This window comes from Methanosarcina spelaei (genome assembly GCF_002287235.1).
In the GTDB taxonomy this organism is placed as follows: domain Archaea; phylum Halobacteriota; class Methanosarcinia; order Methanosarcinales; family Methanosarcinaceae; genus Methanosarcina; species Methanosarcina spelaei.
On the sequence record NZ_LMVP01000527.1, the window covers coordinates 1 to 57,671 of the forward strand.

The following is a 57,671-nucleotide window of genomic DNA, read 5'->3' on the forward strand; positions in this document are numbered from 1 at the left end:
GGTTACCGGGGAAGTTTTCCATCCCCGCAGCAAGCTAGCGGGGTATTCGACTGAAATAAAATAAAATAAGAGCTGATCCCAAAACTCAAAATTGCTTCTCTGAATCCTGTATTCTGAATAATCAATCAAGTTTCTGATCATGAAAACAATCTTGAAAATTCTTGATGATTAAGAACTAAATGGCTTTTGGGATAGGCTCATAAAATAAAATAAAATAAAAAAATAAAAATTAAACGGTTAGTGAAATATAAACGAATAAATTATTTTATAGTTTACGTTAAATTAGGGTTTCTACAAAAAACTTCAATTATACTTGGTTTTTGTTATCGAGTTATTTCCACCTGCAGTTACAGTTCTTTTTTGTTACCACTATATAACTTGTTCTTGCTACTGTGTCACTACCTTCATCGTTTGTTACTGTAAGTTTAACAGTATAACTCCCTGCTTTGGAATACTCATGCTTTGGGTTCTGCTTGGTTGAAGTTGTTCCGTCTCCAAAATCCCATTTCCATTTAGTCGGCTCTCCTGTGCTAGTATCAGTAAACTTTACACAAAGAGGACTAGAGCCTTTGGTAACAGCGCTGGTAAATTGTGCAACAAGAACGTTTGTATCCTCATCAGTGTTCTGAACGTCTGTATCCTCTTCATCAACAGTATTCTCTTCATCAGTATTCTGAACGTCTGTATCCTCTTCATCAACAGTATTCTCTTCATCAGTATTCTGAACGTCTGTATCCTCTTCATCAACAGTATTCTCTTCATCAGTATTCTGAACGTCTGTGTCCTCTTCATCAACAGTATTCTCTTCATCAGTACTCTGAGCGTTTGTAGAACTCAGGGCAAGGTCCAGAACATTTTCAAATTCTTGTTTGTCCGTGAGTCCAATGATTCTTGCAGTGGATCTATCCTTAGTGACTTTTCCATTTTCCTGCATGTAAGAGTATTTACTGTTCATAACAATTACAGTGGAGTCAGGAATAACATCTCCGGCTCCAAAATAACTTGCAAGTTCAGGGCTCTTATCTATATCTACGGACATGATTGTCGCTTTTCCCTTGTATTCTGTTGCAAGTGCCTGTAAAATAGGCTTCATTTCATTGCAGGATTCGCACCAATCAGCACCAAATTTTAATAAGACCGGGCCTTTTTCAAGGGCAGCGTTTATCTGCTCTAGTTGAGTCACTTCTACAACAGATCCCGTAGTTGCCTGAGAACTAGTGGAGCTTTTTTGTAATTCAGTATAGGTAATAACATTACCTGTTGCTGCACTTGCTGTTGTAATTGTTAATGTTGCTACAAAAAAGACTGCAAGAGAAACTGCCAGTAATTTTTTTACTTCATTAAACTGCTGTTTTAACATTTATTCACTCCTTTTTAAGGTTAATAAAAACTTTTGAGAGTTTAGTTAAATAATGTTTATAACATATCAGCATTTGTCATGCTGATGTCTATTAATCTATACTCTTGTTATATAAATATCGTTTTTAGATAAATAATGAGTTCTTTTTTATTTTTATATCAATTTCTGGACTACATCATCTCTTATTAGTTTATATTACGCATAAAATATTTTTTATTGTACAAAGGTTCCTATAGAATGTATTAGCTAAAACAATATTCAGAGGGTATCATTTTGATAATTATCCTTTACTTCAAATTTCAAAATATGATAATGTAAAATAGGATGTAATTTATAATATTTTACATACAATCTTAAAAAAATAAAACATTTAGATCCATGTATTTCCCACCATTGTAATGATAAGACACCTTCCAAAATGACAGTTTGCACTAAATAGGTAAAGAGAAGTCTCGGAAAAAAATTTTAATGTAAGTTTAGTTACCCACATGACAGCTAAACTAAACTAAAAAAACTAAGCTAACCCAAATGATTCTAAAACAACAATTAAGTTATAAAAATAAAAATCACTTCTGAAAATGAAATTTGTTTATGAAACCCATTATATACACACAATCTTTGAAAAATAGATTCCTGGTTATCACTGGAAACAAGATAACCTACAATTGAGTCTCTCAAGAAATTAGAAACAATCCTATACGCACAACGATAGGAAATAAGAATTGGAGTGATCCTGCCTAAACGTATCTGTTGCAAGAATAACCAAAAAGTGAGCTTTGAACTTCAAAAACGAGAAGCCTCGTGCGTGATTTGAACACGCGACCTAGTGATTACAAGTCACTCGCTCTACCGGGCTGAGCCAACGAGGCAATTGGAAAATACTGCGACTTACCTAAATACAATACTCACAGATAAACTTTATGGCCGGATTCTCCATTCGAAAATCATCTGTCTTTATTTACCTGTAGTCAGTTCTCATTTTTGTCAAGTGCCAGAGGTTATAGCACATAAACTTTATGAAAATCTTTTGCTTAGATCCAGCTTAAAACATTATGTTTTGGGTAACTGATGTTTCGTAAAGTAGATACTGAAGTTAGCGGCACTAAAACATGGTCTTATAGTAAAAGAGAGTGATTGATACAATAAGCCCAAAAAACAGCCGAAAGTTTACGTTATAGAGAGCATTGTATAATTGTATTTGTATAATTGTATTTGTATAATTGTATTTGTATAATTATATAAAAAGCGAAACTTGAACTTGCGGATCATGTTACTTTTATAGTTTTTTAAGTGTTTAAAGCAAAGGGAATAGAGATATTATTGAGAGTAGCTAAGGGAGCACAGGAAAGAAAAAGAATTTACGAGATGTGAAAAAGGAAATTTATGAGGCTTAATCATGGATCGAAGACAACGTTTTGAAAAATACGACTGGTTAATCTCAAAAACTCAAAGCATACTTAAACACTACAGTTGTCCTGAATCATGTGATGCGAGTTGCTGCAAACATCATATTGTTGATTTTCACAGAAAAGAATATGAAAAAATCTTAAAAAACGTAGATAGAAAAAGTGCAGGCATTTTAAAGTCGAATGCAGTAAAATCAGAATTGGAAGGATGTTATAAAGCAATAAATGCCGTCGATCAATGCCCATTATTGATAAACTCAAAATGCAGAATATACGATAATAGGCCGGAAGCGTGTAGAACTTTTCCTTTTGTAATTTTTCAGGATTCGGATGCCGGATTTGGTTTAACGTTGTTACTATGTCCGATGTCTGTTAACATAACTCACGATTATGCACAATGGTACAAACCAATAAACTCAACAATGTATAGTCAATTAAATTCCATGTACGAACAGTATAAAAACATAGACAAAAATAATGATTTTTGTATTCAAATAAAAGAACAGAATTTAGATTCATTCATAGAATTCTTGAAAGAAAGTAACCATTAATTATTCCTTTTTATACAGACCTTATTGCATAATCCTTATTATGTAATCTTTTTGCGCAATTCATATTACGTAACCCTTTTTGCGCAATTCATTTTACGTAACCCTTTTTGCGCAATCCGTTTTGTATAGTGTTCAAAGAAGAAAGGCAAGTATTATTTTACAGTAGTGTATTTGTTTTAATTGCTATATCCTAAAAGTTTGATGCAAGAGTGCAATTCGAACGCACGAACTTCTAACCAATATATATTATTAACCGAAGGGATAATATACCGCTTAAGATGTGGCAGGAAATTGCAAAATACGGGCGTAAACTGGTTGAACACGGGCTTGTCGAATCCAACTTTGGAAATATCAGCCTCAGGGCTGGCGACAGGATGCTTATTACCCGGACAGGTGCCGCACTTGACGAAATTACAGAGAATAACGTTGTTGAAGTTGATGTTTGGGGCACTTCTTCCCTGGATATAATCGCATCTTCCGAAGCCGTTGCACATAGAGAGATTTACAGGCAAACCTCAGCGCTTGCAATTATTCATGCTCATGCTCCGTATGCAGTTGTTGAGTCCCTGCTTGCAGGCTCTGAAGGAAGAATTTCACCGGTAGATAGTGAAGGGCAGTACTTCTTAGGAGAGATTCCTGTCGTCGGAGGAGGAATAGGCAGCCGTGAGCTTGCAGGAAATCTAGCAAATGCACTCTCAAAGTATAGAGGTGCTATAGTTTACAGTCACGGGACTTTTGCAATTGGAAAAACACTTGGAGATGCCTATATAGTGACCACGCAGCTTGAACATTCCTGCAAAGTTAAGTACCTGTACGAGTGTGCGAAAGCAGAAAAAGGAAATAAGTAAACTTATCTGTTGAGTAAGTGGATAACCATACAGCTTAAGTATAAATATAAATAAGCAGGTAAACACAGAAACGAATAAGTAAGCAAATCCAACCGAATACCGAGTAAGATCAGACGCCTGTTTTTGGGGCGGCTTTCTGTTACGGGTATGACCTAAAGAAAAAACTCGAGTACCATGACATTTAACACCCTGAGACCGTTTGCCTCAAAAATTATCGACCCACTAGCAGAGTATTTTGTTAGATATGAGGTCTCACCCAACACGGTTTCCATAGCTTCCCTTATCTGTGCATTTTTTGCAGGACTATGTTTTTATTACTCACCTGCATCCAGGGAATTTATCCTGCTGGCAGGCATCCTGGTAGTACTTAACTCAATCTTTGACGCCCTTGATGGAGTAATTGCACGGAAGTCAAATAGGGCAACCCCAAGAGGTGACTTTCTAGACCATGTTATTGATCGTTACTCGGATATTTTTATAATATGCGGTATATTTTTTGCAGGTTATGTTTCCTGGCAGTTAGGAGTTACGGCAATTGTAGGTGTGCTGCTTACAAGCTATCTCGGGACCCAGGCTCAAGCGCTCAGCCTTGGAAGATATTATGGAGGAATTATGGGCAGAGCTGACCGGCTTGTAGTTATAATTCTCGCAGCCTTCGGCGACTTTGCCTTTTCAGTGTCAATTGCGGGTTTTTCAATTCTTGGCTGGGCTGTCATTTTGATCGCTGTAACCAGCCATATAACAGCAGTCCAGAGAATCTATTATATATGGGAAAAACTGCAATAACAACATCCTTTTTTAATAGTTTTGTAAATTTAATTTGTTTCAATTATAATTTTGATTCAATTATAATTTTGTTTCAGTTCATTATTTCAGTTCATTATTTCAGTTCATTATTTCAGTTCATTATTTCAAGTAACAGAGACTTACCTCAGGCCTGAACATAGATTCATGTGGTAAATAAGTTAATGTAACAAAAATACAATTATCTGGCTATGTCATCTCAAGGAAAACTGTATGAGTATCTGGATCACACTGCAGATATCAAGTTTCAGGCTTACGGAAAAACTAGAGAAGAAGTGTTTGAAAATGCGGCTCTGGCTATGTTCAATGTTATAATTGATACCGAAAAAATCTCAGGAGACACCGTAAGAGAAATTTTCCTCAAGTCACCGGACCTGGAATCCCTGCTTGTGGACTGGCTTTCTGAACTTCTATATCTCTTTGAAGTTGATGAAATCGTTTTTAAGGAGTTTCGGATTGAGAAGATCAGGGAAGAAAAGGGTGAATACTCAATAACAGCTCAGGTACTGGGTAAGAAGTATTATCTCGAAAACCTCCCCTTTGAAACTGAAATTAAGGCTGTCACCTATAACCAGTTAGAAATAACGAAAGATGCTAACGGCTGGAAGGCTCAGGTTGTTATTGATATTTAAGGAAGCAGAAGTTTCTTTCTGTTCTCTGATACGGCTATTTTTTCTCTAACTATTTGTACCATGCATATCTTCATGTATAGGAATTATTATCCTATTTTACACTAAATATTTCAAGTATTATAAATATCTAAAATATATCTCAGTTTATCTAGTCCTGAACTGATTAAATCATATTAGATCAGCTTGGTTATAAGGAATTGATTTTAATCAGGCCTTTCCAAATTTATTGTGGCTTATTCATTATGGCTTTAATCTAGCCTAACACAATGCATTTGATCGTATTTCCAAAGTAATTTGCATAACTCTAGGAAAACAGAAGGTAAATTAGTAGCTCCAGAATTACATCTAAAGTAAAAGGAGCAGGGAGCACAAATTATGGTAGAAAGTGAAGATACAACTATCGAAGAATTAAGCACGGAAAATACACAGGAGGATGTAAAGGGTATGGTCAGGAAGCTTTCCGAGAACGAATGGGAGATTCCTGTCGGGCACATCCCGAACATGCGAGTTCCGGGCCGTCTGTTTGTATCCGAAAGTTTACTTGAAGGCATTGACCCAGGGACTATTGACCAGATTGCAAATGTAGCAACCCTCCCTGGCATTCAGAAGTACTCTATGGCAATGCCTGATGCTCATCTTGGCTATGGCTTTGCTATAGGAGGAGTTGCCGCTTTTGATGTAGAAGAAGGAATTATTAGCCCTGGTGGGGTTGGTTTTGATATCAACTGCGGAGTAAGGCTTATTCGCACTAACCTTCAGAAAGAAGAGGTAGTTCCGAATATAAAGAGATTAACTGACGAACTTTTTAGTAATGTACCTGCTGGTGTTGGTTCCAAAAGCCGACTCCGAGCATCGGACAAGGAACTGGACAGTGCTTTTCTTGAGGGAGCAAAATGGGCTGTAGAAGCCGGGTATGGCGTAGAGGCCGACTTTGAGCACTGTGAGGCAAACGGATATATGGAAGGAGCTGACCCTTCCCAGGTAAGCACAAAAGCCAGAAATAGAGGAAAACCTCAGTTAGGAACTCTTGGAAGTGGCAACCATTTTCTTGAGGTTCAGTATGTTGATAAGATCTATGATCAGGAGATAGCATCAACCTTTGGGCTTCAAGAAGGTCAGGTTACGGTAATGGTTCACTGCGGGTCAAGAGGTGCAGGACACCAGATCTGTACTGACCATCTGAAGGAACTCTCTCAGGCCGTAAAGAACTATAAAATTGAGATTCCGGACAAACAACTTGCCTGTGCCCCTGCCCAGTCAAAGGAAGCCCAGAACTATTTTAAAGCCATGCTCTGTGCTGCAAATTATGCATGGGCAAACCGTCAGATAATAACTCACTGGACAAGAGAATCGTTTGAAAAAGTATTTGGGAGAGATGCTGACGACATGGGCATGGATCTGCTTTATGACGTTGCTCACAACGTAGCAAAACTTGAAAAACATATCGTGGACGGCAGGAAAAAAGAGGTATACGTGCACAGGAAAGGAGCAACAAGAGCCTTTCCTCCAGGGCATCCTGAAGTCCCGGCCGTGTATAGGGATGTCGGTCAACCGGTACTGATTCCTGGAAGCATGGGAACTCCTTCATTTATATTGTGCGGTTCAGAAGAATCAATGAATGTTTCTTTTGGTAGTGCCTGCCATGGGGCTGGCAGGGTCATGAGCAGAGCACATGCAAAGAAAAAATTCTGTGGGCAGAGCATAAAAGAAAACCTTGAAGCTCGGGGCATTACAGTAAGAGCTACCCATCCTTCAGTTATTGCAGAAGAAGCTCCGGATGTATACAAGTCCAGCAGCGAAGTGGTAAATGTCGTACACGAACTCGGCATTGCTCGTAAGGTCGCAAAAGTTCTTCCTCTAGGGGTTACAAAAGGCTAACTGAAGATAAAAACGGCCGAGTTTAGACAAACGTAGAAATTATAGACTCAGGCACTGAATGAAGTTTCTATGGGAACTTAAGATCTATACGGACTTAAGATCTATACGGACTTAAGATCTATACGGACTTAAGATCTATAGGAACTTAAGATCTATAGACTAAAGTTTTAGCCCTCAATTTTAACCTTTAGTTTTAAAAAATCTTTAAAATTTTAGCTGTCTTTTGGTTCTGGTCAGTAAATCTGTGAACTCAAATAGGTTTGTGAACTCAAATAAATCTGTGAACTTCTTTAGGTTATAGGGTGAGGTTATTTGGATTCTTCCGTTGACTCCATCAAATATAAATTCGAATTGTCAGATTCTTGTCCCTGGAAGAATCGAAACACAATCATGCTTGAATACGAAAGTGTCTCGAAAGGCGTGCCATTTTCTCTGAATATGTTTGAAAAATATTTTATAAGGTTACGAATAACCCTTTCGTCTTTGAAGTCATGGAAAATAGTTACTGATTCGTTTCCAGGTTCAAGGGAGATTTCTATATTTTTGACAAGCTGGGTTGAAAGATACATTTTTCGGAACTGGACCAGCAAATCAGGAAGAGTCATATCGCTTACCGACTGCTTGCAAAGGCGTTCAAGAATTTTTGTCGGGTTTGGGACTTCGCCAGTTGCAAAAATTTCAAACTGGCTCCGATGAAGAGTCACGAGATTGAATCTCTCAGCATTATAGGTGTACATGAGCTGAGTCCAGAATTCGGTATTATCGTCCAATTCCTTACATAAAATATCAAGATATCCAAAATGTTTCCGGATTCCGGGCATTATCTCATTCGATGAGATAGAAGTGTTTCTTTTGAAAGAAATCTGAGTCGAGTTTGATCTCCTGAAAACGTGCTCAACGTCAAGCTGTTTCCATCTGGAAAGGAAATGAGCCACCAATTGAGAAAAAAAGTCTCTACTGTGGACAGTCGAATTGGAAATAAGTACCAGTGCAGACTCAGGGTTATTTATATCTTCGCACTTTATTGAAGTTCGAATTACCCATTGATAACTTCTAGAAACCCTGTTAAGATAATCTTCAAGTTGTTTCATATTCTGAATCTCAAACGGATTGATAAGCTCATTAACAAGCTCCTCATCCGTAAGCCTGCCCCTGGTACACCTGAACAGCCATTCAAGCATCGTTTTATTTATAACGATATTTTCTCCGTTCTGGATAGTCTCGTTTAATTCTTCTTTTGCAGGGGTTTCTTTTAAAAATCGGATTGCTTCATCAATGCTTTTATGATATAAGAGAGCCGTATCCGAAATTTCAATGGTATCCCTGACTGCAGCACTCAAATTCCCGTTATTGGCATCCAGAAGGGGCTGTAACTTTTTAAGGTATTTATCATCCAGGGAAATGTTCTTTCTGATTAGCATATTTTCACCCGATAAATCCGGTTTCCTGGCTATTTATGCTATGATCCGTTTTGATGCCCGTAAAATCAGGATTTCTTGTGATTTCTGGTTAATGTTTAGAAAAACATTTTTTCTAAAGAAGTAAACCGCGAATCCTAAAAGTTCTTATTTAGAGCTCTAGTTATGGTACTGGTAAGTGCTACCGAATATTAAATCTTTCTATTTATTACTACTCTTTGATGATTAGGATTAAAAGATGTTCCATCCAAAGTCCCAATTAATTTTAAAATATAATACAATATTGGCATACCTACGAATTCCGTAGAATTGCCTGATGTATATTTTTGTATGTCATCGTACTTTTGAAGTTTAGTTAAATTTTTATAGTGTTGAGCTAAAGACTTGACAACCGACCAGAAACGAATGGCACTGGTTCACAACACTTTATATATATATGTACAGAGAGTGTACAATATGCAAATAAGAAATATTGGGATGTAAGTCGGACTGCTATAACCTGGAAGATCGCATTATTGATTTCACCCTATCCTTACAGTTTGTATAACCTTCTATTATTTACCCTAATTTAATTTTAAGGGCATAGGTTGACATGTTCAAAATCCGTGAGTTTCTTAGTAGATTGTATAGATCCTGCTTAAGCACAGAGTAAAAACTCACAGGTTATTACAATTTTACTGAAAACTCACAATCTTCAGAGGCGATAACAGTCCCAAAAAGCGAGTTTGGGAGTGGATTCATAAGTACCTGGCAGGTTCCGACGGACTATCTAGCCAGCCAGGAACTTTTCTCCTGAAGAAAGACAAAACTTTTTAATATAATTACGTTTTCCGTTCTAGCTCATACATAACACCCTTATTTCCCGAAATTCAAGAACATTTCAATAAATTTGATTTTTGTAAATTGTTTGTATAATAAATAGAGAAGATTCGACAGAGATTGATATTTATTGAAATTCTCTCATATTTCTCCTATTTAATTGGTATTATGTTTTCTCTGGCTTGTCAAAATATCTTTTATTTTTTAGGTTTATAGAGGCATTATATTTTAAAGTAAACAAACGAAATATTTTAGATTAAATAGTCAGTTTTTTCTAAAAATATGCAGATGATAGGAATAAGTTCTGAAAGTCGGTACAGAAACCAAAAATAAGAGATTCCAGAAGTAGTATAGAGAATAAGACAGAAGACAATATCCAGAAGTAAGTGCAGAAAACAAGATAAGAGATTCCAGAAGTAGTATAGAGAATAAAGACAGAAGACAATAGGAAAAAAAAGATAGAAATTCAAGAGAATAAGAACCTGAATAGTGAGAGAGCTACAAAAACGTTTTAAAAGAAGAAAAAGCAAAGGAAAATTTCCTCTGCTTTTGAGTCCTGAGACTCTATTAATTTGTTCTTTTTTAGTTATGTCAACTTGGTTACCGGGTGGTTTTCCAGGTCTGCGATCTCGACGCCAAGTTCCTTTGCAGTTTCACCGAGCATAATGTCGACCATTGCAACAGCCGGGAAAATCTGGTTGACGTTTTCGATAGGACCATAGAGCAGGTAGTCCGAACCTGCAATCAGGGCCACCAGGTTGGTACCAATGTCTGCAGGCATGTAGATTGCCTTGGGGTCAGGCTGAGTCTTCTTGAATTTGCGGAGCCAGTCCCATGCCGAAGCCATGTTGTGGTATCCACCGCCTATTGGCAGCCCGAACTTTGCTTTCAGTGTGGGTACCGAGCGGATTGTTGCGCCTGAGCCTGCACCGAGAGGCATGGCTGCAACGTCGATAATGGGATACTTTATTCCACATTCCTTTGCGACCTGGAGCATACCCTTGGTCTGTCCGGAACCGCCGACTTCAAGGATATCAACCTTTCCTTTTACGGTAGGATCGGTTGCGTTGAAGGCAAGGACGATTGCAGCTGATACGTCGCTTTCTGTGAGGATATCGATTTCTTCCTGTTCAATACTTGCGTTGATCGAGTTGTGGATTGCCCTGTCTGCAACACCTATTTCGGTACAGTACTGAGCTGCGGCTGCACGCACATTTCCGGCTGAAGAGTCGATCAGGAAAGGTGTCCTGTCGTCAATCTCAATGAACCAGTCAATATAGCGCTTGATCGCTTCAGGAGTTTCCCCTACAATCTGGTTTACATAGGGGAGCCCGGTGGCATCGCTCAGTGAAACCTGGGTGTTCCAGAGGGTTTCTGCAGCTGCTCTGTCGAAGATACCCTTGTCTTCATCGGTCACAATCTTGTGCCTTGCATAGAACATAGTACTGACTAACACGGTTGGGTTTTCACCCGGCTGTCCGCCGAATTTAACTCCGCCGATTTCAAAAACTTCCTGTTTCTTGTCAAACTTGAACATTTTGATCCCTCACTTACATGAACATTGATGATACCACGGTATATATCAGGAAGAGTAGCAGGCCAATAACTCCGCCGTAAAGAATTCCAATATCCCTTCCTACTTTCTTTCCGATTTTTTGCGCAACTTCACTGTTGACAAACTCAATCTTTTCATCGATCTTATCGAGCCTTTTCATTACTTCGTTAAATTCACCTGGCTCTACAAATGCTGCTGGTGCTTTTCCATCCATATTATTCACCTCACCAGACAAGTAACGGGAGTACAATGATCATCAGCAGTGAAAAGATGAAACCTGCTGCAAAGCCAATTACTCCGGTGGCCGCAACCCCGGAATCCAGCTTCTGGTTTCTCGCAATCAACTGTGCTCTATATCGAATGCTCTCAACAGTAGCATCAATTGCACCCATCTGAGGGGCAAGCACCATTGGGACGCCTTTGTCGTATTCTTCTGCCATTTTCATTACCTCCCTAGCAGTAATAATCCAAGCAGGGATATGGTTATTGTCAACCCTATCATGGCGCCTTCGATCTTTCCTGCGTGAACACCTGAGTGGAACTTGTTCAAGTTTCCTATATCCATCATGCGGGCTTCAATTGCTTTCAGTCTGCTCCGGATAACTGCAATTTCCCCCGAGACAGGTCTGACAGCGCCGCCCTCTTCTTCTTCTCCGCCCTCTTCACTGATTTCCACAACCAGTGGTTCTGCATCAAAGGCACCCGGGTCTTTTGAGGCCAATTCTCTAACTTTGGAGGTAATAGCACCCATATCCTCGGTATCCAGAAGGTTGACAACCTGAACCTGTTCCTGGAAACGGGCGATTGCAGCTGGATTCAGGTTTTCCACATATGGGATTGCACCTGTTGCCCCTGCAATCCTGTTTTCTTTTACACCGTTTGCATGGAGGGCCATAATTGACTGGCCGGTAATGTGCCCTTTGACTTCAGAGCCAGTCACAAGCAGGTATCTGATATTAGGATTTGAGATAACGTGAGCAACTACCTTTTCGATACCGAGATTTTCAGTCTTACACGATCCGGTAACGGCTGCACCTGCATCAAGGACCGGCTTTCCCGGAAGGTGAGACCCGCAGGTAATTACAAGTACACAGTTCTTGGCATCGCCTACTTCATATTCTCCTTTCAGGATAGGCCATCCTGGGGCTGGTTCTCTCTTATCTGCCATTTTACACCACCCCTTTCATCAAACTTGATATATATATGATAAGGGCAAGTAACCCGCTGAAGGCAAGACCTATAACGACTCCGTAAAAAGTGTTTCCGTAAAATCCTGCCATATAGGAGGTGTTCTCACGCCCTGGCCAGGAACTAAGGAGTGGTTTGCTGGGCGAAAGGGAATTAACCAGGTCATCTGCAACTGCATCCAGTTTGTCCATTCTCTCAAATACTGGCTCCATGGAATACTGAATTGAGTCTTTCCGTTCCTGTGTCACGGTTCCCGTGTCCGGGTCCAGAACTAAATTTATCTCGGGAGCTATTCTGACCATGCTCATTGTAGTTCCTCCGAACTTGGCAACAGACCGGTTCCAACGACTGCGTATGCGTCTCTCTTAATAAGTGCATAATGCTTGCTGAAAGCAAAGTACCAGATGACAATGCCTACAAACATGTTTAAGCCAGCAGCCATTAATCCTTCATGGAGTGAAGAAGCAAACCCTGCAATTATTAATGCAATTGCTCCCTTTTCAACAGCAAGCATGAGAGTTCTGTCCTGCTTCTCATCAGGTCCCAGGCTAGCATTGAAGGGGTGAAGGATTCCCATACCACCTATTATAAAGATCAGTGCAATGTATCCGTTTGCAACGACGTTTTGGACAACTAAAGCAAAATCGAAAGATCCGGCAATAACAACGCTCAATCCGAGAATTACAAGGGTACCTGCCCCCGCAATCTCTACCATTGCCTGCTCCATAATGGGGATACCCATGCCGATTACTTTGTTCGCAAGGGCACCAATAACACCACCTATAATTGCTGCTACAACGAAAGCAACAATAGGCCCTGCAACGCCTCCTATTGAAAGCCCGAAGAGAGATGCTAAAATACCCATACCAAGGGCAAGCATACCTATTGATGGGACACCTGTACCAAGTCCATAGCTTGCGACACGGCGAACCGCATCAGCACCCCAGACCGTTGCGCAGATTGCCCCAAGGCCTCCGAAGAAGGAATATGCTGGAGGCATGAAGTTACCAAGGTATATTCCGGCAAGGCCGCCGACTATACCTAAAGCCATTATTGTTTGTGGAGGATAACCGCCTTTGGCTTCTCCTCCTGCTCCACCTGCAGACATTTTAAATACCTCCGAGCTGTGCGATTGCAACTACCGCCACAATGGCGCACAGTATTGTTGCTATGAGGGAAGAAACTACAGCTTTTGGCCATTTTTTGAATTTCGGATCGTGGAACCCTTCAATTGTACCTCCTATGTTATAGGAAGGAATTACAGCGTTCACAAAGAAAATGCCTATTGCAAATATTGCTGCAACTGCTACAAGTGGGTTTCCTGTAACTGCATTGGTAATTCCAGCGCGCTCCAGTCCTACACTCATACCCACTTCAATAAGTGAATAATAAACAAGGGAACCTCCGATTCCACCAAGGCCTCCTCCAATAACTCCGCTCACAAAGCTTACAGTTGGAAGACCGTGCCCTTCAGTACCCTGGGATACATACAGATCCTGCCTGTACTTTGTAATAGGGTCAACTTTTACTTTTGCTGAAGAAGGCACAACACCCACACCATAAACATAGACCAAGGTACCAACGATCATGGTCACAGCGATCATAATCATTGCACCCACTGCACCTGAGGCAAGAATTAGCGGAAGGTTGTCTGTTACGTTCATCATAAAACCTGCACTAACAAGCCCTGTCAGACCTGCTCCTGCTGCCAGCTGCACTGTACCTGTACCGATACCAGTTGCTTGGGCCATAGCTGCAGGTGCACCACCTACAGGCACGAAGTGGACACTCCAGGAGATCAGAACGCCACCAATTGTGATTAGGGCCATCCAGATGATATTTCCAAAGAGAGCGTCAATCATGCTGAAGCCTCCTCAGTCTTATCTTCCTTGTAGGGTCCATATGCTCTGCGGGCTTCGACTTCCATCTTCCAGTTCCAGATAATTAAAATAAAGACAATGACAACGCCTGCAATAACAGAGAGCCAGCCTAAAGTCAGGCCTTTTGCAGGATCAAAAATAGTGGTTATCCAGCTTCCAAGGAATACAGTCATACCAAAAGCAAGCCCTGTGACAGGACCTCCAAACTTGGCACAGAACCAGGAATTATCGAACCCATCCCTTAGCCCGGATTCGGCATATCTTACAATGTTTCCTGAGTTTGAAGCGTTCAGTCCCGAACCGAATTCAAACTGCTGGAACTCACGTTCTGCACCGTAGTGAACGTCGCCTGTTGACGATCCGATTGCACCTACTGTAATACCCCAGATAAAAGCCAGCATAGTTAGTGGGAAGGGGTGTCCAAGTACAACGGTCATCAAGTATGATACCACTAAAATACAGAAGGTTGTTATGAACGCATATCCCATAATTGCCGGAGTGTGAGCTCTGATCATATCAAGATAAATCGGCTGCTTGAACCGGCTCTGACTGGCACATCTGCCCATTGTAGAAGTTATCGCAAAAGTACCGTGTACGCATGCTGCAATGAGGGAACCGAATACCAGTGCAAAAAGTGGGGACATCGTAAACTCACTTATTAATACTGTTGCAACGGCTGCACCAATCGAACACATTAATGCATTTGATGGCGGTTCTCCAGATATAGCTTTATTAAATATTCTGTGGGGAAACATCATTTGGGGAGCTAGCTGCACCTGAGAGTTAGGGTTACTCTGCGAGCCTATATCAGATTCCAGATCTTCCGAGGCACCTGCAATGGTCGCAGCCACTCCGATAAGTGCAAGCACTCCCATGCTTATGAGTGGTTCCATTCATTTTCCTCCTTTTATATTATTACATGTAATAAGGTGGATTCAAAAAACGCTGTATATTTTTTAAATCGTCTGCCATATCATTACAAAGAAATATGATTATGACGCGCGTTAATTTTTTGATTAGAGAGGATCATTCATAAACCTTTCGAAATATGTATGCTTTTAAAATATTATTAGATGGGTATATAATATACAATCAATTTTATAAGATAGATGGCGCAGGTAAAAGTACACAAAATCGTATATTTATATAAATAAAAAAATTCTACTTTCTCCAATATAATATAAAGATTCCGATCTTAACCAGTGAATTTTTGCGTTTAGATTTGAAAAATATATGTGGTATTTTTATATTAATGAGTTATTCCGTTGTGGTTATTATAATATTGAGTTTTATAGAATATTTACTATATTAACTTTTTAGTTTATTTAAGGAAAGAAAAAGGTATGTTTTCTGTACCATAAAGTACAAATAATTTAATACTGCATGTGTCTATGAAAAAAGTATATCTATCACAGAAAACTATATATTTTCTTAAAAGAATATTTATAAATAAAATTGTACTGTTTGCTGGATAACATTTAATTATATATAAATATGTTGGGTGACTTTATAAAATTAATAAAATGAAGAACTGCATGGCTGCAGTCCAATAGAAATTAATGTATATTTTCAACTTTGCCAAAAAACAAATAATTAATTTTGAAAGTCAACTAACTATATTTATACTGTTGTGAATTTGATTACTGAAGGCTTCAACTGAAGGCTTCAGAAAAGGATTTTTATATTTAGTTTCCTTGATTAATGCGTGATTTTAGGAGCCTCATCATTTGCCGGTCATCCTGGGGACTTGAAAGAACATGTCGAGTTTATAGAATTGTATGTCCCCAAACTTGGAATCTACAACGGTTCGACACTTGAGATTGAAAAGCTTGATAGAGTACTTGATGAAATCTCGATCTATAATTTTGCAGTTACAGTTCATGCCCCTTACTCTTCAGGAGACTCGAAATATCCTTCAGCTCTCCAGATTGACACTGCAAAAATGGGCAAGAGAGAATTTACACTTATGGAAGAGTCAATCGCGCTTGCAAATCAGGTAGAAGCCCCTGTTGTGGTATTACATCCGGGAAGAATTGGGCCTGACAGGGAAAAATCTTATTACTCTATGATCAAAAACCTCAACAAACTTGCATCCGTGGCTGATGACTATGGAGTTACTCTGGGCCTTGAAAATAAGGAAAGTACAGATCCTTCGAACTTTTGCTGTGAAGCCGAAGAGCTTTCCCTGGCTATAGAAGCTGTGAACTCCGAACACTTGAAAGCTACCTTTGATATAGGACACGCAAACCTTACCTGTGAAGGAAATCCTGAAAAACTCAAGGAATTTATCCTAACCTTGAAAAAACATATTATCCATCTTCACCTTCACGATAATAGCGGGCACTGGACAGAAAAATACGATGGAGACGAGCATATGGCTCCGGGAGAAGGCTGTGTGGACTTTTCTGCCCTCAAATTGCTTTCGGGATATAAAGGCGTCTATAATTTTGAAGTATTCTCTCTCGAAGACCTCATTTTTGGAAAAAAGACCCTTGAGAAAGCATTCAAGCTTTAACTTTTGCTTAAAATATAAATAAGAAATAGATGGATTCTGTAGAACCCTAACCTTTACTTAAAAAATTCCAGACTTACGTTTTTCTGGCCAAGTACTTTGTTTAATTCTTCATAGGCTGTGAAAAGTTCTCTCTTTTGTCTTCCCATGATTTCAAGAGTAGGCTCGGCCTTGAGCCATATGTCCCGATCTCCGCTACCTCTAGTTATCGCGACACAAGAAAGCATATCCCCATGGGTTAATCTGTATACGGAATCAATCCCCGTAGGAGTTATCCAGGCAGGATAACTGATCTTAAGCCGTTCTATTATTTCATGCCAGTCGAGGTTTCCTGAAGCTCGGAGATTAAGCTGGAGATGAGCACGTTCTCCGGTAATTTTTTCATCAATATTTTCAAGAAAAGCGCTGTACGACTTATCTGCTTCACTGATCTCCTTTGCTTCGTAACGAGCAAGATTTTCGGCCTCCTCTTTGAAAAAGGGTGCAAGATTGATCTTACTCGAGGGTTTTGTCATAAGGGACACTCCAACGAAGACAATTGCACTCATGGTCATTCCTACAATTACCCCGTGAGCTGTGAGGATCGGGTGGATGGTCTCAAGATAGTTGGTACCCATAGGTGGTGTTTTTATGAGATCCACAGCCACAAGAGCCACTTGAATAAAGAATCCCACAATCATTCCTGCAAAAGCTCCTTCTTTAGTAGCCCGTTTCCAGTATAAGCCTCCCATTAGAGGGAAAAAATAGGATGAGCTTGCAATGAAGGTTGCAATTTGAATAGCACCGATAATGTCTGGAATTACAAATGAGCCTGCTGTTGCCGCAAGTATAATAGCAACGACAGTGATTCTGTTTACAGCAAGCATTTCTTTCATTGTAGCATCAGGTTTTATATATCTCTGAAAAATGTCCCTGGAGACACAGGAGGCTCCTGAAGTTGAAAAGGTGTCCGTACACGACATTGAAGCTGCCGCAAGTCCAATTGCGCTTAAGGATATGATCACAGGAGAAGAAGCAAAACGTGTGTTGACAAAGTTAAGGAGTGCAGGTTCTGCCATGCCCATGCCTGCAGGAAAACCCATCTTTGCGATTTCAGGATATACGGAATTGAGAGCTATTGCAATTACAGCACAAGCTGCGAAGACTACGGAAATCATGAGAGCACCGATTATCATTCCGCGACTGGCAGATTTTGCATCTCTTGCAGCCCAAACCTTCTGCCAGGGATCCTGCTCAGTAATCCAGCCAGGGATTAAGGCAAAGCTGAGTATCAATATTAGAGGAAGACCGACTGAGAAAGGATTCCACCAGCTAGCAGACACATTTCCAAAAAGCTGAGATGCACTTATTGCAGTAGTGTTAAGTCCTCCGTCAGCTACTGTTCCTACTGATGCAAAAGCCATTCCCACTGAGAAGAGGGCAAGGAAAGCAAACTGGATAACATCTGTCCAGATAACCGCTGAAAGTCCTCCCAAAGTAACATAGAGAGAAACTGAGATCGCAATGATGGCCGCAGCATAAAGTGGATCAAGGCCATAAAATACCTGCAACACCAGAGAAAGCCCTTTAATATCCGATACTGAAAAAAGGGTCATTACCACAGTAATAATCACTGCAATTGGCAATCTTATTGAACTGCCATAACGTTGTTCTAGAAGCTCAGGTTGTGTGATTGCAGGCAGACTTTTAATCTTCCTTACAAGCACAGCAATAACAAGGAGAGCAAGGATATTAGGAGCCACAAATTCCCATATAGAACCCATTCCTCCGAGCATAAAATACCCGACAACTGCAAGAATTCCACCAGCTGTTAACCACGAAGCTGCAGCCGAAAAACCTATCGCTATCGGCCCTATCATGCGGCCAGCAAGCCAGAAATCGGTGATGGACTTCTGTCTACTATTAAAATACCAGCTAATAGCCACAAGTACGGCTATATAGACTGTAAGCATTACAAGGAAAATACTATAGCCATTCATAAATAAACCTTCAAACATATTAGGATATATGTAAGCAATTCATTTTATCGAATTTTCAAGATGTTATTCAACTTTCAAATATAGAGTTTTATATATATGCTCATCGTATCGGCATAGAGATAAATAAACATTTACTTTCACTATAAAATTTATTCACCTTTTCACAGTCATATAAGCACCTTTTTTTATAGCTAGACAAGCTAACTTGAATTAAAACAATTATTATATTTATTATTTTTATCATAAGTTTGTATTAAAATAAGTTCAGGATACTTTTATAATTTCCGTCATCTTTTCAGGATATAATGGCAAATAAAAAATTGACTGTACTGTAATTACTTGAGCAGACCGAAGCACGGATAATAGTTGACAGGAATATAGCGATTCACGCTTCAGGAGATATTAAGGTGAGGAGTCAAGTACATATCTTTCTGAAACCTGAGAACATAGTTTTAAGTAAGACTTCCGCACAATCCAGCATCAGAAACTCTTTACAGGGCAAGGTTACTGAAATCTGGATGCTGGAACTCTTTTCGGGCGAAAGTTGACTTTGGCATTTTCCTTATGTCCTTATAACCCAATATAATAAATAGAGAAAATAGGTACTCTTCCTTGAGTTCCGGTGTATGCCCAGTTCAGGGCAAGTTCTGTCCATGTACTCCGTGTAAAGGTGAAATTTGTGAAAGCAAGAACAAAAGTCTGGTTTACGGAAGACGGAAAGACCGTCATGGGTGCTGGAAGAGCTAAGTTACTGAAGACAATAGAAGAAGAGCACTCACTTCGGAAAGCCTGTAAGAAGCTTGATATATCATATAAACAAGCCTGGATAGTACTTAAAAAAATGAATGAAGCTCTTGGAGAACCCGCAGTCCTCACAGTGCGAGGAGGAAAAAATCAGGGCACCTTCCTGACTGACCTGGGAAGAAAGTTATTGGCTGAGTATGAGACCAGTAAGCAGCTTATTAGTGAAACCATAGGGGATGAAACAGCCTGGGAAAACATAAGTTTCAAGTTATCAGCCAGAAACCAGCTACCTGGTAAGGTGCTTGGAGTGGAAAAGAATGGGCTTGTGTCGAAAATTACGATTGAAATGGAACCTTCGGTTATAACCTCAGTAGTCACTGAAGAAGCTGTAGAAAAACTTAATATCAAACCCGGAGATAGGGTTTACGCGGTCATCAAATCTACCGAGGTAATGGTTGCAAAAATTGTCGGTGAAAAAGGACCTACGAAAATTGATTCAAGGGAGATAGAGCGCTCAGACTGAAAATTATAACTCAATTTGATAGAAGCATACATTTTCCAATACATAGAATGAAATTATATTCCCTATCATTACTCTACCCGGGTTGCAGTTTATAATTTTATGATATGTTTTTGGATTTTTGGTATTCTTCGTCTTCTTAAATACTTATGCCAGTGCAATGAATACCTTTTGTATTCAGCTTATACCTTTTCGTCCAGAATCCTGATTTTTTTCTAAAAGGCTTCCAGTTAGTAAAGAGTTTCAACTTTGTTCTTCACTCTTGACAACAAGAACCGGAACTCTTGACAACAAGAACCGGAACTCTTGAGCTTCTCACTACTTTCTCTGCAACGCTTCCCATTAGAAATCTTTCAAGTCCGGTTGCTCCAAGGGTGCCCATTACTATCAAGTCAATATTGTTATTTTCTGCGAAATAGATAATTTCACTACTCGGATACCCTTCTAAAATGACCTCTCTTACCTCTACACCTGAGTCTATTCCAATTTCCTTAACTTTAGATACTGCTTTCTGCCCATCATCTTTCATAATATTGTAGATTGTTTCTTTGCCAGCAGTCCAATTTTCAGAAATTGTTGATGAAGTATTAACTACGTAAAGAGCGTGGACGATAGCCCCACTAAGTTTTGCAATTTCAATACCATGAGAAATAGCTTTCTGGGAATTCTTAGATCCGTCCGTTGCAATAACTATATTTTGGAGAAATTCTTTCTTCATATTTTATTCCTCATTTGTTTTACATAAAATTCATATGGTAGAATTAAACTGATTCAGTCATAAAATAGACTAATTCAGTGTTACATTCAAATTAAGCTTTATAGTTATAAGTCATAATTGAAGAAAGTTTAGTATGATATTCAAGTCGAACTTTACAGTTATACGCCACAATTGAAGCAAAATTTCAAAAGTTATAAAACTTCACGAAAAAGAGCATAGGCAAATTCCGAAAAATAGATAGATGTAGCCTTTAAAAAGGCTACATACATACTTTTCATTACATTTATTTCAATTCTGTTTCTTTCTCCTGAACATTATGAAACAGGTAGCTAAAGCTACGAATGTAATTCCTGTTCCAAGCTCGAATCCGGGAAGAGACTGTTTTGCCTCCAGAACTTCGGTATTGATCTTGATCGTATCCGAGGTCTGGTCATGCCCATCAGAGTCTTCATAGAAAATCTCACTGCTCAGGGAGTATGGCTTGGGAGTAGCAGTGTCGTCCACATCCATATCAAAAGCAGCAACTTCACTGTCCCCTGGTTTCAGAGTTCCAAGGTAAGCCTGGTCATCAGTTGTACTGAAGGGATCAGCTGCACTAACTCTAACGGTTGCATCTTTTGCAGTTTCTTCTCCTGTGTTTTTATATGTAACATAAAGCATCCCACCCTCATCAGGATAAAGGTCACCTGTTACGTTTGTAACTTCAAAGTAAGGCTCATTCTTGACTTCTATATTTACGGTCTGCGTCTGGGTCTTATTTTCATACCAGATACCTACTTCCTTATTTGTTACAAGACCTGTTGTACTGTCAAAATCATCTCCACCTACCTGGACATTACTCTGGTACTGATATGAAAGGTCAAGAGTCAGAGGATATATACCTGCAGGAGTGTCTTTACTAATTTCAACTGTAAACTTTGTCGGACTTGCACTCTCTTTTCCCTGCTGGAGAGTACCAGCTTCCTGAGGTCCAGACTTAACTTTAATGTTAGGATTATCAGATTTAAGGGTAGCAAGAATGCCTACTGCTGTCGTAGCCTGAGCCTCATACTGCATCTCCGACTGCTGCAGCATCTGATCCGTATATTCTCCAATATCCGCATCCTTTTCAGATTTAAAGCCGGAAATTTCACCCTTATTCATCATGTTTAGATTCAGAGTTACAGTATCCCCTCTAGAGTACTGGTTGTCTCCAATAAGTGTTGCGTTAAGGTCAGGTCCTCCATACACTGAATAGTAGTTTTTACTAATATCAAAATTATCCGGTATAGCTGCCTGAGCTGGGAAAACTGCCCAGCAAAGGATCAGAAGAGTTGTGACAGTAATAAATAACCCATTTTTAGTATTCATTTTCATCACCTGATACATTCTCATTATTATGGTTTCTTTTCCGGTGTACATTTACGATCTGGTAAAGGGCGATAACTATAATCAGTAAAATTGCGATTCCTGTGACGCTAAACTTTTCTTCTGTAGCTTCAAGAGGTAAGTTCACTTTCATACTTTCTGAAAATTTAGTATTCTTATCGTCATCAAGGTACTTTATTTCACTATTGATGCCATACTTTTTTACAGTAGCGTCCTGGGCGGCCTTAATTTCAAAACTGGCAGTCTTTTCTTCTCCAGGTCCAATATCCCCTAATCTTACTGTAGATTTCTCAGTGCTCAGAGGACTCATAACAATTATCCGCGCAAAAGCGTCTTTTGCCATGGTTTCTCTTGTGTTTTTATAAGTAATATTAACAACCTTACTTTCACCCTGTATCAGGCTGCCAGAGACATTGGTTACTTCGAATTTAGGTTCACTTTTTATGGAAAGAGGTATTTTGAGAACTTCTGTTTTCGTTTTGTACTCTCTTGAATAGTCTACATCCGTAATCCCCAGATTTATTGCATCCGCAGTTACAGTTCGGACATTTGCCTGGTATTGATAGGTCACCGGCAGGAGAAGTTCATAATTTCCAGCAGGGATATTGCCATCAACTTTTATTGTGTAGCTAAGGGGCGCTGTATGTCCGGTTTCGAGTTCTTCAACGTTCTGGAAATTGCCTGTCGACTCTACTTCAATGTACTTCGTTTCGGATTGAAGAGTAGCTTCTATATCTTTTGCAGTAGTGGCTTCTTCTTCTTCTCCCATCTCTTTCAGTGCAATTGTTTCTTCAATTGAATCGTTTATTCTTTTCTGATTTGCGTTTAATCTCTTAAAACCGGATATAACTCCGACATTTGCGATTTTTATCTTTAAATCTGCAGTTTCTCCTCTTTCAAACTCGGGATCTCCTGTAATTGACGCCTGTATTGCTGGCGCCCCGTAACTCTTGTAGTAATCCACAGTATACCCGTGATCAAGAGCAATGAAGTTATTTTCATCATCTTCCCCGAGAGCTGGGAGTGCAGTCACTGATACTACTAATAGAATTAACGCAAACGTAGTGAGTTTTTTAATCATATTTTGCCTTAATTTTATTATGGGCACTTTTATCATATCTCGGCCCCCTGAATTTGTTTTTTTGTCTCTGTCTGTTTTTCTGCTGTCCTGGCTCCTTTTCTTTTATCGCGCCAGGTATCAAGAGTAATGATAAGAGGGGGAAAGACTACAAAGGTTGCCAGGAGAGCCAGCAAGACATCAATAACCGTAACCATACCAAAATCTGAAATCATCGGGAAAGGAGAAGCCAGCAGGGCCATAAACCCGAATACCGTTGTAGCTCCTGAAGCAACAATTGCACTTCCTATTTTGGAACTGGCCATCTGGATAGCCTCTAAAGGACTTGCCCCTTTATCTTTTTCTTCAAAGTAACGTTCCATCATGAGGATAGCATATTCGGACCCGACTCCAAGTATCAGAGCTCCCAGGGTTGCTGTGAGAGGAGTATAGCTGATATTAAGAGAGCTCATGACTCCCCCTGACCAGCCAATAACTATTAACATTGGGATTATAGGAACCAGAGCTTTCACCCAGTCTCTGTATACAATAAGAAGCCCTCCGAGCACGAGAATCAGGCCAAGGAAAGTCATTGCTATTCTTCCACTGGTAAGAGCAGTAATAACTTCTATAAAGACGACCGAATTTCCGGTAATCGTGATGGAGGTACCTGGCGGAGCCGGCATCCACTGCATATCCTGCTTGACAATATTCGAGAGTTCTTTAATACCTGTTACCTTTATGTCCGCAACCGCATTCCCTATATTGAAATTAAGGAGAAGCATGTTCTTCCCGTACATATAGCGGTCTTTCTGTGAGTCAGGAATTTCTGAGTAAATATTTTTTATCTCTTGACTAGTATCAGGGATTACTCCCCCATTATTTTCCTTTACGAGATCTACAATGCTCGAAGCGCTGTAAATGTGACTATTGGATGCTACTTCATGTTCAGAAAACTGGTCAATCCACTTAAGAACGTCTGGATTAGTTGTATCCTCAACCTTGATGATGAGGTTTAATTCATCGCTTCCGCCCATGATATCCCCCATGTGTCTGAGATCCACAAGTGAAGGCATGTCCTGAGGCACAAAGTTTTGAACATCAGTCTCAATAGATACGGACTGATCCAGATAAAGGCCGCCAAAGCAGAGCAAACATGCGATGCCCAGTACAATAACATCATATTTGATAGTTAGATTTGTAGTTTTCCGGAGAATTCTCCCTACCAGGCGATCACTTTCGTCTCCTTCCTCAGACTTTTTCTTCTTTTCCGAGTTTGCAGGTCTTATCTTACTTGCTACTTTCCTCAGGGGATTTTTATCCGAGTATTCATCAAATAAAGAAATCGTTATAACCCCTACGAAGATGGAGGCGAAGTAACACATTAAAATGCCTATCATGAGCAATTTTCCAAAATCCTGGATCATTGGCACAGTAGATGTAAAAAGGGAGAAAAATCCAAGGGCTGTCATTGCCAGAGCTATGAGGACTGCGGGTCCAGTATGCTTTACGGTTTCTATAACTGCTGTTGTTTTATTCCCCTTTTCCTGCAATTCTTCTTCAAGTCGGTTGTGGAACTGAATGGCATAGTCAATCCCTACACCTATAAGGATCGGGAATGCAGACATCGAAACCATGGACATGGGAATCCCTAAATAACCCATAGCTCCGAAGGTGTAAACAATACCAAGAAGAACTACCGGCAAGGGAAGAAGGCACCAGCGGACGTGCCTGAAAACGAGAAGCAGTACAATAACCATGAAAACAGCTGAAAGCCCCAGAAGCATTCCCATACTGGAATTCATCTCCTTGTTCATGAAAGTGCTGAACGCGGGATCGCCAGTAACAATAACATTATAAGAAGGTGGAAAATCCGCCAGTTTAACGGCTTCTTCAGTGGCAGTAAGGATATTTTCCTGAGCTTTGTCGCTAGCTGAACCTGCCATAACTACCGAAATAACCATATGGGTATTGTCAGGAATAATCTGGCCAAAAATATCAGGGTTTCCGTCTATAATGGCTTTTACTTCTTCATCGGTATCCGGGAGTTCAGATTTCCCTGTCATCTGGTAATTGACCATTTTGATCAGTGAAGCAGGGCTTGTGGTTTCAATTACCCCATCTGTTGCCTGGACCTGATGTTCTAACCTGTCTACGGATTTCATCACGTCAGCACTTTTTACATCGTTGCCCTCTACCATTACCACAATAGATTGTGTCTGGAAAATTTTTTGATAAAGGTGATCATAATCCTGGTAGAGAGGAGAGTCTTTTCCGACAAAAGTTTCTGTTCCTGATTTCATCTCAATAAGCTGTGCTCCCTGCGTTGCTATAACTATACACAGTAAAGCTATCAGGAGTACGGAAAAACGGTTATTCTGAATAAAAAATCCCAGTTTTTCAAAAATATTTTTAATAGTAGATTCCCCTCATAGTTTTTAATATGAAATGCAATTTAAGGAACTTGGTGCATGTTTTGAACTTGCCTTTTCTCTCTGGGTTGAAGGCTCATTATCTAATATTTGCACACATTTTTATATTTGCATACATTTTATAGTTACATACATTTATGTTTGCATACATTTTAATGATACTCGCCTTTTCTTTATCTGAGTTTAAGGCCTATTGTCGAAGGTTTGCATGATTTATAATGATACTTGCCTTTTTTTCTTAGCTGAAGACTTAGTATCTAAGATGTGTATAAATCTTAAAAGATACATTATTTTGCGGCAAATTTCCGGCAACTTAGATCTTTTGACGTATACAAACAGAAAAGATTTAAGTCTATTGTTACATTAGGGGTAACAGATGGTCTTACAAATTGATCCTCAGTTAATACGTAACCTTGAAAAGCTAGGGCTAACCGAAAATGAGGCAAAAGCATATATCGGGCTCGTCAGTTTGAGAGAAGCTACAGCCCGTGAAATCCATGAACTTACAAACGTGCCAAGAGCCAAAGTATATGAAATTCTTAAAGTGCTTGCGAAAAAGGGATATCTGGAAGTGAGACAGGGATCTCCGACTTATTTCCGAGCAGTTGATCCGAAAAAGGTAATCGGAGAAATAAAATATGAATTTATAAGCTGTGCAATTGAGACGCTTGGTCAGCTCAACGAATTAAGTTATGAACTTCCAAAAACTTCTCCTGTATGGTATATCCAGAGTGATTGGGGAATAAAGAACCGAATACGTGAAATCATGGCTGGAGTAAAAGAAGAATTGATTATTTTCTCGACCAGCCCTGAGTTTCTGCAGGAGTTTGAGCCGGATATAAAAAAACTGGAAAAAATCTGTAATCTAATTCTTATCGTTGATGAATTAGATAAGTTCAGGTCACTTCCTTTTGAGTTCAAAGAAACCAATAAAGAATTTGCGGATTTCATGGATAACATTATAATTGACGGCATCCAGTATAAAGAAGAACTTTTCATGATTGCCGATGGAAAAGAATCAATAGGTGTTCACAGTGCGGGAAATAAAAGAGAAGCAGTAATAATCAAACTGCCTATTGTCTCTTATATGCAGAAAATGATCTATGAAAGGGTGCTTGAACCAGGTTCTATCAAAAAGACGAAGCAACTAATGTCTTGACAACTTAATTGTTGAGCATGACCTTGGCAACTTCTCGTCATAATAAATGATTTTAAGCTTAATACAATGATTTTAAGCTTATCAGATTGTCAATGACTAAATTTTTGTGATGCTAGCCTGCAGGCAAAGGTTCTTCAGTTTTTCTCAAAGCCACTTAATGCTTCTATGAATACTATATAAAGCAGAAGTTTACTAACTTTTAAGGGGTTATTTTTCTCTTTGAAGATAGAATAAACTCTCTTTTGAGCACCATGAATATAATTGAAAAACAGTTCTTCTATAAATAGAACTATTTTATAAATATAATTGTGGAAATTGTGAAATAATCTGTCTATAAGTTTTTCTCATTAAACTCAGTTACGGAAATCCACAGGTGTTTGAAATGAACCGGGTAAAAATTGGAAATGTTACTATTGAGTGGCTAGGCCATTCCGGCTTTTTACTTGAGGGAGATGAAAAGAAAATTTATATCGACCCTTATGACCTTAGTGAAGAGCCGGATTTTGAAGATAAAGCCGATATTCTATTAATCACCCATGAGCACTCTGATCACTGCAGTCCCGAAGATATACGAAAGGTCAGGCGGTCGGACTCAACCACCCTGATACCTGAAAGTTTATCCCTTCAATTCAAGGGAGACGCAAGGCGGATTGCTGAAGGAGATGTGCTGGCCGACGGGCTTGAGATCAAGGGAACCAAAATTGAAGTAGTTCCGGCTTATAATCTCAATAAACCTTATCATCCCCGTGGACTGGGAGTGGGGTATATAGTAGAACTTGGAGGAATCAGGATCTACCATTCAGGAGACTGCGATTTTATCCCTGAGATGAAAAATATAAATGCCGATGTCGCCCTTTTGCCTATTGGAGGCACGTACACAATGGATGAGGAGGAGGCAGCAAATGCGGCTGCAGCTATTTCCCCAAAATACGTAATTCCGATGCACTACGGGAAGCCAGACATAACAGATGGCGATCCCGAAAAGTTTAAAGCTCTTGTACACAGCAAGAACCCTGAGATCAATGTTATTATTCTTAATTCCCGATTTTGATTTTTAAAGAAGCTTAAAAACCAGAGTCTGGAACGAAAACGCAGGATCAGTTTATCCATGTCCAGAATAGCAAGAAAACAGCAGAAAAACCTGATTCAGGTAATTGCAACCCAGCGCATGTGGCGGCTTTTTGAGCTTGCAAAAAGCGAGCATGCAGAACACCCTGACCGCAGCGAGCGTTATGTGCAGCTTATAAGGAACATTTCTATGAGAAACCGGATGAGTGTTCCAAGAGAAATAAAAAGCAGAATTTGCAAACACTGCTATACTTTTCTCGTGCCCGGAAAAAATGCTCGTTACAGGCTAAAGGAAGGATATATCGTTGTTTCTTGTCAGCGCTGCGGAAAAGAAATGAGATATCCTTACAAAAAATTAAAATAAAAGTTATCTGGGCTTGTAACAGCTGCCTGAAGTCCAGAAGAAAAATTTTCAAGACATACGGGACTTTTTAGTTTTTTAGGAGTTAGAAGTCCTCCATTTTCCTATTACTCTTTTATTAACTCCTGTTGGAAAGCAATATTAACCTTTAGGTCTTGGCTGAACTCTCCGGACCTCGCATCTTCTTTATGGCTAAAGCTATCTGTTTTGCAACAACTGTTTTTGGACCATTATCATCCACGAGCACTCTCCCGCTTATTTCCCACCAGGATTTTGGATAGGCTTTTTCAGGCTCTACTTCGGGATTCAGGCCAAGTTGTCGGGCTGCTTCTTTTATCTCATTAAGCTGCGGTTCCCTTATCGCATTTTTCCGGGAGATAATTCTGCCGCTGCTCCTTGATTTTGTCTGGTCGAGATATACTGGCCAGATTACAAGTTTTCCCCTATCTCTCATCATCATGGTTATCTTCGTCCTAAATTGCTTTCATGAAATTTAAAACTGCCCCGAAAACTTCTATGGACCAGGACTTTTTTCCTGCTTATGAAAAATTTTATTATATTGAAACTATAACCTGTAATTATTTATCTTTCCCGGACAAGTTCTTCAGGTGTTAATATGATTCCGTCGTTTTCAATTGATGAAAAGGTAAGAGCATATATAAGAAAGAGCGGGCAGGATTTCAGGGTCTGCACCTCTCCTGAGGGCCCTGTGCTTCTTCCAATCGGTACAACCGAACCCAAACCATCAGACCTTAAAATCCTGATTGGCAGCAATATTCTTTATATTTCCAAGCTTCAAGCAAAGTATATAAAGAAAGTTGAGTGGGCTATGGTGGAAAGGTTTCTGAACTCTTCCGGAGAACTTGATACCTGAACTTGTTACCTGCCAGGTTTACTCCTTTTATATGATAAAGTAATCTTTATGTCATACTTCTTAGAGATGTCTATCCGTGTTGTTTATTAAGAAGAGAGAGCATAAGGTAATGTTAACCTGTTCCAGACCCTGTACAGGTTTTACCTCGAAAAAGAGGGAAACTGCAGCAGGCTGAAAAGAGATCACTTGAAGTTTAGGGAGAATTTGTCTGTGAAAATGAGAACGAAAATTGTATTTATGCTTCTTGCCCTACTTGTGGTCTTAGTATCGGGCTGTATGGAGCAAAAAAAGGAAATTGTCATAGATAAGCCTGGCAATATTTCTAACTATGAATTTGAGATTTTTCAGAACGAATCAGGCAATCAAACGCTTGCAAATACCACTACCTACTACCTGATGAAAAACGATACAAAAGTACAGGTTGTCAATATGGTAGTTAATACTAGCAAGCTTGAGATCTATCCTCCCAATATCCTGGATAGCGGATCAGATGAGACTCCTATTCAAAATTTCGTACAGCTTGTGAGCCCGACAAACGAGACTGTACCTACCCCGCAAACGTTTCAAGAACTTTCTAGCAGAAACGAAACTTCGGCTATTAACTATACCCTGACTCAGGAAGTTATCCAGGGTATGAAAGTTATAAACCTGGAGTTCAAGGAACCTGTTACAGGTTTTGTTGCGTATACTCTCAGGAATTCGGGAAATCAGAGATTTACATTTGTTAAACACGATTCCGAATTCATTCGCGTAGTACTTCCGGAAGGATATGTTACCGGCAACAGGGTATTCGGGATAGCAAGGCCTGAGCCTTCAAGTGTAACTTATGATGAAAAAGGAAGGCAAACCCTCCTGTGGATTTCCTCTAAGATGGGAGACCGGGAAGAAACCATTCAGGTGAAATACTATATCCAATCAGCCCCCCTGCTGTTCTCAGCCGCAATTATAGCCCTGCTCTGTGGAGTTGGCCTTGTACTTTTACATTATGTAAAAAGTAAAAAGGAACTTGAAGCTGTTAGAGGAATTCTCGATCTGGAAAAAGAATATGAGAGGAAACAGCGAAAAAGGAAATGATCTGGAGGATGTTTTCCCTCCAGATTTGGCTATAGGTAGCATATCTCTTTAAAGTTAAGAAATTATTTATGACAGTTTGTCGTATTTTCTTATTGATGAAAGTCTGGGGAAAAGTACGAACTGAATATTACTTTTCGTTTAAGTCAACATCTGAAGCCGTAGCCCCTATTACAGGTTCTCTTCTTATGTTGAGTGTCCTGGTTATACTTGCAAGTACGGTTGCCGTAACGTTCTATAATACTGCTGGGGAAAGCACCCAACCTCTGATGGCAAAAATTTCACTTGAATCATGCGAAGGTGGACTTCCTAATGCAGTGACAGGTCAAAATGCATCTTTTGAGAATAACAAGATTGTACTTATACACAAAGGAGGCAGACCTCTTCCTCTTGATGCTATATCCATAAAGATTTTTGGATATGGAAAGTCTTACAGGCCTGCTATTGAACCGGGTACAAAGGGTTTTCTTACAGGAAATATTTCTCTTCTTTACCTGGACTTGAGCCTTCAGGGAAAAAATTCTACGTGTTATAGCGTTAATAACAAAGCCACTCTCGAAGACAGATTATGGAATGTAGGAGAAAGACTTGTGCTCTGTGGGCAGGATAGTGCAATAGGGACCACTAAATCCAGCGTAAAAGTTAGTGTGGATGGGGACAGTGACACTTCCGATAATTACGGATTCAAGGTAGGTTCTGAAATTATCCTTAAGGTTATTGATACTAAAAGCAGCAACGTTATTGCTGAACAAAAGACTTTCGTAAAACATTATGAAGATTAAAACTGAAAGAGAGGGGTCTCCTCTTATAGGAGACTTCTTTTTAATTTGAAGCTGTTTTCCTTACTAACGCACATGATATTCTCCGAATAACAGGCACAAGGAAATGAAAGTACTTTTCATCCATCCTTTTTGACTATAGATCTCGTCATTACTTTTGGTAGTAATGTTGTCCTAATTTTGGTTTTTCAAATCATCGCTAAACTAATCAGTAAATTGCCATCGAAGGCATAAATTTGATCAGGAGCAGAAAATCAAAAGGAACATTAAGAGCCAGTTTTGTTCCATACTTTCATGTCAAATAACCTTGTTTCGTAGATTAAATGATACTGGTAGTTGAAATCTGCCTGTTCTAGAAAAACGTTCTGTTTTTTAACTTATATGGACCTTAAGGGTTCAAGTATGGATCAACCTCTGAATTAAAGGTTATATTTCAAATTAGATGCCCTATAAAGCTTCTTTTATAAATATAAGTTTTATAATTTCTCTAAATACATAAGTATTTATATATTTTTTCCGGCTAATTCAAGGCATGTCAACCGTTGACGGTTGGCAAGACAATTCGAAGACATTAAAACAATAGAAATCAAACAATGGGACTTATGCTGTTGAATTGAAAAACAGTAGCAGGAATCTTCTGTCATTTTATTAAAGTATATCTGACAGATTTATTCGCAATTTATTCTGAACTTCACATGCATGAGTTTCTTGTAGATAAAAACAAAAATGTATCAAAATATGGTAAAAAACAAAAACACATCAAGACACAGTAAAAGTACATCAAAATACAGTAAATGTATTGACTTAAAAACAAAAATAGGGTTAGTAATATGAAAAAACAAGCATTTGACGGAATAAAAAAGCTCATGTGTATGTTTACACTGGTCTTTTTTGTAATATCACTGACCGCTGCATCAGTAAGCGCAGGGTCAAATGATACATATAAAGCAGAGAAGGCAAAGTTAGATACAGAGAAAGCTAAATTGGAAAAAGAAAAAGTAGTAATATTAAAAGAGAAAGCTCAGTATGAAAAAGAAAAACAGAAGTTGGAAACACAGAAGAAGAAATTGAGCACGAAAAATAAAACTGACAAAGAGTACCAGAACTGGCTTAAGAACTATAATAACTTTTTAACAAAGTATAACAAATGCCTAAGTAAATATAAAACATGGGAAACTAAACACAACAACTGTTTAAAAAACTATCAGGTTCTGGAACAAAAATATAAAAAATAAAAGCAGTAAGAACAGGCTATAGAATAAAAGCAGTAAGAACAGGCTATAAAATAAAAGGTGGCTATAAAAGGTGATTACAAAAGGTGATTACAAAAGGTGATTGTAAAAGACAGTGTGTCAATTTTCTGTAAAATCATAAGTTTCTAGACGTTGTTGGATGGAAGATTCGATGTGCAGATCAATCTCATCCGTAACGTACAAAACTTAACTTGAGTTTACAGCAAACTTGCAACACTGCCAGGTAATTTCCTTATAAGGATTTACGCACTTGAAAGGCAAATTAAAGTGTTAATTGATCTGTATGAATATTACTGTTCATACATTTTAATTATTTATGATATTGATTTCTCAGTTCAAGTGCGTATATTCCTGTTTAAATATAAGCTTATTTATTATAAATATATTTATGGCTTTCCACCCTTTCTCCTGTTACGCATATATAATTAGAGTTGTATTTCTGGTCTCCATCATTCGTTTTGGATTTGGAAGACATGAGCTTTTTTATAAAGGGTTTGTTTTCATTATCTCTTTTTGCTTATTCGGATATGACAAAATCAAGTTACAATCCGGCTCTTTCAACCATTAGACCTGCCACATGTTTTGCATCTTTCAACGGAAAATCCTTTTCAGTAATCAAGCCTTCTGCTTCTCTTGCAGTAACTTCAACATCACCTATCATGCATGTGGTGTCAAGCCCTTCTGGCAGGGCAGCAATCAACTCAGACATTGTATTTATGGGAAATTTTGCATCTTTAAGAATTTCAAGGATTTGTTCGTAAACTTCTTCCTTTACGCCCATTCTTTCCCTCCGATACGGGTCTCTTTATTTCTCACTTTAAAGAGCCTATAAATATTGACTCCTGCCCATTAATCCCGTTTTCATTTTATTTCCATATTTCCTTCAGGTTTATTTTTCGGTCGTGTCCCTGAATTATAGATCAATTCAGAAAAACCGAGTGCATACCATGCATTTGATGAATCTAATCAGAGATCCTCTCGATTTCGGTTTTCAATGATTCAAACCCACGACCTATTTTCCCTCATAGATTAAATGATAGTTGTAATTAAAGGCTATTCCTTCAGGTTTACTTTTCCCCATAGATTAAATGATAGTTGTAATTAAAGGCTATCCGTTTCCGAAATGGCATATTCTCTTTCTGAAGGTTCATGATATCTTTCAGGTCGATATCTTTTATATTTTTGAATCCAGCAGCCCTGAAATATTCAAGCATTTTTTCAGGAGGGACTCCATGCCTGTTTGGAAGCTCGCTGTCTAGTTCTCTGGAATAATGCCCTTTTCTGGGATTCCTTCTTTCAACAAGCAAAGTACAGAAATCACTTACAAAGCGCCTTGCGTTTGTTTCGATTGAACCGTCGTTCCAGACTCCGTCAATAACAATAAGTTTTCCCCCATCCACGAGTACTTTTTTCCAGTTCTGGACCGCAGTATCAGGGTGTGGAAGGGTCCAGAGGAGGTGGCGATTGACAACAATATCAAACGATCCCGCTTTAAAAGGAGGAGCCTCAGCATCCCCTTTTTTAAAAACACTGTTGAACTTCCTTTTAGAGGCTTTTCCCCTGGCTTTAGAGAGCATTTTTTCCGAAAGGTCAAGGCCTGTAACGTGGTGCCCCATTTCAGCAAACAGTAGCCCGATTTCACATGTCCCGCAGCCTACATCAAGCACATTCAGCCTGCCTGGAGGAAGCAGGTTTTTAAACACATTTTTCCAGGCTTCTCTTTCAGCTTCACTCTTGATCCCATGCCCTTCATGGCTGTCATATGTCTCGGATGAAACGTCCCATATTCGGGCAATAGTCTGTTTGATCTGGTTTTCCTGAGCTGTCATCTTTTAACATCTCTCTTTATATTTTCAATTGAAGTAATGGTCCCGTTATCGAGATAAGCAATCCTGTGGCAGACCTTCCTTAACACCTCAAGGTCATGCGAGATCAGCAGGTAGGAAACACCTGTTTCCCTCTGAAGTTTCTGCATAAGACGCAGGATCTGGGCCTGTACTGAAACATCAAGCATGGATGTGGGCTCGTCGGCAACTATAAAATCGGGAGATAAAGCCATGATCCTTGCGAGTACTATCCTCTGTATCTCCCCTCCGCTGAGCTGAATAGGATAACGAGCAAGGTGTTCAGGACGCAACCCTGTAAGCTCTGCCAGTTCCTCTCCCCACTTAAGGAGAGCATCTTGCTTTAACCCTGAATGGAGTTTCAAAGGCTCTATAAGGTTTTCAAAAGCTTTCATGCGGGGATCAAGGGAAGTCTCAGGATGCTGGAAAATAATCTGGATTTTAGGGCGTAGTTTCCTGAACTCTTTTTTTCCCATGTTCAGTATATTCGCTCCCTGAACACGGATTTCGCCTCCAGTGGGCCTTTCAAGCCCTACAATACATTTGCCAATCGTAGTTTTTCCGGACCCGCTTTTTCCGAAAAGTCCCAGGGTTTCTCCGCGAGCTACTGAAAAACTGACACTCCTGAACACCTCCAAAGTCCCGAAACTCATTGCCAGTTCGTTTACTGCAAGGATTGGAAGTGACACCTGATCCAGCCTCCATTATGGTTTTTCATTTCAGGGTGTTTTCTGAAACACTCAATATTCGAGTATCTGCACCTCTCATGGAAAAAACAGCCTTCAGGAAGGCTTATCCTGCTAGGGCTCTGCCCGCTAAGGGGAACAAGTCCGTTTCTGGGCTGAGCCCGGACAAGCCCTTTTGTATATGGATGAGAAGGTGCGTTCAAAACCTTTGAAGCCTTATCCAGTTCTACAATCTCTCCTGCATACATCACAGCTATCCGGTCGCAGACCTCGAGAGCCAGATCGAGATCATGGGTGATCAGGAGCATTGTCTTCCCATAATCATTTTTAATTTTAGTAAAAAGTTCCACTGCTCCTTCCTTTGCCTCAGGGTCCAGCCCTTTTGTAGGTTCATCCGCAATCATAAGCTCGGGTTCAAAAGAAAGAGACATACAAGCTATCAACCGCTGCCTCATGCCTCCAGATAACTGGTGGGGATAGAGATCGCAGAGTTTTTCAGGATCTCTTAAAAGGAGTTTTTTCATAAGCCTCAGAGATTTTTTCATTCCCTCTTTTTTGTCAATACCTCTTTCTTCGAAAACTTCCTCTATCTGAAGCCTGTTTTTCAGGACAGGATTCAGGGCTCCAGCAGGGTTCTGGGGCATAAGAGAAATACGTTTTCCCCTAATTTTCCTGAGTTCTGAGGGTCTAAGAGAAAAAAGATCCTGTCCTTGAAAAAGCACAGTTCCTGAAACATTTGCGTTTGCCGGAAGAAGTCTTAGCAAGGCAAGGCCAATAACGGATTTCCCTGAGCCGCTTTCCCCAATTAGTCCTAGAGTTTCCCCTTCCCTTACCTTAAAGAAGACGTGAGAAACTGCTTTTACAGTGTTCTCTCTTGCAGAAAACTCAACCGAAAGATCTTTTATTTCAAGCAAGCTCAATCGATTTCACCCCCTTCGTGATTTGGGTCAAGGATGTCCCTCATTCCATCCCCAAGGATACTGAAGATGATCACAATGAAAGTTATTGCAAGCCCTGGAAAGATCGTCTGGTAAGGGGCTGTCCTCATGAATTCCTTTCCTGCAGAAAGCATTGCTCCCCATTCAGGCACATCGGCAGGAAGCCCTATTCCGAGAAAACTCAGTGTAGCAATAGAAAGAATTACATGCCCGAAGTCAATTGTGGCAAGCACGAAGAGAGTAGCTATTGCATTAGGCACAATATGTTTGCGGATTATGTAGAAATCTCCGGCCCCACCCGTTATGGCGGAAAGGACAAATTCCTGTTTTTTGATAGAAAGTACCTGACCTCGCATCATCCTGGCATACTTTGCCCAGTGGACTATGGAGAGAGCAAGCATCAGGTTGAAAACCCCGGCCCCGAGTGCCCCCATAATAGTAAGGGCAAAGATGACACTGGGAAAAGAAAGGAAGATATCTGTAACCCTAGAGATGCTTTCATCCACAAAGCCTCCGTAATAGCCTGCTGCACAACCTGTAGCAGTTCCAAGAAACAGGGAAATCAGCACTACTCCTGAAGCAATTGAAAGAGAAGTCCGGGCCCCTATAAGGATTCGACTCAGGAGATCTCTTCCAAGATAATCAGTGCCAAGGAGGTGCTCCTCTGAAGGGTTCAGGTTCTTGTTTTTCAGGTCAATTGCATTAGGGTCATAAGGGGAAAGTAGGGGGGCAAAAATGGAAAGTCCGGCAAAAAGCAAAAGAGCTGCCAGTGCAAAAAGCATATCTTTTCTTTGAAAAACTCTTTTTACAAATTGACTTCCGTAAGCTTCAGGAAGCGAGAAATTCTTTTTTCTTAACCTATTAGTAAATACATTGTCCATAAATATCAGCCGTACCTTATCCGTGGGTCCAGATGCGTATAGAGCATATCCACAAGGAAATGCACAAAAAGGAACATCATAACGATCGCAAGCACACAGCCCTGGACCACAGGCAAATCCCTGGCAGAAATCGAATCCACAAGCAGGCTTCCTATCCCTGGCCAGGCAAAGATCTTTTCAATCACAACAGCACCTCCAAGCAAGCTTCCCATCTGAAAACCAATAACCGTGATAACAGGTAGCATTGCATTTTTAAGAGCATGCCGACTTACGATTTTCCATAAAGGAAGCCCTTTGGCTTTTGCAAACCTGATATATTCCTGTCCCAGGGTCTCAAGCATGCTTGTCCTTGTAACTCTCATAACTGCAGCAACGGAATGAAGAGAAAGTGCTGCAGCGGGCAAAAGCAGATTTTCCAGGCTCCCGTAACCAGTCACAGGCACAAGTTTCAGCCTCAGGGAAAATATCAAAATAAGAAGCAAGGCTACCCAGAAACCAGGCATTGAAACTCCAAATAGAGTCACAATCCTAAGAATATGATCCGAAATCTTGTTTTCCCTGATAGCTGAGTAAATTCCCAGACTTACTCCTGTAAGTATTGCAATTAGCATACTCATCACTGCGAGCTGAATAGTTGCTGGAAGGCGTAAAGCCAGAAGGTAAAGAACTGGCTTTTTGAAAACATAGGAGGTTCCTATGTCCCCTCTGAATACTGCTTCTTTAATCCACCTGAAAAACTGCAGGTAAAGAGGGGCATCCAGGTCATATTTATCTGAAATCTGGTTAAGCTGTTCGTCTGTTACGCTTTCTTCCAGGCCCACGAATGTATGCTTGAGGACTAATTTAGCCGTGCCTCCAGGAATTACGTTCATAAGGAAAAAGGTCAAAGCACAAACTGCAAAAATCGTAAGTGCCATGAAACCTACCCTTTTTATGAAATATTTCATGTTTTTTCCTCAACCCGGACAGAAAGCAAGCCTATCTATCCGTACTACTCTGAGTAAATATGGGTCCCAGGGTTAGAATCTGAAAAATCCAGATCCTCCCCTGAAAAATCCCTTCAGCTTTTATTTTCCAAATACATGCCCGCATTTATGCGGTAGTCATGGGCTGTTGGGTCGAAAACATATCCTTTTACATAATCTTTCTTCACGATTGCACAGCCGTAGTAAGCCACTATGATCATGGGCTGTTCATCATAAACGATAGCTTCTACCTCATTGAACTTCTTGTAACGTTCATTCAGGTCCTTGATTTTTCTGGCTTCATTTATTAGAGAATCTACTTTCGGATTGGAATATCCAGGTCCATTATCCGTACCGTTTGTCATGTACCAGTTCGTAAGAATATATTCCGGATCAGGAACCATCGCAATATTGTAAGCTGCAAGGTAGAGATCCCAATCTCCTTTTTCCCTTCTGTCATCGATTGACCCCATTTCCATAACTTCTGTCTCTATGCCTATGCCTGCCTCCCTTAACTGGGCAGCCATAGCTTCAGCCATTGGAGGTAGTCCGGGCCTTGCAGCATAAGTCATCAGGTTGAGCTTGAGGGGTTTTCCGTCCTTATCCCTTATCCCGTCCCCATCAGTGTCCACCCAACCAGCAGCCGTCAGGAGCTCATCAGCTTTCTTAAGGTCCTGACTATAAGGTTTCAGGCTCTTATTTGCCCAGACCATAGTTGGCAGGAAAGGACCCGCAGCAGCTTCTCCTACATTATATAGCACATTTTCTGCGATATCAGACCTGTTAATGGCATAGGAAATAGCCTGCCTTACTTTTACATCTTCAAGGGGTTCATGCTTCAGATTCAGGTCAAGTTTGTAGACTCTTGGCGTTTTGTATTTCTCTACATTAATGCCGTCTATGGCGTCAATCCTGTCAGTTTCACTATAAGGTACATCGACAGTAAAGTCAACTTCTCCATTTTCAATTGCCATTGCTCTTGTGTTCGGGTCAGGTATCCCCTTAAGGATCAGTTTATCAAGCCCTACTTTTCCTCCCCACCAGTTTTCGTTCTTTACAACTGTCAGAATTCTGGTCTGTTCATCAAAGGATCCGAATTTATACGGGCCCGTTCCAACCGGTTTAACAAGCTCTCCTTTTTCATTATAAGAGGAAGGACATATTATAGCAGTATCAGGATAATGGAGAACTCCAGGAAGAATAGGGTTAATTTCTTTGGTTTTTATTTTAAGAGTATAGTCGTCAACTACTTCTATAGAGTCCATTTTGAGCATGGAAGCAACTTTCGAGTTTTCTGAGATGACTTTTTCCAAAGTGAACTTTACTTCTTTTGCAGTCATTTTGCTTCCGTCATGGAAGGTAACATTATTTCTTAGCTTAAACTCCCAGGTATTTTCATCAAGCTGTTCCCAGGAAGTTGCAAGCTCGGGCTTAAGCGAGAAATCTTCATTGGCACCAACGAGAGTTTCGGTTATTGCGGCTTTCTCGCAGATAAGGGTACCATCCCCATTAATAGGATCAATCGATTCGATGTCCCACATTTCACCAAGTACGAGTGTATTATCAGAGCCTCCTTCCGGCTGGGAGGCGTTATCCGAACCGGAGGTAACTTCCATCCCGGAAACTGCATCTCTTGTTCCATTTTCGTCTTTACTGCTGCATCCTGAAGTCGTCAGGACGGCACAGGTAAGCATGATAATTAACAATATAATCAAGGGGGAGTTTTTACATTTCATTTCAGAATCTCCATCTGCTTTTAATGGATTTTATTTTCGGCCGCAAATGAGATAGTACTGGTAACTGCGTACAATCCGTTCACCCAACGGCATCTTCTCTTTCTGGGCATCTCTTACTTCTTTCAGGTCAAAAACCTGGAGATTTTCAAAGCCTGAATTCAAAAGGTACTCCTTTACTTTTTCAAGCGGAGCTCCTCCGGAATGCGGGAGCTGGGCTTTGAGTTCATCAGAATAGCCAGAGTGCCCTTTTCGGGGGTCTTTTCTTTCAAGGAGCAGTGTCAAAAGAGCACCTGCGTTTCTTCGAACTCTGGACTCCAGTGTCCCGCTGTCCCATATTCCGTCGATAATTACGACTTTCCCATTCTTCCGCAGAACTCTTTTCCAGTTTTTCACAGCTGCTTTTGGATTTGGGAGTGTCCAGAGAAGATGACGGCTGAACACAATGTCAAAAGAAGATGTATCAAAAGGAAGGTTTTCTGCATCCCCTTCCCTAAAGGCTATGCCAGCTCCGCAGGCTTCAGCTTTTGCTTTTGCAATTTTCAGCATTTGTCCGGAAATATCAATTCCTGCGACCTCATGCCCCATCTCAGCAAACAGTAAGCTTAACTCTCCTGTCCCGCAGCCAACATCAAGAATTCTCAAGCTTTTTTCCGGGAAAACCTTCAAGAAAGCACGCTTCCAGGCATCTCTTTCTTTTTGACTCTGGATCCCATGCCCTGCATGAGTATCAAAAGTCTCGGATGCAAGATCCCATTTATGGGCTACCATCTCTTTTATCTGGATTTCTGAAGAAGACATTAACAGGTACTTAATTATCTTATGATTAATAATTTTCTATTTTGTAACACTATTTGTAATAAAACGATTTTTTAATAACATTAAATAGAGACAAATTTTATAAAAATAAGAAAAGAAAATTTATCCCCTGTTTAGTTTTCACTTCACAGTAATCGTCTCAACTGAAGCTCAGGGAAATGGCTACTGGAAGTTTTCAATGGAGGCAAAAAACTGAAAATTTTGGGAATGCAAAAAGGATATGTTTGAGTAAACACGGAGTTTTTCAGGAAACGATAGTAATGAGTAATGCAAAATTTAACGGCCATCTGCTGAAAGACCTTTGACTCAGGAAATTATATATATTAATAATAGGAAATAGGTAACCGTCTTCCTTTAAAAGTTTTATTTCAAAATTCTAATAAGGCCATAAACGTTCCGCGATCATTAATTATACCTATCCTGCGACCTTGTGTACATTTTTTACAGGATAAAACCTCCATGTTCATTATGTTTGTTCGAACATAACAGATAAATAATCAAAAGTGTGACAGGCGTTTTTATGAATCGAAAAGTATATATTATATTGCTTATCTTCCCCCTGCTTCCAGTTGTTATGCTCTGTGGATGTGTAGAAAATACGGATCAACAGACTGTACCGAACTCAAGAACCGCGCTTCAGAACTCAAGTACCGTGCAGATAACCGACATGCTGGGAAGGCAGTTAACCGTACCTGCAGAAATATCCTCGACTATAGGCACTTCTTCACCTCCCGCTATCCTTGTGTATATGCTTGCTCCGGACAAACTTGCAGGCTGGAATTCCAGGCAAAATTTCACCCATCCCTTCATGGATGAAAATTACTCAAATCTACCTGTAATAGGAAACTGGTTAGGAACCAAGACCGGAAACTATGAAACTATAATTGATATGCATCCAGACATTGTTATTGAAAGCACCTCCACGGATGGAAAAACTAATGAGGTTATAGAACGCAGGCAGGAAAATCTCGGCAGCATTCAGGTGGTGGCTATTAATGATTCTATTCTTTTTGTGACACAGTCCGATCCTACTATCGAATATGTGGGCAAGCTGCTTAATTGTGAAGCTCAGGCACGAAAACTGATTGAATTCCGCAGTTCAATCCTTAACGAGATCAACAACACTGTAAAAGATATTCCCGAGGACCAGAAAGTACGCGTTTATTATGCCGAAGGTCCAAAGGGACTGATGACCGATCCATCAGGTTCGCAACATTCTCAGGTAATTGATATTTGTGGGGGTATCAACGTTGCCGACTGTCCTCTCACTCCCGAAAGCGGCATGACCCAGGTCTCAATAGAACAGGTTATGAACTGGAATCCTCAGGTAATTATCACTTCAAATCCACAGTTCTACGCAAACGTATATTCCGACTCTCTCTGGAAAAACGTGGATGCGGTCCAGAACAAACGGGCGTATCTCGCTCCTCAAAATCCTTTTTGCTGGATTGACAGACCTCAGGGCCCTCACCTTATCCTCGGAACTGCCTGGACTGCAAAAATGCTGTATCCTGATCTTTTCGCAGATATGAACCTCTCCGAACTGACTCGTGAATTCTACTCGGAATTCTTCCACTACGACCTTAAGGATGAAGAACTTAACATACTCCTTAACCCTGCAACCGAAACCTGAGCATGGGTGAGAATTTCTCTCCAGAAATTACATGACTTTACATTTTAGGGGAAATAATGTGGGTAAATTTCGATTTTTGCCCTTTTTTCCTCTTATTAATTATTTGTCTCTGTCTAGATCCACTTTAAATAGGTACACTTTAAAATATAATGTGTATAGAACAACATTTTTCCAAACTTCAAAAAAGAGTTTCTCTATATGTCCTTTTTTAACAGGAAATTCCTATTTTCATCGATAATTTTATAAAAGACCTGTTTATATATTTTAAGTGCACAGTCCTGTTCAGTATTTATAGAGAGATATTGAGCTTTACGTATATGGAAGTGGTCGAGCTCTGGCTGGTGTTTTTTTGTGTCCGGCCGATATTAGGGTTCTAAACCTTATATTGAAATTTCACCTCAATATCACTTAAAAATAAGTAAGGTTCTGTAAAAAAGTTACCTTAAAAAAGTTACCTTAAAAAAATTACCTTAAAAGTTACCTATATAATACACTGTATCCTTCTGCGTTATGCTGGAATTTGAAGAATTTGGACTGTGCGCCTGCGAGACGAAATCACACAATAGGAATCGTTATTAAATACGAGATTTAGACAGTTAAAGGTTTGACGCTATCCACGTTTCAACCGCGTAAGTCCTGATATATAATTCCTTCAGATAACCTGATTGCCTTAAAATAATCCTGTTGGTACTTATGCTGGTATTAATATCATTAGCGTTATGTTTATTTAAACATAACGGTGAAACCTACGGTGGTGTACAAATTGAATAAAAATTCAGATGAAGAAAAACGCCAGATGGAGACGATTCTGAAGCAGGTAAAGGATCCCGAACTACGTTCACAGATTGAAAAGGTTGTCCCCTTTCACGGCTTCCTGACCTCTGGGGCATTAATCGGTATCCAGATGCTCAATATCGCAAGACGGGAACTCGATGTTCAGAACGGGGAACGCATATACGTGACCTGCGAAACGAAAAGCTGCATGCCTGACCCATTCCAGATCCTTGCCGGAGCTACCATAGGAAACAATGGATTAAAGATCATGAACTTTGGGAAAATGGCGGTCACGGTAAACAAACAGGCACCTGAAGGAGCTAACAACGTAAAAGGGATCCGAATTATTCTCGACCCTGAGAAAACAAAGGATTATCCCAAACTCCATGCCTGGTTCCTGAATACTGAAAAGCTCCCTCATGTAGAAGTTCTACCAATCCTCCTGGCTGCAGGAGAAAAAGTATATTCATGGAAGTTTGTGGACATCGAGGTTTCGGTACGCAAAAAAAAGCGGATACGGTGCTGTAAAAATTGCGGTGAAATGTTCATTCAACATGATAACGAGCTGCTGTGCGGCGGTTGCACAGAATAACGTTAAGAGGTAAGCAAATGCAAGAAGATATGCGATTGTCTGTCTTTGCCGAAAAAAAAGACAAGCAGCTAATATATTACCCCGAAAAATGCATTGGCTGCGGGACCTGCGTGCAGGCATGCCCCAAAGGTAACCTGACAGTTGGAGCTGTTGGAGCAATAACACGAGGGTTGTTGGACGCGGATTTTCTGGAAATGAAGGAAAGTGAATCCTGTCTTGTCTGTGGAATTTGCGCAAAAGTTTGTCCCACAGGTGCTCTTGAAATGAAGCAGGAAGGAAAAACTCTCACTGACATGTCCTACCTTTCAAGAGCCATGAAACCCACGTCAGTAAATGAAAACTGCGTTCACTGCGGGCTTTGTGAGGATATCTGCCCGCAAGGCTGCATTGAGGTAACCCGTGAAATTTCAGCAGATGGAAAACTGAAGCTTGTCGGAAAGACCAACATTGATACCGAATGTTGTGTCCACTGCGGCTGGTGCGCAGAAGTCTGTCCGGTTAATGCTATTTCCGTGGAAAAACCTTTTGAAGGGCGCTGGACCAGGGATGAGGATGTCTGCCAGACCTGCCATACCTGTGTGGAAGTTTGTCCTGCAAATGCCATTTTTAATAAAAAAGCTAAACCTGGAGAACGAGTCGAAAAAATAAGTCACCGTCCGGATGCCTGTATTTACTGTGGAGCCTGTGCGATTGCCTGCCCTGTTGACGCCATTGATGTCAGAAAAACTGCAATTCTACCGAATGTGGAGAAAAAGGGTGTGCTTGAGAAAAAGCTACTCGAAGCCCCTGTTCCTAATGCTATATTACGCACCTGCCTGGAAACGGATGAAGATGCATGTCTGGGCTGCGGAAACTGTGTAATTGTCTGTCCTGTGAATGCCCTTTCTGACCGTGAACTTGCAGCCGGGCACCTGAACAACATGGACGAAAAAGCTCTTCTAGGAGTTAAAAACGGGAGAATTTCAGTCATAGACCAGGATTTGTGCGGAGCAGATGGAGCCTGCGCTATGATCTGTCCTGTTAATGCGATCTGGCTTGTAAAAAGAGAGGTGAAATAAATGGCAGGAACAATTACAATCAAGAACGGATACGTCTTTGATCCCCTCAATGAAATAAATGGGGAAATTATGGATATTTTCATCAAGGACGGAAAAGTTGTAAGAGAACTTTCTGCAGCCGAAATGAAAGATGTAAAGGTTATTGATGCTTCCGGTATGACGGTCATGCCAGGAGGAGTTGACTCTCATTCTCACGTTGCAGGTGCAAAGGTTAACGCCGGCAGGTCGATGCGTCCTGAAGACCATTATAAAGCAAATCTTCAGAAGACTTCACTCACTCATTCAGGCTCAGGTTACACTGTTCCCTCTGTTTACAAACAGGGATATGATTACGCAGCAATGGGTTACACAACTGTTTTTGAAGCTGCGATTCCTCCTCTTGAAGCTCGCCATACACATGAAGAGATGCGTGCTACTCCTCTCCTTGATATGGGTGGATATCTTATACTCGGAAACAACTTCTTTTTGATGCGCTATCTCCATGATGGAGACACAGAAAAGGCTGCGGCTTATGTGGCCTGGATGATGAAAACTCACAAGTCCTATGGAATTAAATGTGTCAACCCTGCAGGAGTCGAAAACTGGGGTTGGGGTAAAAACATACACTCTCTTGATGAAGCAAACATCCATTTTGAAATTACTCCAAGGGAGACTATAAAAGGGCTTAGCGAGGTAAACGAACTCCTGGGCATGCCCGTGCCTCTTCACCTGCATGCAAATAACCTGGGACATCCTGGCTGCTGTACAATTACTGAGGATTCTCTTAAAATCCTCGATGGAGTAAAGCCCAGGCAGAACATGGATGTGGAATGGGCTGAAACCAAAATGGACCCTGCAAGGAAATGTTCCGTATACCTTGCCCACATGATGTTCAACAGTTTTGCAGGCACTACCTGGGGAGACTGTGAATCCGGAGTAAAAGAGATTGCAAACTACATCAACAACAAGGACCATGTTGTAATCGATAGTGGTTGCACGCCCTTCGGAGAAGCCACGGTTATGACAGGAGATGGACCTGCCATTCAGGATATGTACAAGCTTACAGGAAACAAATGGTCGAATACTGACGTTGAGATGGAGGGCGGATCAGGTGTTATTCCCTTCACTTACTTCAAATCCAATCCAGTACACAGCTTGCAGTGGGCAATGGGACTTGAGTGCCTCCTGCTAATCAATGACCCCTGGAAGACAATTATGACAACTGACAGCCCCAATGGTGGACCGTTTACGAAATATCCGGAGGTTATGACCTGGATCATGTCCGAGGCTTTCAGGAAACAGACCTTCAGTGAATGCCATAAGTGGGCAAACGATAGGAGTGAACTCGGAAGCATAAACAGGGAACTTTCACTCTATGATCTTGCAATCCTGACCAGAGCAAACCCTGCTAAAACAATTGGAATGGCACACAGGAAAGGTTCTCTTGGCGTAGGTGCTGATGGAGACGTTACTGTTTATAACATAAACCCACAGCAACTTGATGCAAACAACTATGAGGCTCTACTTCAGGCCTTCAGAAAGGCAGAGTACACCGTAAAGGGCGGCGAAATCGTGGCTGTTAAAGGAGAGATTGTTTCCTTACCTGAAAAGCGGACTTATTATTCCGAAGTACATGTAGAAGACGAAAAGGAAAAGGAAATGCTGACAGATGTGAAGGAATGGTTCAGGTACTACACCCTGGGCTTTGCCAACTATCCAACCCCGGAGAAATATCTGAAAAATCCGACTCCCATACAGGTTAACGTTGTGAGGTGAGGTAATGACAGAGGGAGTTCTTATTAATAAAAATGAAAACGACAGTAAGCCCGAAGGCGTAACTATAAAACCTGAATCATTTACTGGCAAAAGTGCTGGAGAAACGGAAGAAGTAACGCTTGTTCCTAAAAAAGAGATTGACATAAAACTGGAAGCAGATGTTATAACTCCTGATTCCTTTGCAGGCAAAAACTCCGAAGAAATCGGAAACCTGGCAGTCTGGCAGGGGCCAAAGACCTATCCTCTCTCTGAGTTTTTTGAAGTGACAGGCAATGCAGGCAGTTCTGCAGCTGAGACCTCCATTCGTATAAAAGGTGACGCAATGAGAGTCAAAAGGATTGGCGAAGGCATGAGCGCAGGAAAAATCGAAATTGAGGGTTCTGCTGGAATGCATGTAGGCACCGGGATGAAAGGAGGAGAGATCGTCGTTTACGGAGATGCGGATTCCTGGGCAGGCATGGAAATGATAGGCGGACTTCTGCATATTAAAGGCAATGCAGGAGACCACGTAGGCTGTGCTTACAGAGGTAAATGGCATGGTATGAAAGGCGGACGGATCCTTATCGAAGGCTCTGCACGCCACCAGCTAGGAGGCGGCATGGACGGCGGTGAAATTCTGGTAGAAGGCAATGTTGAAAGCTTCTGCGGAATCCGTCAGAACGGCGGGCTAATCTTCGTAAAAGGCAATGCTCTTCGTGGAGTAGGCGCTGAAATGGCAGGAGGCACCATAGTTATTGGGGGCAAAATTGAGCGCTTCTCCCCTGGTTTTGAATTTGTATCTATGGAAAACAGTGTCAAATCCGGTGAGACTGAGCTAATAGGCGAATTCAAGAAATTCACAGGAGACTATGCAATTAGCAAGCGGGCAAAAGGAGCGCTTTACGTGATTGCAAACTCAAACCCTGAACTCTGAGGTGAGAAGCATGGAAGTAATACTCCTTACAGGAAGTACGATTAATGAAGGCAGGCTTGCCAAAGGTGGGGACAAATTCACTGACGATTACACTATGGAATGCGCATCGTGCTGGATTTCTCCAGTAGATTTTGCATCACTCTGTTCCCCTGATAAAGTAAAAGTAACAAGCCGGAATGGAAAACATTCGATAGTAGTTTATACAAAATGCACGGATGCAGTCCAGCCAGGACAGGTGTTTATGCCAAGGGCCATCTGGTCGAATGTTATTATCGACCCTGATACCCTTTCTACGGGTTCTCCCCTCTATAAGGGTGCCCCGGTAACAATTGAGCCCACTGATGAAGAGGTCCTTAGCGCCGAAGATGTAGTATTGAAAGTTTATATCGGAGGGCAGTAAGTATGATTTACAAAAACATAGTCTGTCCGGTTTGCGGGGCGTCCTGTGATGACATCCAGGTTGAGTTCGGAGACGGAAAGATTGAAGCTAAAAACGCATGTAAAATGGGAAATGCCAAATTTCAGGAAGTTGTAAGTTCCCACAGGCTCAGGCAGCCACTTAAAAAGAATGAAGGAAAATTGACACCTGCAACCTGGGATGAAGCTCTTGAGAAAGCTGCCGATATTCTTGTTTCGGCAAAACGTCCCCTGCTTTTCATGGGCAGTGAGACCTCCTGCGAAGCACATGAAATAGGGCTCAAGATAGGAGAATACCTTGGTGCAATTGTCGATTCCAATGCTACGATCTGCCACGGCCCAACTGCTATGGGAATCCAGGAATCCGGAAAAGTCGGTGCAACCGAAGGGCAAAAGAAAAACAGGGCCGACCTCTTAATTTACTGGGGAACCAATCCTCTTGAATCCATGCCAAGACAGATGTCAAGGTATGCTGTTTTCCCTAGAGGTTACTGGACAAAACGCGGGCGTTTTGACAGGACAGTTATCACTGTAGACCCTAGAAGAACTCCAACAGCTGAAGCTTCCGACCTGCACGTACAGCTCAAACCGGGGTCGGACTACGAACTGATCAGTGCACTTATGACTTTGCTTCACGGAAAACCTCCTCATCCGTCGGTAGAAGAGATCACCGGAGTTTCCATTCCTGTTATGGAAGAAATGCTCGATATGATGAAGAACTGCACCTTCGGAGCTATTTCAGCGGGACTCGGGCTTTCCTCATCCATCGGAAAACACAGAAATGCCGAAATTGCCATGAATTTCGTAAAGGAAATGAATAATTATTCCAAATTCACCCTTGGAGCTCTCCGTGGCCACTGTAATGTGGCAGGCTTTAACCAGGTGGCTTCCTATATGTACGGTTACCCCTTCGGGCTTGACTTCACACGTGGGCACCCTCGTTATAATCCAGGAGAGTTTACAACCGTAGACGTGCTGCGAGAAAGAGATGTGGATGCAGCTTTTGTAATGTGTGCTGACCTTGTCTGTCACATTCCTGCAGATTGCGCATCTTACCTCGCTGAAATGCCTATGGTTTGTCTGGATATTGCACCCTGCCCGACAGTAACTGCTTCGGATATCGTACTTCCTGGAGTCATTGACGCTATGGAATGTGACGGAACCTTCTACAGGCTCGATGATGTGGCAGTGCACTTTGAACCTTTCACAAGTTCACCTTTCGAGTTCACGAAGAGCAATGAAGACACTTTAAAACAGCTCTTTGAGAAGATCAAGGCAAGGAAGTAATATTTTCCATTTTTCTTTCTGCACATAAGCTGAAAGAAAAACAATTTTTAAGGGAGGAGTATTTCTCTCCCACTCCTTTTCTCGAAATTTACGGTGGCAAGCAACAGGTAGGAAAATAGAACATAGAAGTACTGCAAGTGATGGAGTCTAAAAATGTACAGTCTTACTTCTGTGCTTCCAGAGCTCTTTGCCGCTTAACGAATCTAACTCCCATCTCAAAGGCCTTTTTACAGTCGTGCGGAAACACTTCTTTTCGCCTTTTTGCTTTTTCTTCGGGATCAAATCTATCTGCAACATACTTTGAATAGTCATCAAACTGGTATGTATCGGTACTATATAGTGATTCGGAATATCCAAAGATTCTCTTCGTAAAATTTTCGTTTAGTTCTATGGTTTTCCTGAGCCCTAACATATCGAAGTATTCTTCCTTTACCCCCATTGTGTAGATAAAACCAACAGGAGTATTTTTCGGATAGAGCGAGGGCAGATTATTGGAATACGTCAGGTATGGAAACACATAGCGTTCCATGAACGACCTCATCTCGCCTGTTGAGTTTCCAAGATAGATGGGTGAACCCAGGATCACTGCATCTACATCTTTCAACTTCTCAAGCACAGGTGTCAGCTCATCCTCCATTGCACATTTTCCATAACTTTTTCCACCCTTTAATTTACAGGAAAAGCAACTTGTGCAGCCTTTAAAGTTGAAGTCATACAGGTGGATTAACTCGACTTCTGCGCCTTCAGAATTTGCACCTTCAAGAGCTTTTTCCAGTAGAGTAGCTGTATTCCATTTCTTTCGAGGGCTTCCGTTTATCGCTATTACTTTCATGATTTGTACCTCTTTTTTATTTCTTTTAAATTAGTTTTTTAACATCTCAAACAGACTTCAATATGGCACTGTCAAGTGTACGGAGGCTGAACATTTCATAGGCTCAACAATAGTTGGAGAAATTTCGTAATCCAATATACCTGACAGTACAAATATTTACAGTTAGAGATAACCTTCTATAACTTATTTTACCTGGAGATTAATATTTTACCTTGTTAATATATTAATTAGAAGAACTCTTGTAACAATGTATCCAATAAGTATGTATTGAGGAATTTTACGTGAAATCTGAAAAAGAGTCGAAATGCAACGTAAATGAGTATGTTGAAGTATTTGGAAGTAAGTGAAATCTCCTTATAATCTCACATTTGCGAGAAAATACTCTTTGATACACAGAACTACAAAAAATAATGTATGGAATCAATGCTAAAACGATAACAACGTATCTCAGAAAAAAATCGAAAAGGCACTTCTTCCTGTTCTTGAGGCGATGTTAGAATGGAGCAAAAAAATCCCTTGGTAAAAATGACTAATAATGAAGAGAATGATAAAACAGAAATTTAACTCCAATATAAACTGAGCACTAAAACTTTTGGGATTACGACAGTTCTCGAGATAAAATTATAATGAATATGCAAGAAATGAAAAAAGTATTGTCATCTTCATCAAAAGTTAACTGCTTCACTAGAAAATAAATATCTTTTTTGATCCTTCTAGCTCCGATTCAAACCATTCTTGAGTCAGAAATCGTAGATATTAGGATAATTGTCAATGAGAATTGGATTGACTCTGTATCCTTTTTATCCTTTCCTCCTTCCATGACTTTGCGCATATTTTTCTTTCAATATCAAACGAATGTCATAACTGCGACCGTAGTTGAAGTTTAAGTAATTCTTTAATATGTAAGGGTGCATTTATAACTTGCTAGAACTGGCTGAATCACCAGTTAACAAAGCAATTAAACAAGGAGTATGTGAAAATGCCGCAGGAAAATAAAAACGATAAGCTTTATTACGTTATTATTGCGCTATCAGTTGTTCTCGTGCTAATGTCAGCAACAACATATGCCATTTCACAGAGTGGAACCGAAAAGAATACGGAAAACACTATTTCCGTTAGTGGATATGCTGAACAGAAAGTTATCCCTGACACGGCAACATTGAACATCGGTGCTGTAATTCAATCTGAAACTGCAAAGGAAGCAGCAGATAAAAATGCAGCCCTTATGAGTGCTGTAATAGCAGAACTCAAAGCAATAGGACTGCAGGACAAGGAAATACGGACATCCTACGTTTCCGTGTCCCCAGTATACAACTATGATGCGAATGATACACAAACAATCAAAGGTTACTCTGCGTCCAACAGTGTTCAGATCACAACCAAAAATCTTGACAACCTTAGTGAGATCATTGACAGGTCTACAGCCGCCGGAGCTAATGATATTGGAAGCATTTCGTTCTCGGTATCCGATGAAAAGCAAAAACAGCTTCGTGAAGAACTGATGAATGAAGCAGTGGCAGATGCATCCTCTAAAGCCACTACGCTTGCTAAGAGCCTGGGGACTGAGATAACTGGCGTATATACCTTATCTGTAAGTGAAAACAGCGGCTCCAGAGTAAATGCCGAATACGATATGGCAACAACAGCAAAGGGAGCAGTGTCCACCCCAATTCAGCCAGGCGAATCTACTGTTTCAATGTCAGTACAGGCCATGTACCACATTGAATAAGGAATTCGGACTAAATAATTTGAGCACTGAAGCATATAATGATCAGAAGTTGCAGATAAAAAATGTCATTTGCAACTTCTCAGATCAATGCGTATTCTATTTATTATCTATCGGTTGATGCCTATGGTCTTCTCTTTTTACTTTTTATATATGATTTTCTGAGATTGCAATGTAATTGCAACAAAACGCATCCTTTTTGCTCTGCTCTCCGAATTGCAACTAAAGATTACGCAGTTCTTTTCGCCTCGCTCAAGAGAACTTATTTTTCATTTTATTCGCATTTTCTGAATTCAATATTATCTTCACAGTACTGACACAGCTTTTGGACAGAATGCAGCCAAAGTAGGTAGAAAAAGTATCCTTTAAAGATTCTCTTTTTAAGTACATGAATATCGAAACATAAAAAGTTAAAAAGTATTTTATGCTCCTCCAATGTTTTTAGTAAGGAACTTTCATGGTTGAGCTCTGAAGCCAATAGCATAAGACATCAAACTGCTTAATATATTTCATTTTACCTGCAAAATGAAAGTTATATGACACCTTCTGCAAATGTGACCGTACTGTCCTGGAAGTGACTAAATTTTACAGCAGGAGTTACAAATTATGAAGTTACAAATTATGAAGTTACAAATTATGAAGTTACAAATTATGAAAAGTGAAGATACAAAGAAGTTATAAATTATGGAAAGTGAAAATACAAAGAAGTTACAAATTGCAATATTTGCTTCTCACACAGGAACCAATATGCAAGCGATTATTGATGCTTGCAGAAGAGGGGATTTGAATGGGGAAGTATGTGCTGTTATAAGCAATAACTCAAATTCGCAAGCCTTGGAGAAGGCAAGAACATCGAGAGTTCGTGCATATCATCTAAGTAATAAAACACATCCAGAAGAAGATGAACTAGATGAAGCAATATATAAAGTACTAACTGAAAGTGGCACAAATATAGTTGTCCTTGCAGGATACATGAAAAAGATAGGACCTAAGGTTTTGAAACAGTACAAAGGACGTATACTCAACATTCATCCTTCACTTTTGCCCAAATATGGTGGCAAAGGAATGTACGGAAGCAACGTACACAGAGCTGTTATTGATGCAGGAGAGAAAATTACAGGGGTTACAATCCATTTGGTAGAAGAGGAATATGACACAGGAAAAATAATTAGGCAATGTGAGATTGAAGTTCTGGAAAGTGATACAATAGATACCCTGTCAAAAAGAGTACTTGAAAAAGAGAACTCCTTCTATGTGGAAACTTTGAAACTAATAAGCGAAAACGTAATTAAATTGCAGTGATTGAGATAGCAGTGAATTTGCTGTTTTTATGTTATATTACTTCTGTCAGGTGGTCTTGTTCTGCAATATAGTTTCACTGAGCTGATATTATCGCATGGCATTACCCATAGGGTTTTCATTGTCTACCTTAAAGGCCACAATACTATCATTTGATCCTGAACTACCTGAACTATCTTTACTGCCTAACTATCCTTACTGCTTAAACCATCTTTACTGCCTAACTATCCTTACTGCTTAAACCATCTTTACTGCCTAACTATCCTTACTGCTTAAACCATCTTTACTGCCTAACTATCTTTACTGCCTGAACTATCTTTACTGCCTGAACTATCGGCGCTGGTGTCAAAAGAGTAAATGATATTGCACTAAACTCATTTCCGTTATCTAATTATGTATTGAGTGTTTGTAAAATGGAGCATATAACGGAGTTTAGAGTGGTGGACATAATTACTGCTTGCAGCAGGCCGCATCCGTATGAGTTTGATTTTTAAAACTCCAAAGCCTCTGAAGTTCGGGACATTATTGCATGATATTTGTATTCATAATACATTGATTTTACAAAAGTAGCCTCAAAATTGTATTTTTCGGCTATTTTTTTTATTGCATTGGGGTTATGGGAAAAACCGAGAATGTCTTTTGGGTGATTGTTCAAGCTTGCAGATAACATAACTTTAAATTCAAAACCAACTTTGCGTAAAATATTCAAGAAACCTGCGTCTTGTGAGAACAGCCCTATTTTCCATAATGGGTATAATCGGGGGTCCAGTATGTCGAACAAGACAATTTTACCCCCTTTATTAAGGTAATTTGATGCATTAAAGATAAAACTGTCAATTTCTTGGAATGTCAAATACTGAACCACTCCAGCTGCGGTTATTCGATCAAAGGAGCAATCAAGTTTCTCCCAGACAGTTTTATCATCAGCCTGAATTAACGATATATTCCCACATTTTCTGTCCCTAACTTTTTTGCTTGCTTCATCAAGCATGGATGTGGAAAAGTCAACTCCTACGAGCTGTTCATATTTCGGCGCATAATAAACCAGGAGTTCACCTGCACCGCATCCAAAGTCAAGCAGGGTTTTACCACCATCCAGATGGAACAGTTTTTCCTTAGCTTCCATGGAAATAAATTCCTCAGCTGAAGATCTATGGCCACCGTCTCTCCGATCTGCGAAAAATTCTACCCAAAAATCCTTTAATTTGGATACGTTTTTTTCATTCTCCCCGAACATAACTGTTATCCTAAATTTTACTTTTTTTATATATTTTCCCTAATAATATTCCTAAAACGAGTTATTATTTTAAGGTTTATAAAGCTTATTCCGTGATTTATCCATAGTCTCATCACTTTCCAATAGAAAAAAGCATGTTAATTAGTTATATCTAATTTAAACGATTAATAGTTTTTAATTTTCATTTTTAACAGTTTTTGTTCCTTTTTTGTGTTTAAATTAAATTAGTAAAAACATAGCCCTATTTTATTTTTTCATCAGAAAAAATCGCAATTCTATTCTTTAGCGCCATACTTTGCAGCTAGCTATATTAAGTATGACCAAATACAAACTTGAGTCTAAATTGGGATATAATTCTTTTAAAAAGCCATTATTTATCTTAATTAATAGAAAAAAGGAAAATAAACTCTAGTTTGATAGTGAGTTTAAAAGAACCCTGGTTAAAATTATATTCCAAAGTTTGATTAGTTCTTAAAAGTCCCTACAACAGGATAGCCTTTTAATATTTTAGCTCCGTGTGGTGTTTTGTCCATTTTTCCAGTAAGATCTGTCCCAGCATTGCATCCTTTATGACTGCCATTTTTCCAAAGATCATTATCAGAGACATCATAGACCTGCCCTTCATAGGCAATGTATGCTATTCCGTTTTTACCATTGTATTCTGCAAGTTCTTCAAGTGTATATTCTTTCGTTTTCGATTTATCAGTCACATTTTGCGTTTCAGTTGTACTTTGTATCTCAATCGCCGTTTCTCCAGCTGGAGTAGATACTTCAATTGGAGTTACAACCTCTCCTGGAGTTCCTGTTTCGTTTGGAACTCCAGGTTCATTTCCCGAGCATCCTATTGCGAGGAATATGCTGAACAACAGTACCAATATAATAAGTGCTTTCCTCACTATTTCACCCATACAGTATAGTTATGTATCCTGAAATGATTTCGCAGATTCAAAAACAGTTGAAAGTTCAGTTAATGATACAAAAACAAGCGATGCGAAAATGAAAAGTTAAGTAAATTCCAGTTATATTTCTAGCACATTAAAATTGTATAAAATGAGATAAAGTTAAAAGTGAAGTAAAATGGAGATGGTATACGGAGATAGCGTGCTAAGAGTTTTGCAAAATATGTTTTCTGCATATTTTTTAATAATTTATATAATTTTGATATATATAGAGTAATTCTAATCACAATGATAAATATTAATTTGGAATAATTTTAATATTAGACGTTACCTTTTTATCATACTACTAACTAAACGTTTGTTCCAAGAGAATCATTTTTTATATATTAAAAAAGAATTTTCTTTCGTGGTAGCATGTTGCTCTTTGGACATATTGGTGTTACACTTGGAATATTTTTTGTATTTTCATATATTGCACCACAGTTAAAAACTATTATAGACAAAAGATATCTAGCTATTGGAGCTCTTTTGCCTGATTTGATAGATAAACCATTAGGAATGATTGTCTTTGCATCAACTATTTCAAACGGACGCATGATAAGTCATACATTATTATTTTCTTTTACTATCTTCCTGATAGGCTTATACTTCTACGATAAAAGAAACGAGATCGCAATTATTTCCCTTGCTTCAGGTTCTTTTTTCCATCTTATGGAAGATCAGATGTGGAATACGCCAAATACCTTATTCTGGCCTCTACTTGGATGGAGTTTTCCAAAAGATAATATTGCTGATGGGGTTGCATTTTTATTAATGCTATTCAAAAAATCTTTTACACTTAACTTTTCGCAAGGTTTTGCTCTTGACCACACTTTCATTCCAGAGCTACTAGGAATGATAGTAATAGTAATTTTTACTTTAAATTGGTTAAAAAACAAATTGAGCAAAGCAAGCTCTGAAGACGAGGAAATAAAAAAAGAAATTACTAAAAAACCGACAATAGGAACAAACGTGCTTTATATAGCAGGTTTCCTGGTGTTTGGACTACTTTCTGTAAGAGCCATTATAGCACTTTAAGATTTTAATCGAGATTTTAACTGAGACTTATGGAATAAATGAGATACAAAACTTTCAAATTCAAGAACTAAAACCTAAATTTATTTACTTACTTATTTATTTATTTACTTACTTATTGACTCAGTACCAAAACCTAGTGATGAATTTAAATTTCAAAACCACTAGGTTTTGTAATTAGTCATAATCCTTGTGACATAACTTAAAAATTGAAGTCTTTAGATGTCGAATATTGATTTTGATGATAACTGGACTCTTCTTGCTAACTCAGGTCTTCAATTAAAAAATACGAAAATCACTGGATTTTGGAACAGAGTCAGAACAAAGCAACACTGATGACATATATATCCGAGAAGTTTCTTCTGAAAGTGATTTAGAAGAAAGCTTGCGGACTGTAAAGACTTCTTTCCTAACTATAACAAAAAATTTTAATCTTACCGAAAAGGATAATCCTTCAAGTCCTGCTTTTACTAATATTACTAAGCTTAAAGAAATGAAAGTAAACAGCATAAAGATGTACGGTTTATACGTTGGAGTTAAACAGGAGGGTTTTGTGGCAATTGAGAAAGCAAACGATGAGGTTTTTTATATGGAGAGATTAGCGGTTCATCCGGATTCGAGACACAAAGGGCTACGGAAGAAATCTGATAGACTTTGTAGTTGAATATGCTAAACAAAATGGGGGGAAGAAAGTCTCAATTGGAATCATAAATGAGAATGAAAAGCTAAAGAACTGGTATAAGAAATATGGGTTTAAGGAAACGGGCTTAAAAAATTTGAACATATGTCTTTTACTGTTTGTTTTATGGAGAAGGTTCTTCTATAAACACACAGAGTCACTGGTTATTACTTCATCGGTGTTTCCCTTCCCACTTCACTCAAAAGGATTCGTCCTCATTCGCTTCTTCTGAACGCTACCTTTTCCCCGCAATGCTTATGCAACTTCTTTGTCCCTCCTGCTTCGCTGCCCGAGTTCCGCTTCGGGAGCACGATGTCTGTTTTGTTATTCTGTGCTTCGCTCAAACAGACTTATTTTTGGTTTATTTGTTTTCTAAATGCTATCTTCTCTCCACAATGCTTGTGCAACTTCTTCGTCCCTCCTGCTTCGCTGACAATGGTAAGCATAGTCATAGGATCAATAATTTGGGTTCCCATTACTGCAGTAATTCCCCTCTCGAAAAACGGAGCAGGGTAAAGAGGAGCGCTTGGACCGAGCAGAACAACTTCCCTTGCTGTACCCCTTAAGGAAATAAGTTCATCAAAAGTCCTGTTGGCAAGAGTACTTGCACTGAGAATGATTACATCCGATGCAGGTAGAACTTCTCTGGCTTTTTCCGAGGACAGAGTCAGGGTTTTAGGAGATTCGATTTCACGCTTTTCGAGAATTATGAGTTTATTTGTTATTTTCAGGATTTTAGGAACAAGAGGACCAAAATATCCTATCATTGCAACCCTGTCTTCGGGTTTTATAAGGTCGAGGATATCTATGTTTGATGGCAGGAAATTTTCAGGTTTGATATCCCGCAGCATGTGAGAAAGAGCATTTGCAGTTGCAATTCCGACTGCGGCTTCAAGAGGATTTTCCGACAGAGCAAGTTCGAGCATTTTGTCCGCAGTTTTACCTTTCAGAAAGCCTGAAAACCCAAGAGCGGGACAGCCTGAAAACTCGTAAAGTGGGGTGCAGGCAACACCCCCGTAGTTTTCTTGGAGCAGGACTCCGGTATAAGCAAGCCCTATCCTGACATCCTTTACTTCAATTTCCTTAAGATCAGGGCCCAGGTCGCTTTTAAGAGCATTCACCAGGGAGAGCAGAATTTCAGTTCCTTTTTTAGTTTTTTCCGCCTTATTTATTTCCACCTTATTTATTTCCACCTTATTTATTTCCGCCTTATTTATTTTCACTTTATTTCTTTCCACTTTGTTTCTTTCCACTTTGTTTCTTTCCACTTTGTTTCCTTCCACTTTCAATCCATTTTTTCCTATTCTTCTTTATTTGCCGAAAATTTTATTTTTTTGGAAGATTCTTTTTGGTACGCTACTACCTTTTTATTTTTTTATATTCTTTCGATTTTCGT

55 protein-coding genes and 1 tRNA gene (1 of these 56 running past the window's edge) are annotated in these 57,671 nt (G+C 39.8%); 25 read left to right on the top strand and 31 right to left on the bottom strand.

What is annotated here, in order from left to right:
• Positions 1-331: 331 nt before the first annotated feature.
• Both ASJ81_RS24005 and ASJ81_RS18875 read right to left on the bottom strand, forming a co-directional pair.
• On the bottom strand, positions 332-1,360 hold the full coding sequence (locus ASJ81_RS24005; RefSeq protein ID WP_245860322.1) for a PKD domain-containing protein: 1,029 nt from the start codon (positions 1,358-1,360) through the stop codon (positions 332-334).
• 795 nt (positions 1,361-2,155) lie between these two features.
• A tRNA-Thr gene (locus tag ASJ81_RS18875) sits at positions 2,156-2,229 on the bottom strand.
• Between the two features lie 527 nt (positions 2,230-2,756).
• On the opposite strand from ASJ81_RS18875, the gene ASJ81_RS18880 reads away from it, so the two are divergent.
• The 5 genes from ASJ81_RS18880 (at position 2,757) to ASJ81_RS18900 (ending at position 7,479) form a co-directional block, all read left to right on the top strand.
• Positions 2,757-3,317 (top strand): YkgJ family cysteine cluster protein, encoded by a 561-nt coding sequence (locus ASJ81_RS18880; protein WP_095645703.1) that lies wholly within the window; start codon positions 2,757-2,759, stop codon positions 3,315-3,317.
• 278 nt (positions 3,318-3,595) lie between these two features.
• On the top strand, positions 3,596-4,165 hold the full coding sequence (locus ASJ81_RS18885; protein ID WP_095645704.1) for an aldolase: 570 nt from the start codon (positions 3,596-3,598) through the stop codon (positions 4,163-4,165).
• A 174-nt stretch (positions 4,166-4,339) separates the two neighbouring features.
• Entirely contained in the window at positions 4,340-4,951 is a 612-nt protein-coding gene (locus tag ASJ81_RS18890) for a CDP-alcohol phosphatidyltransferase family protein (protein WP_095645705.1), read from the top strand.
• A gap of 209 nt (positions 4,952-5,160) precedes the next feature.
• Positions 5,161-5,601, top strand: a complete 441-nt coding sequence (locus tag ASJ81_RS18895) for an archease (RefSeq protein ID WP_095645706.1) — start codon at positions 5,161-5,163, stop codon at positions 5,599-5,601.
• Between the two features lie 375 nt (positions 5,602-5,976).
• Positions 5,977-7,479 (top strand): RtcB family protein, encoded by a 1,503-nt coding sequence (locus tag ASJ81_RS18900; RefSeq protein ID WP_095645707.1) that lies wholly within the window; start codon positions 5,977-5,979, stop codon positions 7,477-7,479.
• A 308-nt stretch (positions 7,480-7,787) separates the two neighbouring features.
• On the opposite strand, the gene ASJ81_RS18905 is transcribed toward ASJ81_RS18900, so the two are convergent.
• The 9 genes from ASJ81_RS18905 to mtrE all read right to left on the bottom strand — a co-directional run bounded on the left by ASJ81_RS18905 (position 7,788) and on the right by mtrE (position 15,232).
• Positions 7,788-8,900, bottom strand: a complete 1,113-nt coding sequence (locus tag ASJ81_RS18905) for a hypothetical protein (RefSeq protein WP_095645708.1) — start codon at positions 8,898-8,900, stop codon at positions 7,788-7,790.
• Between the two features lie 1,402 nt (positions 8,901-10,302).
• Positions 10,303-11,253, bottom strand: a complete 951-nt coding sequence (gene mtrH / locus ASJ81_RS18910; protein ID WP_095645709.1) for a tetrahydromethanopterin S-methyltransferase subunit H — start codon at positions 11,251-11,253, stop codon at positions 10,303-10,305.
• 13 nt (positions 11,254-11,266) lie between these two features.
• On the bottom strand, positions 11,267-11,485 hold the full coding sequence (gene mtrG / locus ASJ81_RS18915; protein ID WP_048108282.1) for a tetrahydromethanopterin S-methyltransferase subunit MtrG: 219 nt from the start codon (positions 11,483-11,485) through the stop codon (positions 11,267-11,269).
• Between the two features lie 10 nt (positions 11,486-11,495).
• Positions 11,496-11,717, bottom strand: a complete 222-nt coding sequence (locus tag ASJ81_RS18920) for a tetrahydromethanopterin S-methyltransferase subunit F (protein ID WP_048108284.1) — start codon at positions 11,715-11,717, stop codon at positions 11,496-11,498.
• Positions 11,717-12,439 (bottom strand): tetrahydromethanopterin S-methyltransferase subunit A, encoded by a 723-nt coding sequence (mtrA, locus tag ASJ81_RS18925; protein WP_095645710.1) that lies wholly within the window; start codon positions 12,437-12,439, stop codon positions 11,717-11,719. The genes ASJ81_RS18920 and mtrA overlap by 1 nt, the downstream gene beginning before the upstream one ends.
• A gap of 1 nt (position 12,440) precedes the next feature.
• Entirely contained in the window at positions 12,441-12,767 is a 327-nt protein-coding gene (locus ASJ81_RS18930; protein ID WP_095645711.1) for a tetrahydromethanopterin S-methyltransferase subunit B, read from the bottom strand.
• Positions 12,764-13,567 carry a tetrahydromethanopterin S-methyltransferase subunit MtrC gene (gene mtrC / locus ASJ81_RS18935; protein ID WP_095645712.1) on the bottom strand — a complete coding sequence of 268 codons (804 nt, stop codon included), beginning with the start codon at positions 13,565-13,567 and terminating at the stop codon, positions 12,764-12,766. The genes ASJ81_RS18930 and mtrC overlap by 4 nt, the downstream gene beginning before the upstream one ends.
• 1 nt (position 13,568) lies before the next feature.
• Positions 13,569-14,321, bottom strand: coding sequence for a tetrahydromethanopterin S-methyltransferase subunit D (mtrD, locus tag ASJ81_RS18940; protein ID WP_048108290.1), 753 nt, complete (start codon positions 14,319-14,321; stop codon positions 13,569-13,571).
• Positions 14,318-15,232, bottom strand: coding sequence for a tetrahydromethanopterin S-methyltransferase subunit E (gene mtrE, locus ASJ81_RS18945; RefSeq protein ID WP_095645713.1), 915 nt, complete (start codon positions 15,230-15,232; stop codon positions 14,318-14,320). The genes mtrD and mtrE overlap by 4 nt, the downstream gene beginning before the upstream one ends.
• 812 nt (positions 15,233-16,044) lie before the next feature.
• Here mtrE and ASJ81_RS18950 point away from each other — a divergent pair.
• On the top strand, positions 16,045-16,854 hold the full coding sequence (locus ASJ81_RS18950) for a sugar phosphate isomerase/epimerase family protein (RefSeq protein ID WP_095645714.1): 810 nt from the start codon (positions 16,045-16,047) through the stop codon (positions 16,852-16,854).
• Positions 16,855-16,907: 53 nt separating this feature from the next.
• On the opposite strand, the gene ASJ81_RS18955 is transcribed toward ASJ81_RS18950, so the two are convergent.
• On the bottom strand, positions 16,908-18,830 hold the full coding sequence (locus tag ASJ81_RS18955; RefSeq protein WP_095645715.1) for a sodium:solute symporter family protein: 1,923 nt from the start codon (positions 18,828-18,830) through the stop codon (positions 16,908-16,910).
• 679 nt (positions 18,831-19,509) lie between these two features.
• Between ASJ81_RS18955 and ASJ81_RS18960 the strand changes: the two genes are divergently transcribed.
• Positions 19,510-20,097, top strand: coding sequence for a TOBE domain-containing protein (locus ASJ81_RS18960; RefSeq protein WP_095645749.1), 588 nt, complete (start codon positions 19,510-19,512; stop codon positions 20,095-20,097).
• A gap of 253 nt (positions 20,098-20,350) precedes the next feature.
• Here ASJ81_RS18960 and ASJ81_RS18965 read toward each other — a convergent pair whose 3' ends face one another.
• From ASJ81_RS18965 to ASJ81_RS18980, 4 genes are all read right to left on the bottom strand, one after another.
• Complete coding sequence (locus ASJ81_RS18965; RefSeq protein WP_095645716.1) at positions 20,351-20,812, bottom strand: universal stress protein; 462 nt, start codon at positions 20,810-20,812, stop codon at positions 20,351-20,353.
• A 288-nt stretch (positions 20,813-21,100) separates the two neighbouring features.
• On the bottom strand, positions 21,101-22,162 hold the full coding sequence (locus tag ASJ81_RS18970) for a COG1361 S-layer family protein (RefSeq protein ID WP_095645717.1): 1,062 nt from the start codon (positions 22,160-22,162) through the stop codon (positions 21,101-21,103).
• Positions 22,152-23,297 (bottom strand): COG1361 S-layer family protein, encoded by a 1,146-nt coding sequence (locus ASJ81_RS18975; RefSeq protein ID WP_095645718.1) that lies wholly within the window; start codon positions 23,295-23,297, stop codon positions 22,152-22,154. The genes ASJ81_RS18970 and ASJ81_RS18975 overlap by 11 nt, the downstream gene beginning before the upstream one ends.
• Complete coding sequence (locus ASJ81_RS18980; RefSeq protein WP_095645719.1) at positions 23,294-25,654, bottom strand: efflux RND transporter permease subunit; 2,361 nt, start codon at positions 25,652-25,654, stop codon at positions 23,294-23,296. The genes ASJ81_RS18975 and ASJ81_RS18980 overlap by 4 nt, the downstream gene beginning before the upstream one ends.
• A 391-nt stretch (positions 25,655-26,045) precedes the next feature.
• On the opposite strand from ASJ81_RS18980, the gene ASJ81_RS18985 reads away from it, so the two are divergent.
• From ASJ81_RS18985 to ASJ81_RS18995, 3 genes are all read left to right on the top strand, one after another.
• On the top strand, positions 26,046-26,828 hold the full coding sequence (locus tag ASJ81_RS18985) for a TrmB family transcriptional regulator (RefSeq protein WP_095645720.1): 783 nt from the start codon (positions 26,046-26,048) through the stop codon (positions 26,826-26,828).
• A 382-nt stretch (positions 26,829-27,210) separates the two neighbouring features.
• Complete coding sequence (locus ASJ81_RS18990) at positions 27,211-27,879, top strand: MBL fold metallo-hydrolase (protein WP_095645721.1); 669 nt, start codon at positions 27,211-27,213, stop codon at positions 27,877-27,879.
• 57 nt (positions 27,880-27,936) lie between these two features.
• A complete protein-coding gene (locus ASJ81_RS18995) occupies positions 27,937-28,260 on the top strand; it encodes a ribonuclease P protein component 4 (RefSeq protein ID WP_095645722.1) in 324 nt (107 codons plus the stop codon).
• 145 nt (positions 28,261-28,405) lie between these two features.
• Here ASJ81_RS18995 and ASJ81_RS19000 read toward each other — a convergent pair whose 3' ends face one another.
• Entirely contained in the window at positions 28,406-28,711 is a 306-nt protein-coding gene (locus tag ASJ81_RS19000) for a signal recognition particle protein Srp19 (RefSeq protein WP_095645750.1), read from the bottom strand.
• 162 nt (positions 28,712-28,873) lie between these two features.
• Between ASJ81_RS19000 and ASJ81_RS19005 the strand changes: the two genes are divergently transcribed.
• The 4 genes from ASJ81_RS19005 to ASJ81_RS19020 all read left to right on the top strand — a co-directional run bounded on the left by ASJ81_RS19005 (position 28,874) and on the right by ASJ81_RS19020 (position 32,216).
• A complete protein-coding gene (locus ASJ81_RS19005) occupies positions 28,874-29,131 on the top strand; it encodes a hypothetical protein (RefSeq protein ID WP_095645723.1) in 258 nt (85 codons plus the stop codon).
• A 216-nt stretch (positions 29,132-29,347) separates the two neighbouring features.
• Positions 29,348-30,205 carry a DUF5803 family protein gene (locus ASJ81_RS19010; RefSeq protein WP_245860326.1) on the top strand — a complete coding sequence of 286 codons (858 nt, stop codon included), beginning with the start codon at positions 29,348-29,350 and terminating at the stop codon, positions 30,203-30,205.
• Between the two features lie 68 nt (positions 30,206-30,273).
• Positions 30,274-30,984, top strand: a complete 711-nt coding sequence (locus ASJ81_RS19015) for a type IV pilin (RefSeq protein ID WP_245860323.1) — start codon at positions 30,274-30,276, stop codon at positions 30,982-30,984.
• An 827-nt stretch (positions 30,985-31,811) separates the two neighbouring features.
• Positions 31,812-32,216: a hypothetical protein gene (locus ASJ81_RS19020; RefSeq protein ID WP_095645726.1), complete on the top strand. Its 405-nt coding sequence runs from the start codon at positions 31,812-31,814 to the stop codon at positions 32,214-32,216.
• A 559-nt stretch (positions 32,217-32,775) separates the two neighbouring features.
• Here the strand turns inward: ASJ81_RS19020 and ASJ81_RS19025 are convergent.
• The 8 genes from ASJ81_RS19025 to ASJ81_RS19060 all read right to left on the bottom strand — a co-directional run bounded on the left by ASJ81_RS19025 (position 32,776) and on the right by ASJ81_RS19060 (position 40,082).
• Positions 32,776-33,015, bottom strand: a complete 240-nt coding sequence (locus tag ASJ81_RS19025; RefSeq protein WP_095645727.1) for an MTH865 family protein — start codon at positions 33,013-33,015, stop codon at positions 32,776-32,778.
• A gap of 286 nt (positions 33,016-33,301) precedes the next feature.
• The gene (locus ASJ81_RS19030; protein WP_095645728.1) at positions 33,302-34,063 is read right to left on the bottom strand and encodes a class I SAM-dependent methyltransferase; all 762 of its coding nucleotides are present in this window, start codon (positions 34,061-34,063) and stop codon (positions 33,302-33,304) included.
• On the bottom strand, positions 34,060-34,767 hold the full coding sequence (locus ASJ81_RS19035) for an ABC transporter ATP-binding protein (RefSeq protein ID WP_095645729.1): 708 nt from the start codon (positions 34,765-34,767) through the stop codon (positions 34,060-34,062). The genes ASJ81_RS19030 and ASJ81_RS19035 overlap by 4 nt, the downstream gene beginning before the upstream one ends.
• Positions 34,743-35,684 (bottom strand): ABC transporter ATP-binding protein, encoded by a 942-nt coding sequence (locus tag ASJ81_RS19040; protein ID WP_095645730.1) that lies wholly within the window; start codon positions 35,682-35,684, stop codon positions 34,743-34,745. Before ASJ81_RS19040 ends, ASJ81_RS19035 begins: the two co-directional genes overlap by 25 nt.
• Positions 35,681-36,583: an ABC transporter permease gene (locus ASJ81_RS19045; RefSeq protein WP_095645731.1), complete on the bottom strand. Its 903-nt coding sequence runs from the start codon at positions 36,581-36,583 to the stop codon at positions 35,681-35,683. The genes ASJ81_RS19040 and ASJ81_RS19045 overlap by 4 nt, the downstream gene beginning before the upstream one ends.
• A 5-nt stretch (positions 36,584-36,588) precedes the next feature.
• On the bottom strand, positions 36,589-37,530 hold the full coding sequence (locus ASJ81_RS19050; RefSeq protein ID WP_095645732.1) for an ABC transporter permease: 942 nt from the start codon (positions 37,528-37,530) through the stop codon (positions 36,589-36,591).
• A gap of 113 nt (positions 37,531-37,643) precedes the next feature.
• Positions 37,644-39,284, bottom strand: a complete 1,641-nt coding sequence (locus tag ASJ81_RS19055) for an ABC transporter substrate-binding protein (RefSeq protein WP_095645733.1) — start codon at positions 39,282-39,284, stop codon at positions 37,644-37,646.
• Between the two features lie 30 nt (positions 39,285-39,314).
• Positions 39,315-40,082 carry a class I SAM-dependent methyltransferase gene (locus ASJ81_RS19060; RefSeq protein ID WP_095645734.1) on the bottom strand — a complete coding sequence of 256 codons (768 nt, stop codon included), beginning with the start codon at positions 40,080-40,082 and terminating at the stop codon, positions 39,315-39,317.
• Between the two features lie 538 nt (positions 40,083-40,620).
• On the opposite strand from ASJ81_RS19060, the gene ASJ81_RS19065 reads away from it, so the two are divergent.
• The 7 genes from ASJ81_RS19065 to ASJ81_RS19095 all read left to right on the top strand — a co-directional run bounded on the left by ASJ81_RS19065 (position 40,621) and on the right by ASJ81_RS19095 (position 48,529).
• Positions 40,621-41,733: an iron ABC transporter substrate-binding protein gene (locus tag ASJ81_RS19065; RefSeq protein WP_095645735.1), complete on the top strand. Its 1,113-nt coding sequence runs from the start codon at positions 40,621-40,623 to the stop codon at positions 41,731-41,733.
• Positions 41,734-42,487: 754 nt separating this feature from the next.
• Entirely contained in the window at positions 42,488-43,099 is a 612-nt protein-coding gene (locus ASJ81_RS19070) for an FmdE family protein (RefSeq protein WP_245860327.1), read from the top strand.
• 17 nt (positions 43,100-43,116) lie between these two features.
• The gene (locus ASJ81_RS19075) at positions 43,117-44,157 is read left to right on the top strand and encodes a 4Fe-4S binding protein (RefSeq protein WP_095645737.1); all 1,041 of its coding nucleotides are present in this window, start codon (positions 43,117-43,119) and stop codon (positions 44,155-44,157) included.
• Positions 44,158-45,912 carry a formylmethanofuran dehydrogenase subunit A gene (locus ASJ81_RS19080; RefSeq protein ID WP_095645738.1) on the top strand — a complete coding sequence of 585 codons (1,755 nt, stop codon included), beginning with the start codon at positions 44,158-44,160 and terminating at the stop codon, positions 45,910-45,912. It begins immediately after the preceding gene.
• A 4-nt stretch (positions 45,913-45,916) separates the two neighbouring features.
• Positions 45,917-46,825, top strand: coding sequence for a formylmethanofuran dehydrogenase subunit C (locus ASJ81_RS19085; protein ID WP_095645739.1), 909 nt, complete (start codon positions 45,917-45,919; stop codon positions 46,823-46,825).
• A 10-nt stretch (positions 46,826-46,835) separates the two neighbouring features.
• Positions 46,836-47,225 (top strand): molybdopterin dinucleotide binding domain-containing protein, encoded by a 390-nt coding sequence (locus ASJ81_RS19090; protein WP_095645740.1) that lies wholly within the window; start codon positions 46,836-46,838, stop codon positions 47,223-47,225.
• A gap of 2 nt (positions 47,226-47,227) precedes the next feature.
• Complete coding sequence (locus ASJ81_RS19095) at positions 47,228-48,529, top strand: formylmethanofuran dehydrogenase subunit B (RefSeq protein ID WP_095645741.1); 1,302 nt, start codon at positions 47,228-47,230, stop codon at positions 48,527-48,529.
• 163 nt (positions 48,530-48,692) lie between these two features.
• On the opposite strand, the gene ASJ81_RS19100 is transcribed toward ASJ81_RS19095, so the two are convergent.
• Entirely contained in the window at positions 48,693-49,361 is a 669-nt protein-coding gene (locus ASJ81_RS19100; protein WP_095645742.1) for a flavodoxin family protein, read from the bottom strand.
• A 979-nt stretch (positions 49,362-50,340) separates the two neighbouring features.
• Between ASJ81_RS19100 and ASJ81_RS19105 the strand changes: the two genes are divergently transcribed.
• Positions 50,341-51,090, top strand: coding sequence for an SIMPL domain-containing protein (locus tag ASJ81_RS19105; RefSeq protein WP_095645743.1), 750 nt, complete (start codon positions 50,341-50,343; stop codon positions 51,088-51,090).
• 681 nt (positions 51,091-51,771) lie between these two features.
• The gene (gene purN, locus ASJ81_RS19110) at positions 51,772-52,389 is read left to right on the top strand and encodes a phosphoribosylglycinamide formyltransferase (protein ID WP_095645744.1); all 618 of its coding nucleotides are present in this window, start codon (positions 51,772-51,774) and stop codon (positions 52,387-52,389) included.
• Positions 52,390-52,876: 487 nt separating this feature from the next.
• Here purN and ASJ81_RS19115 read toward each other — a convergent pair whose 3' ends face one another.
• Both ASJ81_RS19115 and ASJ81_RS24475 read right to left on the bottom strand, forming a co-directional pair.
• On the bottom strand, positions 52,877-53,623 hold the full coding sequence (locus tag ASJ81_RS19115; RefSeq protein ID WP_095645745.1) for a class I SAM-dependent methyltransferase: 747 nt from the start codon (positions 53,621-53,623) through the stop codon (positions 52,877-52,879).
• Positions 53,624-54,087: 464 nt separating this feature from the next.
• On the bottom strand, positions 54,088-54,531 hold the full coding sequence (locus ASJ81_RS24475) for a cytochrome b5 domain-containing protein (RefSeq protein ID WP_170943406.1): 444 nt from the start codon (positions 54,529-54,531) through the stop codon (positions 54,088-54,090).
• 405 nt (positions 54,532-54,936) lie between these two features.
• Between ASJ81_RS24475 and ASJ81_RS19125 the strand changes: the two genes are divergently transcribed.
• Both ASJ81_RS19125 and ASJ81_RS24720 read left to right on the top strand, forming a co-directional pair.
• Positions 54,937-55,599 carry a metal-dependent hydrolase gene (locus ASJ81_RS19125; RefSeq protein ID WP_095645746.1) on the top strand — a complete coding sequence of 221 codons (663 nt, stop codon included), beginning with the start codon at positions 54,937-54,939 and terminating at the stop codon, positions 55,597-55,599.
• A gap of 644 nt (positions 55,600-56,243) precedes the next feature.
• Entirely contained in the window at positions 56,244-56,507 is a 264-nt protein-coding gene (locus tag ASJ81_RS24720; protein WP_369334798.1) for a hypothetical protein, read from the top strand.
• On the opposite strand, the gene ASJ81_RS24335 is transcribed toward ASJ81_RS24720, so the two are convergent.
• The 3 genes from ASJ81_RS24335 to ASJ81_RS19140 all read right to left on the bottom strand — a co-directional run.
• The gene (locus ASJ81_RS24335; protein WP_275112591.1) at positions 56,491-56,619 is read right to left on the bottom strand and encodes a hypothetical protein; all 129 of its coding nucleotides are present in this window, start codon (positions 56,617-56,619) and stop codon (positions 56,491-56,493) included. The genes ASJ81_RS24720 and ASJ81_RS24335 overlap by 17 nt on opposite strands.
• A gap of 6 nt (positions 56,620-56,625) precedes the next feature.
• Complete coding sequence (locus tag ASJ81_RS19135; protein WP_245860325.1) at positions 56,626-57,543, bottom strand: Rossmann-like domain-containing protein; 918 nt, start codon at positions 57,541-57,543, stop codon at positions 56,626-56,628.
• Positions 57,544-57,650: 107 nt separating this feature from the next.
• Positions 57,651-57,671, bottom strand: partial view of a nicotinate-nucleotide pyrophosphorylase gene (locus ASJ81_RS19140; RefSeq protein WP_095645747.1) — the end only. Its footprint extends 771 nt past the window's final position; the window shows 21 of its 792 coding nt (coding positions 772-792); its start codon lies beyond the right edge, outside the window; its stop codon occupies positions 57,651-57,653.

What these genes read in the sequence shown, in the direction of transcription:
- ASJ81_RS18880 (WP_095645703.1), top strand. Translation starts at nt 2,757, where the DNA reads ATGGATCGAAGACAACGTTTTGAAAAATACGACTGGTTAATCTCAAAA.
- ASJ81_RS18930 (WP_095645711.1), bottom strand. Translation starts at nt 12,767, where the DNA reads ATGAGCATGGTCAGAATAGCTCCCGAGATAAATTTAGTTCTGGACCCG.
- ASJ81_RS19025 (WP_095645727.1), bottom strand. Translation starts at nt 33,015, where the DNA reads ATGGGCGTAAAGGAAGAAGTTTACGAACAAATCCTTGAAATTCTTAAA.
- ASJ81_RS19115 (WP_095645745.1), bottom strand. Translation starts at nt 53,623, where the DNA reads ATGTTCGGGGAGAATGAAAAAAACGTATCCAAATTAAAGGATTTTTGG.
- ASJ81_RS18885 (WP_095645704.1), top strand. Translation starts at nt 3,596, where the DNA reads ATGTGGCAGGAAATTGCAAAATACGGGCGTAAACTGGTTGAACACGGG.
- ASJ81_RS18975 (WP_095645718.1), bottom strand. Translation starts at nt 23,297, where the DNA reads ATGATAAAAGTGCCCATAATAAAATTAAGGCAAAATATGATTAAAAAA.
- ASJ81_RS24005 (WP_245860322.1), bottom strand. Translation starts at nt 1,360, where the DNA reads ATGTTAAAACAGCAGTTTAATGAAGTAAAAAAATTACTGGCAGTTTCT.
- ASJ81_RS18895 (WP_095645706.1), top strand. Translation starts at nt 5,161, where the DNA reads ATGTCATCTCAAGGAAAACTGTATGAGTATCTGGATCACACTGCAGAT.
- ASJ81_RS18920 (WP_048108284.1), bottom strand. Translation starts at nt 11,717, where the DNA reads ATGAAAATGGCAGAAGAATACGACAAAGGCGTCCCAATGGTGCTTGCC.
- ASJ81_RS18955 (WP_095645715.1), bottom strand. Translation starts at nt 18,830, where the DNA reads ATGAATGGCTATAGTATTTTCCTTGTAATGCTTACAGTCTATATAGCC.
- ASJ81_RS19005 (WP_095645723.1), top strand. Translation starts at nt 28,874, where the DNA reads ATGATTCCGTCGTTTTCAATTGATGAAAAGGTAAGAGCATATATAAGA.
- mtrC (WP_095645712.1), bottom strand. Translation starts at nt 13,567, where the DNA reads ATGTCTGCAGGTGGAGCAGGAGGAGAAGCCAAAGGCGGTTATCCTCCA.
- ASJ81_RS19105 (WP_095645743.1), top strand. Translation starts at nt 50,341, where the DNA reads ATGCCGCAGGAAAATAAAAACGATAAGCTTTATTACGTTATTATTGCG.
- ASJ81_RS19020 (WP_095645726.1), top strand. Translation starts at nt 31,812, where the DNA reads ATGAAAAAACAAGCATTTGACGGAATAAAAAAGCTCATGTGTATGTTT.
- ASJ81_RS19055 (WP_095645733.1), bottom strand. Translation starts at nt 39,284, where the DNA reads ATGAAATGTAAAAACTCCCCCTTGATTATATTGTTAATTATCATGCTT.
- ASJ81_RS19065 (WP_095645735.1), top strand. Translation starts at nt 40,621, where the DNA reads ATGAATCGAAAAGTATATATTATATTGCTTATCTTCCCCCTGCTTCCA.
- ASJ81_RS24475 (WP_170943406.1), bottom strand. Translation starts at nt 54,531, where the DNA reads ATGGGTGAAATAGTGAGGAAAGCACTTATTATATTGGTACTGTTGTTC.
- mtrG (WP_048108282.1), bottom strand. Translation starts at nt 11,485, where the DNA reads ATGGATGGAAAAGCACCAGCAGCATTTGTAGAGCCAGGTGAATTTAAC.
- purN (WP_095645744.1), top strand. Translation starts at nt 51,772, where the DNA reads ATGGAAAGTGAAAATACAAAGAAGTTACAAATTGCAATATTTGCTTCT.
- mtrE (WP_095645713.1), bottom strand. Translation starts at nt 15,232, where the DNA reads ATGGAACCACTCATAAGCATGGGAGTGCTTGCACTTATCGGAGTGGCT.
- mtrH (WP_095645709.1), bottom strand. Translation starts at nt 11,253, where the DNA reads ATGTTCAAGTTTGACAAGAAACAGGAAGTTTTTGAAATCGGCGGAGTT.
- ASJ81_RS19085 (WP_095645739.1), top strand. Translation starts at nt 45,917, where the DNA reads ATGACAGAGGGAGTTCTTATTAATAAAAATGAAAACGACAGTAAGCCC.
- ASJ81_RS19080 (WP_095645738.1), top strand. Translation starts at nt 44,158, where the DNA reads ATGGCAGGAACAATTACAATCAAGAACGGATACGTCTTTGATCCCCTC.
- ASJ81_RS19125 (WP_095645746.1), top strand. Translation starts at nt 54,937, where the DNA reads ATGTTGCTCTTTGGACATATTGGTGTTACACTTGGAATATTTTTTGTA.
- ASJ81_RS18900 (WP_095645707.1), top strand. Translation starts at nt 5,977, where the DNA reads ATGGTAGAAAGTGAAGATACAACTATCGAAGAATTAAGCACGGAAAAT.
- mtrA (WP_095645710.1), bottom strand. Translation starts at nt 12,439, where the DNA reads ATGGCAGATAAGAGAGAACCAGCCCCAGGATGGCCTATCCTGAAAGGA.
- ASJ81_RS18970 (WP_095645717.1), bottom strand. Translation starts at nt 22,162, where the DNA reads ATGAATACTAAAAATGGGTTATTTATTACTGTCACAACTCTTCTGATC.
- ASJ81_RS19100 (WP_095645742.1), bottom strand. Translation starts at nt 49,361, where the DNA reads ATGAAAGTAATAGCGATAAACGGAAGCCCTCGAAAGAAATGGAATACA.
- ASJ81_RS19090 (WP_095645740.1), top strand. Translation starts at nt 46,836, where the DNA reads ATGGAAGTAATACTCCTTACAGGAAGTACGATTAATGAAGGCAGGCTT.
- ASJ81_RS18905 (WP_095645708.1), bottom strand. Translation starts at nt 8,900, where the DNA reads ATGCTAATCAGAAAGAACATTTCCCTGGATGATAAATACCTTAAAAAG.
- ASJ81_RS19095 (WP_095645741.1), top strand. Translation starts at nt 47,228, where the DNA reads ATGATTTACAAAAACATAGTCTGTCCGGTTTGCGGGGCGTCCTGTGAT.
- ASJ81_RS19015 (WP_245860323.1), top strand. Translation starts at nt 30,274, where the DNA reads ATGACAGTTTGTCGTATTTTCTTATTGATGAAAGTCTGGGGAAAAGTA.
- ASJ81_RS19050 (WP_095645732.1), bottom strand. Translation starts at nt 37,530, where the DNA reads ATGAAATATTTCATAAAAAGGGTAGGTTTCATGGCACTTACGATTTTT.
- ASJ81_RS19045 (WP_095645731.1), bottom strand. Translation starts at nt 36,583, where the DNA reads ATGGACAATGTATTTACTAATAGGTTAAGAAAAAAGAATTTCTCGCTT.
- ASJ81_RS18990 (WP_095645721.1), top strand. Translation starts at nt 27,211, where the DNA reads ATGAACCGGGTAAAAATTGGAAATGTTACTATTGAGTGGCTAGGCCAT.
- ASJ81_RS18890 (WP_095645705.1), top strand. Translation starts at nt 4,340, where the DNA reads ATGACATTTAACACCCTGAGACCGTTTGCCTCAAAAATTATCGACCCA.
- ASJ81_RS18965 (WP_095645716.1), bottom strand. Translation starts at nt 20,812, where the DNA reads ATGAAGAAAGAATTTCTCCAAAATATAGTTATTGCAACGGACGGATCT.
- ASJ81_RS19010 (WP_245860326.1), top strand. Translation starts at nt 29,348, where the DNA reads ATGAGAACGAAAATTGTATTTATGCTTCTTGCCCTACTTGTGGTCTTA.
- ASJ81_RS18985 (WP_095645720.1), top strand. Translation starts at nt 26,046, where the DNA reads ATGGTCTTACAAATTGATCCTCAGTTAATACGTAACCTTGAAAAGCTA.
- ASJ81_RS18995 (WP_095645722.1), top strand. Translation starts at nt 27,937, where the DNA reads ATGTCCAGAATAGCAAGAAAACAGCAGAAAAACCTGATTCAGGTAATT.
- ASJ81_RS19000 (WP_095645750.1), bottom strand. Translation starts at nt 28,711, where the DNA reads ATGAGAGATAGGGGAAAACTTGTAATCTGGCCAGTATATCTCGACCAG.
- ASJ81_RS19075 (WP_095645737.1), top strand. Translation starts at nt 43,117, where the DNA reads ATGCAAGAAGATATGCGATTGTCTGTCTTTGCCGAAAAAAAAGACAAG.
- ASJ81_RS19030 (WP_095645728.1), bottom strand. Translation starts at nt 34,063, where the DNA reads ATGACAGCTCAGGAAAACCAGATCAAACAGACTATTGCCCGAATATGG.
- mtrD (WP_048108290.1), bottom strand. Translation starts at nt 14,321, where the DNA reads ATGATTGACGCTCTCTTTGGAAATATCATCTGGATGGCCCTAATCACA.
- ASJ81_RS19060 (WP_095645734.1), bottom strand. Translation starts at nt 40,082, where the DNA reads ATGTCTTCTTCAGAAATCCAGATAAAAGAGATGGTAGCCCATAAATGG.